We start from the raw sequence: 50,426 nt of genomic DNA on the forward strand, positions 1-50,426 counted from the left end.
TATATGCATGAAGGGAATTGACTAAACTTAATCCCCCAAGAATTACAACTGAGCCAAAGCATAGCTTTTGATAGGCTAAAGCCATGCTTTTCTATGTCTAAAGCGCCGCTTTACAGAACAAAAACAACCTATATCATCTACGCAAGCTTAGAAAATAACGCAAAATATAATCCACCACAACAAACAACAGCTTTTAAGAAGCTCCTTCATCTCTAGATTCCTTATTCATAGGCTATTCAGAAGAAAGATGAAGGAGAGAATAAAAATAAAAAAATCATAGGCTGATTTAAAATAAATATCCCAATGATTGATTTTAATCATTGGGATATTTATTTTAAACACTTCGATGTTTATTATGAACTAGTCAAAAGCCCATCTTTTTTTCAGCATTTAATATTCAATTCATTCAAAACCTTACGTATTGCCTCAAATGTAGTAATACGAGTGGGAACCAGCGGCAAACGAAGCTTGTTCTCGATCATACCCATCGCATTTAACATTGATTTTACGCCTGCCGGATTTCCATCGACAAATAGCAAGTTAAATAATTCCGTAAACCGATGATGAATAGTCAACGCATTGGCAAAGTCTCCTTGAAGCGCCAAACGTGTCATGCGACTAAATTCACGAGGAAAAGCATTACCAATCACCGAAATCACACCAACAGCACCTAATGTTATGAGAGGAAAGGTAATACCATCATCTCCAGAGATTACATTAAAGTTTTCCGGTTTATTTTTAATAATATCATCCATTTGCGTGATATTGCCGGATGCTTCTTTAATAGCAACTACGTTATTGAAATCACGGGCAATCCGTAACGTAGTTTCAGCAGTCATATTTACTCCCGTACGTCCCGGAACATTATACAATACGATGGGGAGCTCCGTAGCTTCCGCAATCGCTTTATAATGCTGATAAATACCTTCTTGAGAAGGTTTATTATAATATGGCACCACAGACAATATCGCATCAACCCCTGTAAAATCATCGTTTTTCAATGTTTCTACAATAGCGCGAGTATTATTACCACCTACACCCAACAGAATAGGAATTCTTCCGTTAACGCGGTCAATTACCATCTTTTTTATGGTTTTCTTTTCTTCCTCGGTCAGAGTCGGTGTTTCAGCTGTAGTTCCCAGCACACACAAGAAATCCGCATTATTCTGCAATAGATAGTCCACCATACGCATCAACGCGTCATAGTCAACGCTCTCATCCTCTTTGAAAGGAGTAATCAGTGCTACCCCCATTCCTTTCAATTTAGTCTGTATCATGAGTTTTAATTATAATCTCTAATTTATTTAGCCGCAAAAGTACGAATATTTTTCTTATCTTACGATATAAGTTTCAGAAATTCGTCTTCGCTTAATATGGTTATTCCAAGTTTTTTTGCTTTTTCGAGCTTTGCAGGTCCCATATTATCTCCAGCCAGGATAAAACTCGTTTTCGCGGAAATGCTTCCAACATTTTTTCCTCCGTTTTTCTCGATAAGTTCCTTATATTCGTCACGCGAGTGATGGATAAACACGCCGCTGATAACAATAGACTGTCCTGCCAACTTATCAGTGTATCCACTCAAATCTTCCTCTGTACGATAAAGTTGCAGTCCAGCCTCCTTTAGCCTGTTAACCAACTCACGATTAGACTCATTAGCAAAATAAGCAAGTATACTTTGAGCTATTTTTTCTCCGATTTCATCGATACTTACCAATTTTTCAAGATCTGCCTGCTGTAAATCATCGATATTCTCAAACGACTTCGCAATCTTTTTAGCCACAGTCTCACCAACAAAGCGGATTCCTAAAGCAAAGATTACACGCTCGAAAGGAACTGTTTTACTTTGCGCAATTCCCGTTACGATATTCTCTGCCGATTTTTCACCCATACGATCCAAACCTTTGATATCATTAGCTGTAAGTTTATACAAGTCGGCCGTATTTTCAATTAATCCCAAGCGATAGAACATATCCACCGTTTCCGGCCCTAATCCATCAATATTCATAGCCTTTCGACTAATAAAATGCTCTATTTTGCCTTTGATTTGAGGAGGACACGCTGTTTCATTCGGGCAATAATGAGCAGCTTCTCCTTCATACCTGACTAATTTACTGCCACATTCGGGACAATTAACGATGAACCGAACCTTCTCACCAAGCATAAAACTACGTGCATCTTTATCAACCCCTGTAATCTTAGGAATAATTTCACCACCTTTTTCTACATAAACCATGTCTCCAATATGCAAATCAAGCCCCTCGATAATATCCGCATTGTGCAAGGACGCACGTTTTACAACCGTTCCTGAAAGCTGCACAGGATCCAGATTAGCTACCGGTGTGACAGCTCCGGTTCTTCCTACCTGATAAGTCACCTTATTCAAACGGGTCAACGCACGTTCTGCCTGGAATTTATAAGCAATAGCCCATCGAGGAGATTTAGCCGTAAATCCCAAATTCTTCTGCTGCCTCAAACTGTTCACCTTTAAAACAATCCCATCTGTGGCAACCGGCAGATTTTTACGCTCTACATCCCAATAATTGATAAATTCAAAAACCTCCTCTAATGTCTGGCACTTACGTGTCAAATCAGAGATTTTAAAGCCCCATTTTGCCGCTTCCTGAAGATTTTCATAATGTCCGTCACAAGGCAGGTTATCCCCCAGCAAATAATACAAATAAGCATCCAGTTTGCGGGAAGCCACAATAGAAGAATTCTGCAACTTCAATGTGCCGGAAGCCGCATTTCTCGGATTGGCAAAAAGCGGCTCTTCACGCGCTTCTTTCTCTCGATTCAACTCTTCAAACACTTCCCATGGCATAAGAATTTCTCCACGTATCTCAAAAGAGGCAGGATAATTATCACCATGCAATACAAGCGGAATAGAACGGATCGTTTTCACATTATCCGTCACATCATCCCCCTTTTCTCCATCACCACGGGTGACGGCACGAACCAACTTCCCATCTTCATAAGTCAGCGAAATAGAAGTACCGTCATATTTCATTTCACAACAAATCTCGAAATCCTCATTTAATGCCTTACGGACACGGTCGTAGAAGTCCGTCACTTCCGCTTCCGAATATGTATTTGCCAGTGACAACATAGGATATTTATGAGCCACTTGCGTGAAATTCTTGTTTAAATCGCTACCTACACGCATCGTAGGCGAATTTTCATCTTTATATTCCGGATGTGCCTGTTCCAAATCCTGAAGTTCACGCATCTTGTCGTCAAACTCTTTATCCGAGATTTCAGGAGCATTCAACACATAATAATTATAATTATGCCGGTGAAGTTCGGCACGCAATTCCTCTATTTTTTCCTTTATATCCATATTTCTTCGATTGTTTAAGGCAAAAATACATGTTTATCTTTGAATATTTGTACTTTTGCGAAAAATTAAAAGATTATGCGCATTGATATTATAACAGTTTTACCCGAAATGATTGAAGGATTCTTCAATTGTTCTATCATGAAACGAGCTCAAGATAAAGGACTTGCAGAGATACATATTCACAATCTGCGTGATTATACCGAAGATAAATATCGCCGTGTCGATGATTATCCTTTTGGAGGGTTTGCCGGAATGGTTATGAAAATAGAACCCATTGAGCGTTGCATCAATGCTCTGAAGGCAGAACGCGACTACGATGAAGTTATTTTCACGACCCCTGACGGAGAACAGTTCAACCAGCCGATGGCCAACAGCCTCTCGTTGGCACAGAATCTCATTATTCTTTGCGGACATTTCAAAGGTATCGATTACCGCATCCGCGAACACCTGATTACTAAAGAAATCAGCATTGGAGATTACGTATTAACAGGAGGAGAACTAGCAGCAGCGGTGATGGCGGACGCCATCGTACGTATCATCCCCGGAGTCATTTCTGATGAACAGTCCGCACTTTCCGATTCTTTCCAGGATAATTTGCTGGCAGCACCTGTATATACACGACCTGCGGATTATAAAGGATGGAAAGTTCCCGATATTCTCTTATCCGGCCATGAAGCAAAAATCAAAGAATGGGAACTGCAACAATCCTTGGAACGTACCAGAAAACTTCGTCCCGACTTATTGGGAGAATAAAATAAAGTGTAAATAAAAACGACGGTGAAGAATATGTAAATCCTCACCGTCGTTTTTATTTTGCCTTCAGTTTATAAAGATCTTACTGATAGCTAATCGTTAAACACAGACTTATTTTTCATCCGCTGTTTCCAGCCTGCTTATTCTTCCTTTATTCAAAAGAAAAATAGCATTTTTCTCGCAGACTTAGCGCGAATGGTTATTGTATGTTCCCAATTACACCTCAAGCGCACCAATAATTTCCTTTACAGACTTACATCCGTGTCTTTCCAGGTAATTATTTATACCATCTTCCACTTTAATAGTAACAGCAGGATCTATGAAATTTGCCGTACCAATCTGGATAGCTGTCGCACCTGCAAGCATGAATTCGACAGCATCTCTCCAGTCCATAATACCTCCTAAACCAATGACAGGAATATTTACCGCCTTAGCAACTTGCCATACCATACGCAATGCAATAGGTTTTACGGCCGCTCCCGACATTCCTCCTGTTATCGTTGATAAAATAGGGCGTTTACGTTCCGCATCAATCGCCATACCCAGCAATGTATTGATTAATGACACGCTATCTGCACCACTTTCTTCTGCTGCGCGAGCTATTTCGGTGATATCCGTAACGTTTGGGGAGAGTTTTACGATAAGTGTCTTTTTGTAAGCAGAACGCACTGCTTTCACTACTTCTGATGCCCCTTTTGCTGACACACCAAAAGCCATACCTCCTTGCTTCACATTGGGACAAGAGATGTTTAGTTCTATAGCAGGAATTTTGTCAAGTTCGTTAATGATTTCAGCCGTTTTCACATAATCTTCGATAGCAGACCCCGAAACGTTTACAATCATATTCGTTTGAATGTCTTTTATACGGGGATATATATGCTCTACGAAGTAGTCAACACCTTTATTTTGCAGTCCTACAGCGTTTAACATCCCAGAAGGAGTCTCTGCCATACGCGGATAAGGATTCCCTTCACGTTTGTGAAGAGTCGTCCCTTTTACAATAATACCACCTATTCGCGTTATATCAATAAAATCAGAGAACTCTTCACCATATCCAAATGTACCGGATGCCGTCATTACCGGGTTCTTCATTTGTAATTCACCAATGTTTACACTCAAATCTGCCATAGTAGTTTATTTATATTAAAAACAGGACCTTCTTTACATACACACAAGTGACCTTCTGTCGTATTTTCCACACAGCACAAGCATGCTCCGATACCACAAGCCATTGTATTTTCCAAAGAAACTTCACATTCTATCTGATTACTTTTGGCATATTTTGCCACAGCCACCATCATTGGTTTAGGACCACAAGTGTAAATCTGCTCAAATCGTACCTTATTTAATATAGAATGTTGAGTTACGTATCCTTTTTCGCCATGGCTACCATCCTCCGTAGTAGTATACACCTCTCCATATTTGGCAAACTCTTCCAGCTGCAACAAATCTTTGTCGCTACGGGCACCTAACAAGAACGTAGGTTTGTGGCCTTTTTTAGCCAATTGTTCACCTAAATACAACATGGGAGCTGTTCCGACACCTCCACCAACTAATAAGAGCTTATCAGAAGCCTCTTGAGGCATTGTGTATGCATTTCCCAGCGGAAGCACCACATTAATTGTATCACCAGAATTAGCCTCTGCCAGACGTCTTGTTCCATCACCAACCAGCTGGATCAGAAACCAGACCTCATTTCGCTGTTTATCTACAAAATTAATAGAAATAGGACGACGCAAGAATGTAGTAGGCGAACCGTCCACCCGGATTTCTGCAAACTGCCCAGGTAACATTTCGGGCAGTAATGACTGAGACGTCAATTTTAGCAATACATAGTTTGCATTCAATCTGATATTCTCGGTCACTGTCAGATCTAAAATAAATTTCTTCATGTATGGATATAAAAGTATAAATTCGTATTCCGGGTGCAAAGATACAGGAAATTGCTCAAACCACCGATTTTACTCTTTATTTTTCAGGCCTAAACGTCTCATAGGTATTATCATCGAAAAATATTCTTATTTCTGTGATTTTCCTGGCAGGCTTTTCTATATACCTAATCTCTTGTTTTACAATCTCTTTAGGGGCATTTTCAGCGTTTCTTAATGGCATTTCCTTGCGATTTTCCGGAATAGCCGACTCTTTGGACGAATTTATGAGATTCTCGTCGAATAAAGAAGGCAGATAATCGCTATTAGAAGAAGAAAAAGATGTCTCTTCTTCAGATACCATCATTTCGCCCTTTCCATAAAGCAACCATTCAAGATTTACATAGTCATACTTTTGATGAACCTTCATTACGACCTCTAAACTGGGTTTATTCCGATCATTTAAAATATGAGAGAGAGTAGATTGTTGTACTCCGATTGTTTCAGCAAAAACTCTAGGAGGAACTTTTTCTCTCTCCATTATCATTCTGATTCTGTCTTTTATTTCCATACTACCTTCTTTTTATTACAATTGTATGTGTTATGCACCTAATTCACAAAAATACATATTACATCATTGATTATACAAAGGTAAATATTTAGATTCACAAAAGCAAATTACAAATATAAAAATATTAATATCACAAAAATACACTGCTCTATACAAATCGAATATTACGTTTGTATATCAAACAAAAACAGTAAATACAAAGATATATCTTTAGTTGAATAATTATATATAAAATGCAGATATATAGATATATAACTGGTGTACATACAAGCCAAATAGAGTTATTCACAAATATACATACCACCTAAAAGAAACCTTTATAGTATAAATTGACATAACAACGCATATCACACTGAACTACAACTAAATAAGTAGATATTTCTTATTTGTTAATTGTCATACAACTACATTTGTATATGTAATATTAATATTGTAAACGCGTAAATACACTATTGTGAAGAACTCTTTTGGATCACATTTGTATTGAATTCACATTCCTATATTACACATTGGTAACATGCTAAATATACAAAAGTAAATATCGATAGTTGCAAAAGCAATAAAAGGAAGGAATCAACCCATACTTTACCAATGTATATTACTATTTTTGTCTAATCATCCTTTACAATTTTCTCTAAAAAGCAAATCCTTGCGATATTTCTGTACCAATCTCCAGATATTTATTTTTTTTCGATTCTAGAAGGCTTATTTTTTGTATAAACAAATGATATACAATAGTTTAATCCCAATAAAGTGAATCTATATTTCTATTAAACTAGAAAAAAATCATGCTGTAACAATCCAATATAGTCTGAACTATCAAAATGACATTAATGGGCAACTTTAGAAAAAGAGAAAATCTCCATTCTCACTATAAAATGGTAGCATCAAAATCTAAAATGCTTTTTTGATAAAACTCAAGGATCAGTAAACTTTTCTCGTTAAAAAATTCAAGCTTTAGATTTAATGAAAATGTATTTTCTGAAAAGATAGGGCAATATAAAATTAAAAAACTGTTTGTGTGATTAGCCAAACAGTAACTCTATAAAACGATGAAATAACTAAATTTATTTGTAAAAATAATCACAGAAAATAGTGAGAGGACTTTTTGAGATAAGTATAATTGCGGGAATATAAAAAAGACATATACTCCCCATTTCTATCTATGGTAAAAGTATATGTCTGATGATATATGTAATTCTTAATTCGACTTAATGCAAAATTTTAAACACCAGCTCGCGAAGAATATCCCCATCTGTCATAGAACTGTTTTGGACTCCTTTAGATTTTGCATCAGCATATCGTATTTCTCCAACAATTTGCATCGTCTTTACTCCACTATATTTTCGCATTGCCGCCATATAATCCCGAGCCTGCCATGGAGTTCTTAATCCTAGCATGTTTGCAATTCCTTGCTCTGATTTATCCGGCGCATAATAAGTCAACATCAAGTTGGAGTAAAAGCTAAATAATAGAGACAGCGTCATTTGGATTGGATTTGTTTTCGGATTTTCCTCAAAATATTTTATTATTTTGTTCGCTTTCAATATATCCTTTTCCACTAAAGCACTGCGCAATTCAAAGTTATTATAGTCTTTGCTTATGCCGATATTCTTTTCTATCTGTTCAGGAGTAACACGTTTTTGTCCAGCAGGTAAAGTGATAATCAGCTTTTCAAGTTCTCCGGTCAGACGACTTAAATCCGAGCCTACAAAATCAGCAAGCATAGAAGTTGCCTTCGGTTCCACATCAACCCCTTTTCGTTTCATATATGAAGCGATAAAACCGGGAAGTTGCGCATCTTTGATTTTTTTAGACTCAAACAATACACCTGTTTTTTCCACCTCGGCAGCTAACTTCTTTCTACGATCCAAAGTTCCATGCTTATGGCATATCACTAAGATAGTGGAAAGTAAAGGCTTTTGAAGATAATATGACAACTCCTCCATATTACGCACGGCCTGTGCTTCCTTAACGACTACTACTTGATGTTCTGACATCATGGGATAACGCTTTGCGGCATTTATAATCGTTGCCACATCCACGTCAGCACCATACACAACAGTCAGGTTGAATTCTTTTTCCGTTTCACTCAACACATTATCTGTTATGTAATCTGCAATCAAGTCGATATAATACGACTCTTCTCCCATCAGGTAATAGACAGGGCGATACTGCTTTGCTCTCAATTCCTTGAGGATGTCATCACAGGTCAATTCTTGTTTTGCCATATATATTTTTTCAGAAAGACCGGATTACCAGTCGAATTTCAAGTGTTTAACAGTTTTCTTTTCATCAATAATCATACGCAGAGAAGCAATGCCAATTTCAACATGCTCTTCTACATAATTTCTGGTCACCAAATTATCGCTTTTATCCGTTTTCACTCCATCGGGAGTCATTGGCTGATCAGATACCAATAATAATGCACCGGTAGGAATATGATTGGCAAAGCCACAACTAAACAGAGTTGCAGTTTCCATATCGACTGCCATAGCCCGTGTCTTTGTCAGATATTCTTTGAACGCATCATCATGTTCCCAAATACGACGGTTAGTGGTATATACAGTACCGGTCCAATAGTCGCGGCCTTTGTCACGAATGGATGAAGAAACGGCACGCTGCAACATAAATGCAGGCAACGCAGGAACCTCGGGAGGAAAATAATCATTGGAAGTTCCCTCCCCACGGATAGCCGCAATAGGAAGAATCAAGTCACCAAGCTGGTTTTTCTTGTCGATACCACCACATTTTCCGAGGAATAAACATGCTTTGGGGCGAATAGCACCCAGCAAGTCCATGATGATAGCAGCGTTGGGACTTCCCATACCGAAGTTAATCATTGTGATACCTTCGGCAGAAGCAGAAATCATATTTGCGTCCCTTCCTAAAATAGGAACATTAAACTGATTTGCGAAAATCTCGACGTACTTGTTGAAGTTAGTCAACAGAATATACTCTCCAAAATCCTCCAGGTTACGTTTTGTGTAACGCGGCAGCCAATTAGCTACGATTTCTTCTTTTGTTTTCATAATTATCTATTAAATTTGTGCTCCCAATAATGGGAACCATTATTTAACTTACAAAAATAATAAATGTTATCGTTAAACCTACCAGTATTCGACACTAAAATAAACGTACGAAACGGAAAAAATGTAATTTTCGACGTTATTCGTAAACGATATGTCGCCCTTACCCCTGAAGAATGGGTACGGCAACACTTTGTTCACTTTCTTATTGCACACAAAGGATATCCGACTACCCTTCTTGCCAATGAAGTAATGGTGAAGTTGAACGGTACTACCAAACGATGCGATACAGTACTTTACCGGAGGGATTTATCAGCCCGGATGATTGTAGAATATAAAGCACCACACATTGAAATAACGCAAGCTGTTTTCGATCAGATCACCCGATATAATATGGTACTGAAAGTAGATTACCTGATTGTCAGCAACGGAATGCAACATTATTGCTGCCGTATGGATTATGAACATCAGAGCTATACGTTCCTCCAGGATATTCCTGATTACCATTCTTTATAAAATAATCCGCTGTTTTCGCCTTAAAAAAACAGCCTTACCGACAAGAATAAAATAGCGTCACTATCCCCTCAAGATAGTGACGCTATTTGCCTACTATGGTGACGCTATCCCGAACAGATAGCGTCACTATACCAACGACCCTTCCAGACAGTCTTCAAACAGCTTTTTACTTCTGCGTTGCAGCATCTTTCCCGCCACCATCATCTGCTTTCTTTTTACTGAATCGCTCTTGCAATTTCTGCATCAATTCGTAAAAATTAGGAATATAAATAGTAGCCAATAAAGTATTCATAGCCATACCGAACACAACAGCGGCTCCCAATGCTATACGACTTTGCGCACCTGCGCCGGTAGCGAACAACAACGGCATTACTCCTAGTACAAAAGCAAAAGATGTCATCAGGATCGGACGCAAGCGGACATGTCCCGCTTCAAAAGCAGCTTCCCGAATCGAATTACCTTCGGCACGGAAATCACGGGCAAATTCCACAATCAAAATACCGTTCTTTGCCGAAAGCGCAACAAGCAGAATGATACCGATTTGCGTATAAATACTGACCGGAGTTCCCATAATCAGACAGCCAATCATAGCACCCAATAATGCGACCGGCAATCCGATAACGGCTGCCACCGGGCTGGTCCAACTCTCATACTGTGCAGCAAGTACCAGGAAAGCAACAATTAGAGCCATCACGAGTACAATAGTAGTTGTATTTCCTGCCTGTGTTTCCTGATAAGCCACAGAAGTCCATTCATATCCAAACTCATCTCCCAGCTGTTCCTTAAATAATGCTTCCACTTCCTGTATGGCCTGCCCGGTGCTACTTCCCGGAGCAACATTACAAGTCAGAGAAGCAGTCGAATACATATTATAACGGTTTATTTGATCCTGTCCTAACTGTTCCTCCACTTTGGTGAAAGAAGAAAAAGGTACCATCTCTCCTGCCGTATTCGGCACACTTAGTTTCAAGACATCATCAATCACGCGCTGTGCCTGATCCCGTGCCTCAATCTTCACTTGATAGATACGTCCGAATTCAACAAAATCATTCACATAAGCCGCTCCCATATAATAGCCCAATGTAGAGAACACATCATTCAAGGCAATCCCCATAAACTGCACTTTATCACGATCAATATTCAAGAAATACTGCGGAACATTTGCCTGATACTGACTGGACACAGATCCTAAAGCCGGTTTAGAATGATAAGAAGCAAGCAACGCATTGATAGCTTGTTGCATTTCCGTCGGCCCCAGGTTACGCCGGTCTTCCAACTGAAGTTGCAAACCGCCGGAAGCACCCAGTCCCGGAATAGCCGGAGGAACCATCGCAAATACTTCCGCAGCCTGAATAGTCATATACGCTTCACCATTAAAACGGTTGACTACGGCAGCAGCCGTATGCTCCTTCCCTTTCCTTTCATCCCAGTTTTTCAGTACCACAAAATAAGTTGCCGAGTTGCTCTGCTCGCCGCCACCCATTATCGAGAAGCCGGAAATGCCAATATAATTCTTCACTTCCGGATAAGAATCCAGAATTGCATTAACCTTATCTCCCACTGCCTGCGTACGTTCAAGGCTGGCTGCAGGCGGAAGTTGAACAACAGCAATAAAATATCCGTCATCCTCGTCCGGAATGAAAGTAGACGGCCAATGCATAAAGAGCAATACAGCAATAACAGTCAAGACACCGTAGGAAACAAGAGCCATTCCGGGACGTTGAAGCAACCATTTGACAATCTTGTCATACACTCCTTGCGTCTTGTCGTATGCCTTATTGAAACCTTTGTATATAAAGAAGTTAGAAGGTTTGCTCTTTTCAAGAAACAACGCACAGAGTGCAGGGGTCAATGTCAACGAATTGAAACCGCTCAACACGGTAGAAGCAGCAATGGTCAATGCAAACTGCTTATACAACTGCCCTGAAATTCCGCTAATCATCATCGTAGGAATAAACACAGCCAGCAATACAAGCACTACCCCGACAATCGGGCCTGTAATCTCTCCCATCGCTTTCGTCACCGCTTCGCGGGGGGAGTACTGCCCGGTTTCCAGTAACCTCGAAGCATTCTCCACCACCACTATCGCGTCATCCACCACAATGGCAACTGCCAGAATCAGCCCGAACAACGTCAATGTATTGATAGAAAAACCAAATGCCGCCATCACGGCAAATGTACCAATCAACGATACCGGGATGGTAATACAAGGAATAATCACAGCCCTCCAATTCTGCAGGAACAGGAAAATAACGAGAATCACCAGCAAAGTCGTTTCAAAGAATGTGACCATCACTTCATCAATAGAAGCATGGATCACATCGGTTGTATCCAAAGTGACATTATACGAAACTCCTTTCGGGAAACTTGCCGCCAATTCCTCCATTTTGGCCTTCACTCCTTTGGATACATCCAGCGAATTGGAACCCGGTTGCTGGTAAATAGCAATGGCAGCCGTAGGTTTTCCATTCAATCGTGACACTACGCTATATGACGCAGAACCCAAGTCGATGCGTGCAATATCCTTCAGGCGAAGCATCGCTCCGTTCTGTTCGCGGCGGATAATAATATCGCCGAACTGTTCTGGAGATTTCAATCGTCCCTGGACATTCAATGTATACTGAAAAGCATTATTATTATCCTGCCCGATGGGTTGACCGATATATCCGGCAGATACTTCCACATTCTGCGACTGGATAGACTGATAAACCTGTTGCGGTGAAATATCCCGTATACGCATAGCCTCCGGATCGAGCCAGATGCGCATTGAATAGTCCCCAGCTCCCATAACATTCACAGCACCCACTCCGGGCACACGTGTCAGCTGGTCTACTAAATTCAGTTTGGCATAATTAGTCAGATACAGGCTATTGTATACAGAATCCTGCGAAGTCATTGTCAGGAACATCACAATGTTTGAAGACTGTTTCTGCACAGTGACTCCTTGCACAACTACCGGTTCCGGCAGTGATGATTGCGCGATACTTACCCTGTTTTGTACCTGCACAGTTGCCATATCGATGTCCGTACCGACAGCGAATGTAATGGTCAGAGAATACGCTCCCGAAGAGGAAGAATTGGAAGACATATAAAGCATACCATCTACACCATTCACCTGCTGTTCGATAGGAATACCCACTGTTTGGGCAACAGTTTCAGCATTTGCCCCGGGATAAACGGCAGAGACCTGCACCGTTGGCGGCGTGATCTCCGGAAATTGCGCCACAGGCAATATATTGAGTGTGACCAGACCGGCTACTACAATAAGCAGGGCAAGGACAGTAGCAAATATCGGTCGGTTGATAAAAAACTTAGAAAACATAATATATAGGTTTAAAAGCAGCCTCTCCACAGCCTTCTCCCAAAGAGAGGGAGCAAGAAGTTACCTTTGTTAATTAATCGGTTTTAAGTACATCGCCTTTATTGATTTCATCTGTTAGTCAATCAGTTAGCAAAGGACTTTACTTTTCTCTCTTGGGAAGAGAATCAGGAAGAGGCTTTATCTTCATTCCGTCTCTGACTTTCATCAAAGCCTCTGTGACATACTGTTCTTGCGGAGAAAGTCCTCCCACTACCTGCCGTAAAGTGCCGTCGACCAACTGCCCTATTTCAATATGCCGGTAATGAACTATATTCGAATCATTTACAACATATAAATATTTGCCCAACTGATCGGTCCCGATAGAACCTTCTTTCACCAGCACCGCATTTTTAGCTTCTCCATAAGGTAAAGTAATGCTTACATACAACCCACTCTTCAATATCCCTTTCGGATTATCAAAATTGGCACGAACCGTCAGCGTTCCTGTATTCAAATCTACATTGGGTGAAAGATAGTCGAGGGCAGCCGGATAAGTTTCAGTTCCCTCCTTTCCCAGTTGAACCATTATTTTCTGCGGAAGATTGGCAGGTAATTGTTGGTTATCCATAGCCATCGTCAACCATTGATTATCAGCTACATTGAAGTAAGCATACATCTGATTATCCTTATAAATAGTAGCCAATGTAACCGGCTGCAACGAGCCGCCGACATAACTTCCTACATCCACCGTCGCCTTACTGATAGTGCCATCAAACGGCGCACGAACATAACAATATCCCAAGTTTGTACGGGCGGTACTCAAAGCAGCTTCCGCATTGCTGACAGCTGCAACCCCTTCTGCCACAGACGATTCAGCCTGAAGCACCTGTATCTGACTGACAGCATCACTCTTTACAGCCTCTTTCATACGGCTATAATTATTACGGGCATATTCCAGTTGAGCCTGGGCGGTTTTCAGTTCTGCTTCTGCCTGCTCCACCTTGTCTTTATACAAAGTAGGTTCAATGACAAACAGCAGTTGTCCCTGTTTCACTCGTCCGCCAGGAACATACGAGGTAGACTGCAAGGTTCCGTTCACTCGGGCCACAAGATTCACCGTTTTTTCAGTTGTCAGATAGCCCGGGTAATCTTTCGTCAAAGTAATATCCTCCACTATGGGTTTGGTCACGCTAATTTCCGGAGTTGGCATACCTCCCATCGCTCCTGTACTTTTCTTCTCCTTACAACCTGTCAATATAGGCAGTGCAAGAAAGATATACATCAGTTTTTTCATATCTGTTAGGTTATATATTTTTTGATTGATTTTTTTATTCTCTCCAACCGCCTCCCAAAGCCTTGTAGAGGGCTATTAGTTGCAAAAGTGAACTCCCTTGTGCCTGTACCAGCTGATTCTCGTAAGATAACAGAGAACGTTGCGCATCGAGTACGTTTTGGAAAGGCGAGAGCCCCTGCTTGTACAATTCCAGTGAAAGTTTCAATGTCTCAATCCCTTGATTACGCACTTCCCGCAGGGCTACAATCTGTTTGATTGAATTCCGATAGCCATTCATAGCGTTGTCAGTCTCCTGTACGGCAGTCAAAACCGTCTGGTTAAACTGATTGATCGCTTCATCCAGTTGCGCTTTTGCCAGTCGGGTTGCGTTCACCAACTGTCCTCCGTTGAAAATAGTCCAGCTCAATGACGGAGCGATTTCATAAGTCATACTTTTACTTTTGGTGAGATCCTTCAAATCACGGGCGGCATATCCAAATGATCCTTTCAAGAAAACTTTCGGCAACCAATCCGCTTTTGAGGCTCCCAGCAATGCCGCTTGTGCATTCACGCTCAATTCCGCACCTCGTACATCAGGCCGTCTCAATAACAAATCGACAGGTAGCCCCACTCCGATCGGTTCCATGTAATCGGGCAGTGTTCCGCCGGATTCGAGAACCGGACGAATATCCTGCGGATACATTCCCAATAAAACGGCCAATGTCGTTATATACTGATTGATACCCGCTTCCAGTTGAGGAATGGAGGCTTTCGTATTATACAACACAGACTTAGCCTGTGCCACATCGAGCTTGGCAACAAGTCCGGTATTATAGCGTACTTCCGTGATTTTCAAAACTTCCTCCTGCGAAGCACTGTTTTTCTTCACCACCTCAAGTTCTTGTTGCAATTCCCTTAGATTGATATAGGCCGAGGCTACCTCCGCAGCCAACGAAACCATAACACCTGTGTACTCTTCCTTACTGGCGGCAAAATTCTCTTTCTGTGCTTTTACCCGCTTGCGGATACTGCCAAAGATATCCAGCTCCCAACTCATACTTAACGAAGCATCATAATAATGATCCGTTGTTTGAGGCAGCGAACTGGTATTTCCACTTGTTTCCTGACGGGTCCACCCTGCATTCAGTCCGATGGAAGGAAAGAAATTACTACGTTCTATCCAAAGATTGGCACGGGCAGCGGCTATACGGTTGATTGCCATTGCAACGGAATAATTACGATCTACTGCCAGAGCTATCAAAGAGTCCAGTTTGGCGTCTTGGAATGACTTCCACCAATGGTCATCCACCGGAAGTATCTGTTGAAACACTTCCCCGCTCTCTTCCCAATCGTTAGGGAGCGGAGCTTTCAAATAACGGTTTGCAGTCTGTCCAACCGCAGTTACAGTTGAAAGAAACATAAGGAGCGATGTGCCCCACACTCGTATACTCATATCAGTTCAGGTTTTTATGAAATGAAAAGATAACAACTAAAGGGTAAGTTTGTTTACCGGAGTAAAATTGGAGTAAAACTCCCACGCGACGCAATATTATTTTGAAGTATTCGATTTCCCTTTATACGGGCACTTACTAAAACAAAAAAAGCCCCGCATTGCTGCAGGGCTTACTTTATATATCAAAATAGTAACTTTACTTACTACTTCACTGCTTTCTTTATTCAGCAGTTTTTCTTCTGATAGCTCTTTTGGTAGTAGTTGCCGGAGCTTCTTCCACCTTGTGTTCGATTTGCACACCAGCCAATTCCGGGTCAATCATAATACGTCCGCAGTATTCGCAAACGATTACTTTCTTACGAGAGCGGATATCCAGCTGTCTCTGGGGCGGAATCTTGTTAAAGCAACCACCACATGCGTCACGTTGTACATACACAATACCCAATCCGTTACGAGAGTTCTTGCGGATACGTTTGAAAGACTGCAACAGACGTGGTTCAATCTTAGTTTCCAAGTCTTTAGCTTTGTCTCTCAATTTCTCTTCTTCCTGTTTGGTTTCAGAGATAATTTCATCCAGTTCGCTCTTTTTCTGCTCCAGGTCTTTCATCCTTTCGTTAAGAATCTGATCGTTCTTTGTCACTTCAGCCTCTTTTTCTTCTTTATCAGCAGAATATTCTTTGATTCTCTTTTCGCAAAGTTCGATCTCCAATGTCTGGAATTCGATTTCCTTTGTCAAGAAGTCATATTCACGGTTGTTGCGAACATTGTCTTGTTGTGACTTATATTTTTCTACTGAAGCCTTTGCTGTTTCGATTTCTACTCTCTTGCCGGCAATAGCAGATTTCAGTTCATCCACTTCAGCTTTGATCTTGTCGATACGGGTACTCAAACCGGCAATTTCATCTTCAAGGTCTTGCACTTCCAACGGAAGTTCACCTCTCAATGTCTTGATTTCATCAATCTTAGACAACATCGTTTGCAGTTGGAACAGTGTCTTCAGTTTCTGTTCTACCGTCAACTCATTCGGATCTTTTTTTGCTTCTCTAGCCATTTTACTTATAAATATTTTATGGGATTCGTATTTATTTTACTCAATTGGAGTGCAAAATTAGGAAATAAATCCCGGATTATGGAATAAAAAATTTCTTTTGTATATTGTTCGCTTTCGTAATGACCAATCTCCGCCATCAGAATATCTTCTTCGTGACCGAAATAATCATGATATTTAATTTCGCCGGTAATAAAAACATCCGCTCCCGACCGGATTGCCTGTGGAAGCAAAAATGCACCTGCACCGCCGCACAATGCCACTTTCTGTATCTCTCTTCCTTTCAGCTTGTTGTGACGCAAACATCCCACTTCGAATGTCTTCTTGATGCGTTTCAAAAATTCGAGTTCTGTCTCCGATTCATCCAGTTCACCGACAATTCCCGATCCCGCCTGCGACCAGTCGTTCAATAACGGATAAATGTCGAATGCCGGTTCCTCATAAGGATGGGCAGCCAATAAAGCCTTGATGGTTTCCGCCTTTTTAAAGGAAGGAAGAATCGTTTCAATCCTCACCTCCTCTTCGTGGTGCAGTTCTCCGATTGTTCCACAAAAAGGATGCGTTCCCTCTTTTGCCCGGAAAGTTCCCTCTCCTTTCAGATTGTAACTGCATGAATCATAGTCGCCTATATTTCCGCATCCGGCAGCAAACAGTGCTTCGCGTACCGCGTCAGCTTGTGCGTAAGGGACAAACGTCACCAACTTAACCAAGTTATTCTCTTTCGGCTCAAGCACTTTCAAATTCTTCAATCCGATTTTTTCGGCTATCTTATAATTGACTCCACCTTGTGCATTATCCAGATTGGTATGCGCCGAATAGATCACAATATCATTCTTTATTGCTTTCAATATACAGCGTTCCACATAATCCTTGCCCGTAATGGATTTATATCCTTTAAAAATCAGCGGATGATGAGATATGACGAGATTGTAACCCAACGCGATCGCTTCATCCAACACAGCTTCAGTAACGTCAAGACACAACAAAGCCCCTGTTGCTTCCGCTTCTGTCAATCCGATTTGCAGGCCGGCATTATCAAAGCCGTCTTGCAATGGCAGAGGCGCGAATCGTTCAAGGGCGCTTACTATTTGCTTAATTTTCATTATTTGTAGAAAATTTGGTTGCAAATATAATAAATAAAAAAGGAATAATCATACTAAACGATCGTTTTTTAGAGAATTTATCGTTATCCGTTTTCTTGAGACCACCGTAAAAAGATATCAAACACCACCCGAAAACTATCAAATAAGACCTAAAAACTATCCGATGATAGAAATTCCCCTAAATTCCGTCGGATTCTCCCCCAGCGGGATCGACAAAATACCTTAAACTTGCAACATCAAAATTTTAACAACGAATACTCACATTTTAAAAACAACACATATGAAAAGTTTAAGCTTCAGAAAAGACTTGGTAGGCGTTCAGGAAGAACTACTACGTTTCGCATACAAACTGACAACAGACCGCGAAGAAGCGAACGATTTGCTGCAGGAAACCTCATTAAAAGCATTAGATAACGAAGAAAAATATACACCTGATACAAATTTCAAAGGATGGATGTATACCATCATGCGCAATATCTTTATCAATAACTATCGCAAGGTAGTTCGTGACCAGACATTTATTGACCATACGGACAATCTCTACCATCTTAATTTACCGCAAGATGCAGGGTTTGAAAGTACGGAAAAGACATACGACCTGAAAGAGATGCACCGCGTAGTCAATGCTCTTCCGAAAGAATACAGAGTTCCGTTCGCCATGCACGTTTCCGGATTCAAATACCGCGAAATTGCAGAAAAACTGAATCTTCCGTTGGGCACTGTAAAGAGCCGTATCTTCTTCACACGCCAGAAATTACAGGAAGAACTGAAAGATTTCCGCTAAACCCTAACTATATCTACATCAGTTTCAGATTAAACAATTGATTTCATTTTTCAGTTTTATCAATAGGCAAAAGGCAAAGAGAGTGTATATTCTTTTTGCCTTTTGCCTATTTTCATCGGACAAATATGGATAAAAATCAATGTCGGAATAAAAACTAATTATAAAATTCTGCGTAAAACTTCCGTTATTTATTGAAAATCTGTATTTTTACTTCCACTAAATAATAAATACGATGAAAACAATTCTGACTCTACTGTTGCTGATAGTTGTGACGACCTCCTGTCAACTCAAAAAGAGTGATAATACGGAAACGGCTGTAACCGAGTCTACAGAAATTGACAATGCCGAAGATTGCACGGCAGATACGGTCAAAGCTACTGCTATCTTCTGGATTGATAAAGCAGAAACCAAACACTGCAAAGAGTACGGCTTTCGTACCATCAAAGCCCATGTTCTTATTCGTGAAGATGGAAAGGTCGATTTGATGTCATTCGTCAAAAAACAATCTCCGGCTGTAGAGACGTACATACGCCATCATCTTTCCAAATTTAAAGTGTCGGAAAAGATGTTTGAAGGCGGGTATGTGCAACCCGGAGAACAATTCGTGCAGCTTCGCTGCTTATGGGGAATGTTGAAAGGCAAGTAATCAATGTGCTCACAACCGGAGCTAAAAGCAAAGATAACCCGTTGTCTTAGCGTCTATCTTTCGCTTTTCATCTGTACTTTGTTTTTCAGCGCATACCGCTCGTCTACCACCCTGTCGGTAGGAAAGAAAGTGAAAATAAGCCGCCACTCTCCTTCTTTATAGATAAATTTACGCCCGCTGGCTCCACGAAGAATTGCTTTGTGCTTTTCCCTCAGGAACGATTCGATATGTTCCGGCATTTCAGTGCCGGATGCCGAAAACTCCACTGTTATAAAAAAATGCGGAATAGAAATTTCAGCCACTTTACGGAATATCTGATCGGTAACTGTCATTTTCGGGGTTCTTTGGTTACCTCTAATAATTTCCCGTATGCGTCAAAAGATCGGCGTGAAGCCAATGAAATAGTTATCATCAGCGACAGCATAGATGCCGTAAAAGTAATCACCATAATCATCATCTGATACTTGATGGCAACATTCGGACTGCTTCCTCCCAGGATTTGTCCGATCATTGTGCCGGGAAGAGCAACCAATCCCATCACGGAAATGTTCGCAATCAGCGGACTGAAGGATTTAATAATGGCCTGTCGGATAAATGGAGCCTGCGCTTCCTGCCTTGTTGCTCCGTTCCCCAGTAAATAACGGTACAACTGTTGCTCACGTTTTAATCCGCTATAATACGTATTCAAAGCTATCACATTGCTCGAAAGCATATTACCCATCAGGATACCGAATATCGGAATAAAGTATTGGGCGCTAAATATATTGTCCAATTGAAGAACAATACCGATAAAGTACAAGCCTACCAGTACAACACTACAAAGAAATCCTACCGTAATAGGGATTAATAAGATACGACGTTTCAACTGGGTACGCACCAGTGCTGTCTGTCCGGCTACGAATATCATAATTATCACCCAAAGGAAGTTAATCCAGGGATTGTTCCACAAAAAGAGATATTTCAGATACATGCCGATAAAGAACAGTTGGATAATCATCCGTATTGTACCAATCAGGGCAGGTTTCAGTAGTCCCGTTTTAAACTTCCAAAGATAAAAGAACGGGATGGCAAGCAGAAGCAAGCCTATAAAAAGATTATAATATGATATATCAATCGTTCCCACAGTGTATTCTTAACAATTCTATCCGATTCGTGTTAGCGTTCTCTCCAATCGTTACAATTCTATTAAATAATGACAACCCGAAGCAAAGTCCTTATCATGCGATACAGCCAGCACTGCTGTTCCCTTTTCCGCCTGTCGCCGGAAAAAAGACAAGACCCTACCGGTCGAATCGGCATCCAAAGCAGAAGTCGGTTCGTCTATAATAATCAGAGGTTTATTGAGCATAGCGGCTACGGCGAGCATGATGCGTTGACGCTGACCGCCCGACACTTCATTCACTCTCTTGGTATATAATTCATGTTCCAGTCCCAATTCATCAAAACAGGCAAAAAGCCTTTCTTCCGAAAAAGGGACAGAACGGTTCACTTTCAGTCCGAACGGGAGAGCTACCATCTCTTTCACCCATTCAAAAGGCAATGCCAATTCCTGGGGAATCCATGCAATCTGCCGCCTGACTGTATCAATAGTCGATCTATCCAGTACCATTCCTCCTATCCTGATTATCCCTTCTTTCAACGGAACAAAACCCATTATCGCATTCAGCAACGAAGTCTTTCCACAACCAGATTGTCCTACAATACAGGCAGTTTCTCCCCTTTCCAATTTCATATTAAAACCGGAAACAAGAACCTCCGTCCCAAAAGCAATACAAATGTTCTCAATATGTAGCATTTAATCGTACCTTTTGAAAATTTCACCAAAAGTATAAAAAAACAAGGGCATACGTATCAAAATCCCTTTGTTTTCTTAGAAATTTTCTTAGAACGACATGTTTTGTCGTCACGTGACATTATCTTTGCTCTTGATAATTAAAATTAATACCAAATATGGGCAAGAAACGGGAAGGAATGCAACGAATGCTGGTCATTATCAATAAATTAAAAGGACCGCAACAGTATGTGCCACGTAAAGAATTGGAGAACTACGTGACACATCGCATGGAAGAACGAGATGGAACACCTGTAGACATAAGAACTTTGCAGCGAGACTTCAAAGATATAGAAGATCTATTTGGTATCCGCATCTGTTTTGATAAGAAACAAAACGGTTATTATATCAATGAGGAAGACGATTTGAAAAAGGAGCAGTACGAACGGCTTCTGCTAAACTTCGACCTATTGAATGCTTTGGACAAAACTTCCAACCTACACACCTATGTTCTTGCCGAACATCATCGACCAAACGACAGTGAATGTCTTCCGGCATTGATAAAAGCCATTAAATTCTTTCACCCGGTAGAATTCAGTTATATTTATGTACGTGAAGGAGACAAAGTACGCAAAAAGAAAGTCTTACCTTATTATCTGAAAGAAGACCAGCAAAGATGGTATCTCCTCGCCTATGACAACAACATATTAAAAACTTTCAATATAGACTGTATCCGCAATCTCCAAATCCTTTATGAGGAAACCTTCAAAAGGAATATGAATATTGATGCAAACAACTTATTTAAAGACAGCTACGGCATCTGGAATCAGACAGATATTCCAGTAGAAAATATTGAACTAAGCTATAGTGCATTAGATGGTAGTTTCTTGAAATCGATTCCTTTGCATCATTCACAAGAAATCATTACGGACAATGAGATGGAATTTCGAATCAGATTACGCCTTCGTATTACTAATGATTTTGTAATGGCATTGCTCTCACGTAGTAGTTCACTTACAGTAATTGAACCGTTACATCTTCGGGAACGAATACGGAAAATTTATGAGGAAGCAATAAAAAGACATTTATAATATAACGTTTAACATTAAAACTATGAATCTATTTAAAGCATTATTTGGTAGCAGTTTTTTTCAGCAAGAAATGAAACGTAATCAACAATATCGCGACAACTATGCCTGCTGTGATGATATTGACGTAAACATTGATTTTGCAGAAGAGATTGAAGATGAAATACAGAATGAAAAACTGTTTTTATTTGACTATATACCCGAATCTTATTCACATGATGATGAGAATGAAGAAATGGATGATGAGATAGATTTGATAGGATAAGAGATTGATTGTTAACGAAGACTATACTTAAACCTAAAAAAAACAATGCCCCAGAGTGTTATATTGCAAAATATATCTATATTTGCACTGTCATCATAAGCAATTATATGACATTACATTTTATTAGATGAAAGTGTTTTGCTTTTATCCTTATTCGGGAAATCTGGTAAATTTCAAAAGGAACAGGGATAACAATAACACTCATCACTTGTATTTTCGTATGTGTTACCTATGCGCATATCTATACAAGTGTGGGGTATTGTTTATTTGTTCCTTAGGTTTACCAGAACCTCCCGATAGATAAACAGACGACTCCACACTTTCTTTTTTATGTATAACCTCATTTTAGGGAGTCGAAATGATATTATAAATAGGATGTTTATGGAAAAAATTTCGGCAATTCCCAAACCTGAAATTGGAGTTAGGATTCTCCTTTCCCAAGAAGTTGGTGTAAAAAAACACAATGAAGATTTTTTAATTCTAACAGTGCTATTCTGTTTATTCATGTTATGTTGGATATTTGCGTTTTTAAATTTTATAGGAATAGATGTCTAATAATATAAACTTTGATTATATGGAAAACAATAATGAAATAAAAAAGATTGATTCTTCAATGGTTGAATGCCCCTTTTGTAGGAATGCAATAGAAGCTCCTTCTAAACCGGACGTTATATTCAAATGTCCCAAATGTTATAAGGAGCTTATTACTTATGATAAAAGTAATGGGCCTACACTAATTTATTCACAAAATTACACAACTCCCAATTGTAAAAATATGTCCTTAATTTATTGTAAAGATTGCGGGAAGCAAATATCAGATAGTGCTTCAAACTGTCCATTCTGTGGTTGTTCACAAAATAACATCTCATCTAATAATAACGAAATTAGTCTAAGTTATCTGTTCGTCAGTTTCTTAATACCACTGATTGGTCTGATTTTGTGCTTTACTTCATGGAATCGCCATGAAGGAAAAACAAAATCTGCTTTGATAGGTACATTAGTCGGAATCATATTTACAGCAATACTTTATTCTATTATCTAAACATATTCATTCTCATGAATAATTCTAAAAAGTTCATTTTATTTAGTATCATAGTTATAATAGGATTACTAATCATCTGGGGTATTTCTTTTCAGAAAGATTATCTCCCTGAATTCAATCCCAATGCAAGTGAAGAACAAAAGACAAACTGGATTAAGGCAAAAACAAAAGAATATATTAAAAACAATTTGTACGATAATGAAGAATATATAGCATTAAAATGGGAAAGAAGTGGTTATACTGATGATTTAGGTCATACAACTACGTATAGCACTTTTCATATACCTTCCGTTGAATGGAATACATTGCGCCTTTCACATACATTCAAAATAATCAATAAAAAAGGTTGTGAATCTCATTATTGTAAACATATTGAATTTAACAAAAAAGGGAATATTACAAATTTTGTCAATCGTATTGATGGAGAAGATTATACAGGGATAGAACAAATTACAGGTATGATACAAGGTCCATTAAGAAATAGTAATAACGAGGAGCTTATAATATGGGGAGAGGATATAGTAAGAAAACATATTTCAGAAAATCTGAATAACTCACAAAAATATATTCCTATAGAATGGACACTATATACAAAATTAACTTTAGAACGAAAAGTCTTTGATGCGTTGGATTTTACATTTTCTTCTATTAAACAAGTTGCTGATTTTCATCCTAACTGGATACACGCAGCATTATGTATTGAGCATAAATATATAATAGAAGGAAGAGATGGATATAAGCAAACAAAGCACAGCGTATTCATAATATCTCCCAAAGGAAAAGTTAAAGAAGTTTCCTACGGATATTTCTCTATTAGTAAAAGTGCAGAGGAACAGTACAAGCTATTATTCACCAATTTTTATTGATATAGAATTTGTCATACTTTAATATTATTGTTTATGAGAAAGTATATTTTTTTATTCCTGCTTTTATGTTTTACAACAAATGTTTTAGGACAAAATACGGAAAGTTCTCAAACGGAACAACATCAATTAGTTGAATGGTCAAAAAACTGTATCAAGGAGTTTTTCAATGCAGTATCATTATCGGATACTCTCATTCATGAACCTATTGAATGGATCTTAATTGTGCAAGACGCACGTTATCCCATAAAATTGAAAATGGAGGAGCAAAAAACAGACACACTTCGCGGTTGTATAAAACTTCTTGATAGCAGAGGAGTGTTTGACCAATATTTTGAAATATCAGAAGCCCCTGATGCATTTATAGCTGTATCATTGGTTCATAATATAAAATCCAAACGTACAGGTTTAAAAGTAGAATCAGGTGAAATTACATTCGTTCTTGATAATAAAGGAAAGGTATTGGAAATCAAGGACTATGTTAGACCTATGGCAATACGCCAAATGACGACAATGCTAGTGCTTGATAAGACAAAGCAACTATTAGCTGAAAACTTAGGTAAGGATATATTAAAGTTGGAATGGAAATTTCAATCTGATACTCAAAACTGGGTATTAGAAAATGATAATAAAATTATTTACCGATTGACACCTCTTGAAATTATCTATTTTGCTCAAAAATTTATGAGAAAAAGAAATTAGATTTATTTCTATTCAATCAATAGTTCGTTAAACATTTCCTTAACACTTATGCTACGTAAAGAATTGGAGAACTACATGACACATCACATAGAAGAACGAAAACATAACTTTCATCATTAAACTAATTTTATTTATATGAAACCAAGAGAATATGAAGAGTATATCCGAGAATTATTCAATAAACAAGGATATACCACTGAATTAACTCCACAAAGCGGAGATTATGGAATTGATATTTTTGCCACAAAAGGAAGGGAAAAGATAGCGATTCAAGTAAAAATGTACGGAAACTCTAGAAAAGTAAATAGAAGCATGATAATGGAGTTACATGGTGCAAAAGATTATTTTGGATGCAATAAAGCTATTTTAGTTACCAATGGAGAAATCATGCCTGATGCTATAGAAGTAGCCAACCGTCTACAAATAGATTTGCAAATAATTGATTATCCTGACAAAACAACCAAAACAGCAGAAGGTACCCTTTATTCATCAGCCTCCCCCAAAAAAGTACAAGATATAGAATCTAAGAGCTCAAACATTTTTTTTACCAATGAGGAATACACGTTCGATTCCATTTGGGAAACATACATTATGCCACTCAAAGGGAAAACTTTGTATAATAACCGAGGAAAAGAAAATATAATCACAAACGTAGATTGGGCAGGAATAACAAGAATAACCTCACAAGGAAACCCAGGTAAAATTGAAATAGAACATTTCAAAAATGCCATTAAAATACTATTAAAAAAGGAGAAATCACTCGGGATTATATCAACCAGAATTGCGTAAAACGAGCTTCTTCCGGTATTGTATTAATCTTGTCACAAGTACCATTCTTTAAGTTGGATGAAAACCCCTTAAGACTTACTTTTAAGTTGAAAGAATAAGTTTTACTTTCAAAAATGACAGTATCATACCTTGAAAAATGAACTTTAAGCGTAAGCACTCAGCCTGTTTCCTCTTTGATAAAATGAGATATTCGATGCGAAGGTTACGGACAGTGAAAGTGTAAACTACGAAAGTGTAAAGAAGCGATTTTCCCTTTTTTCTTTCATCGTTTAATGTAAAGTTTTCCAATTTTGATTTATCTTTGCCTCACTAATTAATTCAAGAAAAGTTATGATACTGAACGAAAGAGATGCCCGTCATGAGCATGTATTACAAGTAGCCCGCCAGATGATGACGGCTGCGCGTACTGCTCCGAAAGGAAAAGGAATCGATATTATCGAAGTGGCCCTAATCACGGATGAAGAGATTAAACAACTGTCGGACACTATGATAGCTATGGTAGAAGAACACGGAATGAAATTTTTCCTTCGTGATGCCGACAACATCTTAAGTGCCGAATGTGTTGTATTGATAGGAACACGCGAGCAGACACAAGGCTTAAACTGCGGTCATTGCGGCTTCACCACCTGCGACGGACGTACAGAAGGAGTTCCCTGCGCATTGAACAGCATAGATGTAGGTATCGCCATAGGTTCCGCCTGCGCTACGGCAGCCGATTTGCGTGTAGACACACGTGTGATGTTCTCTGCCGGACTAGCAGCACAACGTCTGAACTGGCTGAAAGACTGCAAGATGGTAATGGCCATCCCTGTAAGTGCATCCTCCAAGAATCCGTTCTTTGACCGGAAGCCAAAGCAGGAAGCGAATTCATAATAATGCGTAATGATGCGTAACAGGCACACTGACGACTGACGCAGACAATAAACTGATTTTATAAATAACTAAATAGATAATAGTCTAATGGGAATCATGGTTGGACTTCCCAGCCCAAGTGGCTCGGAGAAAGATTTGCAGCTGAATTTCGGCAAAAACATGACCGTGCAGGTAGAAATGAGAGTCCCTCATTTGCCCGCCGAATGGCATATGCAGAGTGGTATACAGTTGACATGGCCACACGCCGGTACAGACTGGGCATACATGCTGGCAGAAGTGCAAGAGTGTTTTATAAACATAGCCCGGGAAATAGCGAAGCGAGAGTTACTATTGATTGTCACCCCCGAACCGGAAGAAGTGAAAAAACAGATAGCCGCTACCGTCAACATGAACAACGTCCGCTTTCTGGAATGTGCCACCAATGACACATGGGCACGCGACCACGGAGCCATCACCATGATAGACACCGGCACCCCTTCCCTGCTCGACTTTACATTCAACGGCTGGGGACTGAAATTTGCTTCCGAACTGGATAATCAAATCACCAAACAAGCGGTAGAAGCCGGAGCCTTGAAAGGCCAGTATATAGACCGCCTCGACTTCGTTCTCGAAGGAGGCTCCATCGAAAGCGACGGAATGGGCACACTGCTCACTACCTCCGAATGCCTGCTTTCTCCCCAACGGAACGGGCGACTGAACCAGGTAGAGATAGAAGAATACCTGAAATCAACCTTCCACCTTCAAAAGGTTCTTTGGTTAGACCACGGCTATCTTGCCGGTGATGACACTGACAGCCACATCGACACTTTGGCACGTTTCTGTTCTACCGACACCATTGCTTACGTAAAATGCGACGACAAAGAAGACGAACACTACCAAGCATTACTCGCAATGGAGGAACAACTGAAAACATTCCGCACCTTAGCAGGAGAACCCTATCGCCTGTTAGCCTTACCGATGGCGGACAAGATCGAAGAAGACGGCGAACGCCTGCCCGCAACTTACGCCAACTTCCTGATTATGAACGAAGTTATTCTCTACCCGACATACCATCAGCCAGCGAATGACCAAAAAGCAAGAGATGTGTTACAACAAGCATTTCCAGGGCATCAGATAATCGGAATAGACTGCCGTGCCCTGATTAAGCAACACGGTTCCCTGCATTGTGTCACCATGCAATACCCATTGGGAGTTATAAAATAACGAATGAATCAACCAAGTAATTATTCATCATGAAAAAGATAAAAGTCGGAATCATCCAACAATCCAATACCGCAGATATTCGGGTCAACCTGATGAACCTCGCAAAGAGTATCGAGGCTTGCGCTGCTCACGGTGCGCAACTGATTGTGCTTCAAGAGCTACACAATTCACTTTATTTCTGCCAGACAGAAAACACCAACCTGTTTGATCTGGCTGAACCCATTCCCGGACCATCCACAGGCTTTTATTCCGAGTTGGCAGCCGCCAATAAAGCAGTCCTTGTCACCTCTCTTTTTGAGAAACGTGCCCCCGGACTATATCATAACACCGCTGTTGTGTTCGACCGCGACGGAAGCATTGCGGGTAAATACCGGAAAATGCATATTCCCGATGATCCGGCTTACTACGAAAAATTCTATTTCACTCCCGGAGACATCGGTTTTGAACCTATTCAAACCTCTTTAGGAAAGCTGGGCGTACTGGTATGCTGGGATCAATGGTATCCGGAAGCTGCCCGCCTGATGGCACTGAAAGGTGCGGAACTTTTAATTTATCCTACTGCCATCGGCTGGGAAAGCAGTGACACGGACGACGAAAAAGCCCGCCAACTCAACGCCTGGATTATTTCGCAGCGTGCCCATGCCGTTGCCAATGGTCTTCCTGTTATCTCCGTCAACCGTGTAGGACACGAGCCCGATCCTTCCGGACAGACAAACGGCATCCTATTTTGGGGAAACAGTTTCGTAGCAGGACCGCAAGGAGAATTTCTAGCACAAGCCGGAAACGATCATCCGGAAAACATGGTAGTGGAAATAGATATGGAACGCTCGGAAAACGTCCGCTGCTGGTGGCCTTTCCTCCGTGATCGCCGGATTGACGAATACGAAGGACTTACCAAACGCTTCCTCGATTAAAGTTCAATGCAGAAGTTCTCCAATAAAGTTCACTCCCAAAGACATAAGAGAGGATATTTATAAATATCACAACACCAAAAAGGAACTGTCTAACGAATTCTAAATATTGAAAATCACCCACGCTACAGATAGTTATAGCGTGGGTGAATTTATTAATGAGGGACTTGTCAGACAGTCCCTATTATATTTATTATGTGAGAAATGTCCCTGATACAGTAAGGAAATAAAAAGGGCACAGAGTCAAAATCTAAATTTAAAACTCTGTGCCCTTTCTATATATTATATTTAATAACTATTTCATTGAAAAGTTATTTTCTTGTTGGCTAGGAAATTAGCTCCTCCATAAATAAACAATCCCAAGAATTGAGCCAGATATTCATTCACGTCCAGTCCTTCTACCAATAAGATAAGAAATAAAAACTGTGCGGTGTAAGCCACGGCAAAAGCAGAACAAAAGAGCAGTATCTGTTTCCAGATACTATTCTTTTTATTTTCTACAGGGAATATCCAGTATTTGCACCAGAGAAAGTTATGGATTTGAGCTATCAGATACGCTGTTATATTAGCCACCATATAGTCGCCGTCAAATGACATTTCTTTCATCATTAACCATACAACCAACGCCATAATCAAAGCGTTCATTGTACCGATGACTATAAAACGGAATATGCGTACAGATTCTTTCACTCGCCCTCTTTCAAATCTACGATCAAATTCAGTTCATCAAGCTGGCTCTGGTCGATTGCAGAGGGTGCGTCCAGCATTACATCACGTCCGGAATTATTTTTCGGGAACGCAATACAGTCGCGTATAGAATCCAATCCTGCAAACAAAGACACCCAACGGTCGAGTCCGTATGCCAAACCACCGTGAGGAGGCGCACCATACTTAAAGGCATTCATCAGGAAGCCAAACTGTGCCTCTGCCTTCTCCGGAGTGAATCCAAGAATCTCGAACATCTTCGCCTGCAATTTCGCATCGTGGATACGGATAGATCCGCCGCCAACTTCCACACCGTTGATTACCATATCGTATGCATCTGCACGTACAGCAGCCGGATCAGTGTCCAACATCGGAATGTCTTCCTCTTTCGGATGAGTAAACGGATGATGCATAGCCATCAGGCGTCCTTCCTCCTCGCTCCATTCGAACATCGGGAAGTCAATCACCCAAAGGCAAATAAACTTATTCTTATCACGCAATCCCAGTTGAGCACCCATTTCCAGACGAAGCTCACAAAGTTGTTTACGTGTTTTCATTACATCGTCGCCAGACAGAATCAGAATCAAATCACCCGGTTTAGCTCCGAATGCTTCTTTCATTTGCTGGAGCACCTCCTGCGCATAGAATTTATCTACACTCGATTTCACCGTTCCGTCGGCTTCCACACGGGCATAAACCATTCCTTTCGCACCAATCTGCGGTTTCTTTACAAATTCGGTCAATGCATCCAGCTGCTTGCGGGTATAAGTCGCAGCACCTTCGGCACAGATACCACCCACATAAGCCGCATTATCGAATACAGAGAATCCGTGACCTTTCATGATATCCATCAGTTCCACGAATTTCATGCCGAAACGCAAATCCGGTTTATCGCTACCATAATATTTCATGGCGTCCGCCCAAGACATACGTTGGAATGGTTCATTCAGTTCCACACCACGAAGAGTCTTAAACAAATGTTTAGCCATTCCTTCGAAAGTAGTGATAATATCTTCTTGCTCAACGAAGCTCATTTCACAGTCGATCTGTGTAAATTCCGGCTGACGATCGGCACGTAAGTCCTCGTCGCGGAAACATTTCGCAATCTGGAAATAACGGTCGAAACCGGAAACCATCAACAACTGTTTTAAGGTCTGCGGAGACTGCGGAAGTGCGTAGAACTGTCCCGGATTCATACGTGACGGCACCACGAAGTCGCGTGCGCCTTCAGGAGTAGAACCGATCAAAACGGGCGTTTCCACTTCGATGAAACCCAGACTATCCAGATATTTGCGAACTTCAATTGTCATTTTATGACGCAGTTCCAAATTGGAACGTACAGCGTTACGGCGTAAATCCAGATAACGGTATTTCATGCGGATATCATCCCCCCCATCCGTGTTATCTTCGATAGTGAACGGAGGAGTCATGGCAGTATTTAGTACGTTCAGTTCGGAAACAATGATTTCAATGTCTCCGGTAGGAATGTTTGCATTCTTGCTGAAACGTTCATTAACCGTTCCTGTCACTTGAATGACGAACTCACGTCCCAATTTATTAGCACGTTCACAGAGTTCAGCATTAATTTCTTCATTAAAAACCAATTGGGTAATTCCGTAACGGTCGCGAAGGTCAATGAAAGTCATCCCTCCCATCTTACGGCTGCGCTGTACCCATCCGGACAGCGTGACTTGCTTGTTTACATCAGAGATTCTAAGTTCTCCACATGTGTGCGTTCTAAACATATATTTTTTATTTAAACGATTATCACTCGCGTTTTTATTTTGATCGAACCAAAACTGCGCAAAAGTACGCAATAATTTGTAATTCGGTGTCAGTAATCCGTTATTTTATCAGACTTTCTTTGTCAGCTTTTTCAATATTTTCTTGTTTCTATCTGTTATATTGTCGACGATGGCTTCATTCATCAATTTGATGCCATTCATATATTCCTGCGCTCTTTGGAGCACATTGGCTGCGTCCTTTTCCGATGCTCGTGGCACTACCACGCGCAATCCTCTTTGAATCAGTTGAATATTTACATTGGCATCCGTTTCCATGGGGTCACCATCAAAATGCACGACGCCCGGAGTAGTCCGGCGGATGCACAACTGTTTGCAGCGGAAAGTCTTGATACGGCTATTCTGATCGATTGTTTTATTGAATAATTGAAAGGCCAATGAAGGAACGTCCAATACGGTGAACGGTTCGAGAATGGTCACATCCAGCAAACCATCTGTCAGAGTGGCTTGTGGTGCGATATAAGCATTGTTTCCATATTGCGACGCGTTTCCGCAGGCAATCAGGAAGGCTTTATACTTGGAGACTCCGTTTTCCGTTTCCAGTTCATACGTTTCCGGCTCATATTTAAGACTTTCCTGCAGGGTTTTCTCCAGATAAGTCAATAGCCCCCGTTTACCGGCATGCGCAAACTTCAGACTGACAAACGCGTCGAATCCCACTCCGCAAGTGCAGAAAAAATCTGTACCGTTGATCTTACCATAATCTATCACATCCATGCAACCTTCGTTCAGCACTTCCAATGCTCTCTTCGGTTCCATCGGTATATGCAGATGCCTCGCCAGTCCATTGCCCGATCCGCAGGGAATAATTCCCAGTGCGGTATCAGTATGCACCAACGAACGAGCTATTTCATTGATCGTTCCGTCCCCACCGATAGCCACTACTATATCTGTTTTCTCTTCGGCAGCTTTGGCAGCTATTTCTACTGCATGACCGGCTCTTTCCGTATACACTACTTCCCAAGAGTATCTCGCCTTGTCTATTTTTTCGTCCAGCAAGTTAAGAATCAATTCTTTACTTTGTGTTCCCGAAATAGGATTGACGACGAATTTTATTTTTTTCATTCTTTCGTTCATGCTATTCTTGTCGATTGTAGACGACAAAAGTAATATAAATATCTTAAATTTTAATCTATTAGAGGTTTCTAATCATACGAGAGCAACTTTTTTCTCTTAAAAAGAACAGATAAAAGCAAATTTTGTTATCTTTGCCCCCTGTTTTTAAACACTTGTTAAGATAAAAGGATGTAAGATCGTCAGCGAACGATCTGAGTATGAGTATAAAAATTATAATTCATGGGATTATTACAAGAGAAGTTAGCTAAGTACGACCTGCCACAAAAGTTTATGGCACAGGGCGTTTACCCATATTTCCGTGAGATAGAAGGAAAGCAGGGTACAGAGGTAGAAATGGGCGGACACGAAGTGTTGATGTTCGGTTCCAATGCATACACTGGCCTTACGGGAGATGAAAGAGTGATTGAAGCAGGTATCAACGCCATGCATAAATATGGTTCCGGTTGCGCAGGCTCGCGCTTCTTGAATGGTACGCTTGACCTGCACGTTCAGTTGGAAAAAGAACTGGCTGCCTTTGTAGGCAAAGACGAAGCACTCTGCTTCTCAACCGGTTTTACGGTGAATTCCGGAGTTATTCCTGCTTTGACAGACCGCAATGATTATATCATTTGCGATGACCGCGACCACGCATCTATCGTAGATGGCCGTCGTCTCTCCTTCTCTCAACAATTAAAATATAAGCATAACGATATGGCGGATCTGGAAAAGCAACTTCAAAAGTGCAATCCGGATTCAGTGAAACTAATCATAGTGGACGGTGTGTTCTCTATGGAAGGTGACTTGGCAAACTTGCCCGAAATCGTACGCTTGAAACATAAATACAACGCTACCATCATGGTAGACGAAGCTCACGGCTTGGGCGTATTCGGAAAACAAGGACGTGGCGTCTGCGACCATTTCGGTCTGACTCACGAGGTTGATTTGATTATGGGTACTTTCAGCAAGTCACTGGCTTCTATCGGCGGATTTATCGCCGCTGATTCTTCTATCATTAACTGGTTACGTCACAACGCACGTACTTATATTTTCAGTGCATCCAACACTCCGGCTGCTACTGCATCTGCTCTCGAAGCTCTCCACATCATCCAAAATGAACCGGAAAGACTTGAAGCATTGTGGGAAGCTACCAACTATGCATTGAAACGTTTCCGTGAAGCTGGCTTTGAAATCGGTGCAACAGAATCACCTATCATCCCTCTTTACGTACGTGACACGGAAAAAACGTTTATGGTTACCAAATTAGCTTTTGATGAAGGTGTATTCATCAATCCGGTTATTCCGCCGGCATGTGCACCGCAAGATACTTTGGTGCGCGTAGCATTAATGGCTACTCATACAAAAGATCAAATAGACCGTGCTGTAGAAAAGCTAGTTAAGGCATTTAAAGCATTGGATCTTTTATAATCTACGAGAAATATATCACTCATTATTGGGTGAATAAAATGAAGTCTGACACAAATCAATGTGCCAGACTTTTATTTTATCTTATTCACTCTTGAGTACTTCTGCTGGATTTTGCTGGGCGGCTTTCCACACGCGCCAGATGATGCTTAAGAAAATGACAAGGCCCATTCCTATAAATATAACTGCATATAACCACCATTCCATCGGTGTTTGCTTTATATAATTTTCAAGCCAATGCTTCATCATAGCATATCCTAGCGGAAAAGCAAAGAACGATGAAAGTACAAGTAAAAATAAATATTCTTTAAAGAATAGATTCAAGATTATTCCTATATTTGCTCCATTTACCTTGCGTATAGCTATTTCTTTACGACGTTGCTGACAGGATAAAGTCACTAACGAGAATATACCAAATACCGCAATTAATATACAAATAGCAGAAACCACACTCAACAGTTTGCACAATGTTCTCTCTGATTTCATGTAAGCGTCGTAAACTTTTTCAATATTAGACAACATCAATTCTGCATTTGGATTAACTTTATTCACTTCCGCTTTTATCTTTTCAGAAACAATATTCCAAGTTCCCTCTTTCACTTTGAATATAATACCTCCTCTGTCTCTACTATCTGGTAAATGAAACATAGCAGGAGCTACCGGATGTATTGGAGCATTATATGAAATATTTTTAATAACACCTTTCACTATACATTGCTTTCCTAATTTTCCCATTTTCTTTCCAATCGGTTGTGTCCATCCGAAAGCTTTCATAGCAGCTTCATTTATAACAACCATATCTTTTCCATCCTTTTCATCCAGCATACTTCCATTCAACACCTCTACTCCAAAGAAATCGGCATAGTCCTGATTAATCGTTTCATCTTCCAATTCAATATATTGTTCACTATCAGCGACCTTTCCATCCCATTCCTTTACCCTATATATTGAATAAAACATCTTAGGAATAGGTGTATGAAAACCATTCAAACATTCTGATACCTCTGGTATCTGACTTACAATTTCTTTGAAAGGGATATTTTCAGAGCAATAAACAACTGCTCCTACATTATGCCGTTCTATTCCAAGTTCTCTAGTATTTAGTAAAAAATGAAGTTGCATCATCATTACCAGAGTACAAAAAACAAAGCCTATACCGATAAACAGCTGAAATAAAATGCTACTCTTATAAAACCAGCCGGAGAGATGAAGATTGGATTTCTTGTTTATATTACTAAGTAGAGTTCGCCTGCTGATGTATCGTATAAGCAGAGATGCAAAACCAACTGTCACGGCAATCAATGATAGTATATAAACAAATACTTCAATATAAAAAAATGAAGTACCCTCATCAATTTGTGACAAACGTTTAAAAGTGGGTAGGATAAGCTCTATCAATACCAACCCTATTCCTGAAGATAAAATTAGTAATAAAACAAGTTCTGTAAGAAGTAAAGTGAGTAACCCACCATTTGATGAACCATTGACTTTCCTCAACGCTAACTCACGTTTACGCATCCGGATACGAGTTATCAACATTGTTAAATAATTACATATTCCACAAATTATAACCAAACCGCTAATACATACAAAAAGACAAATATGATTCAACTTCACATTCACATCTTCCCTCGGATGACTACTCCGCAATGTGGATAATGGAGCAATAAGCGTAGAATTTGGATATTTATGGCCATCTTGTTGTACTTCATATTCTGACAACCTCTGTTTCAATGCTTCTATATCACAGTTGGGATAAATACGAAAAAGCGTTTGGCATCGTTGGTTCCCCCAATTGGGGTTTGTATCATGAAATGGCAATAATATATCAAATGAAAACAAAGAGTGTCCTTCCCATGACTTTACAACTGCAACGATTATTTTTTCTTCGTTACTTTCCTCTAAAATCAAGTGTTTACCTATCGGAGATTCTTTCCCAAATATTCGCTTTGCCATATTTTCTGTTATAGCAATTTCATCCTTTTTTAGCTGTAGATGGTTATCTCCATCCAATACTTTAATATTGAACATTGAAATAAAGTTTGAATCTACCTCTATACGTCGTACCACAAACTCGGCATCCTCATTCTTAATTTTTTTTTCATCCCAATCATAATAAATGCGACATACTTTCTCTATCTCCGGACAATTCTTTGCCAAATAATCAGCTAAAAAACTAGATGAATTATAGGTAAATCCGTCTCCATAAAGATGAAAGCTACTGCCTGCCAAATAAATGCGATCAGCTCCTTCATGAAAATTATCATAAGTCATTTCATAATGAATCCATAATACCGATAGCGCAAAACAAGTAAAGCCAACTGCTAATCCGATAATACTAACAAAACTTTGTGGCTTATACTTCATCAGATTGCGAAAGGCTACTTTTAGATAGTGTTTTATCATGATATTGTTATTTTATTATTCGTTTTTGATTACTTCTGCCGGATTCTGTCGCGCCGCTTTCCACACTCGTCCAATGATACAAAGTAAAATGATGACTGCTACGACAACAAAAATACTTATATATATCCAACCATCCATTGTTGTCCGTCTTACATAACTCTCGATCCAATGACTCATCACCACATATCCTATCGGAAATGCAACAACGGCAGATATGGTCATCAACAACAAATACTCTTGGAAAAACATACGCAGGATATGACAGACCTGTGCTCCGTTCACTTTACGTATAGCAATTTCCTTTTGACGTTGTTCACACGATAAAGTAACCAATGAAAAGACTCCGAATATGGAGATGATAACACATGTCAATGATACGATACTCAATAATTTCATCAATGCATCTTCGGAGCGGAGATACTTATCATATTCCTTTTCTTCATTAAACAATCGCATATAAGCATTTGGAAATTCGTCTTTATACAGTTTCTCTATTGCTTCACGGCATTCATTCCAGGCACCTTCTCTAAATTTAAAAAGGATACTGGCTCGATTCAGCAGATACTCCTGTGCCTTGGGATGTTGAAATGCAATAAGCCCCGGTTTACTTGTAGGAGAGCGATAACTAAAGTTCTTTACCACTCCGACAACTTTATAGGCACTACGCTGACCGTTCCACTCATAATAGAAACTTTTTCCCAAGGCCTGTTTCCAACCAAATCTCCGGCATGTATTTTCATCTATCACGACATCATTCCCTTGATTCTTATCTGATATAAACTCACCTTCCAATAACTTCAAGCCGTAAAATTCAAAAAAATCTTCTTTGGCAGGCATCATACCGATAGTGAGAGATTCCTCCGATATTTTGAGAAGATCATCCCAATTATTTATTTCGATATACATCATCGGACCTGTAGGAATAATCGGGAAATATGAGGGAGGCAACGTTTCTGTTACCATGGGTAAAGCTTTTATTTTCTCTTCCCATTGTTTGATGTCTCCATTCCATAAGGCAACGTTACCTATATTATGACGCTCCATACCTAAATCAGTATTCTTCAGGAAGTAAAGTTGCTTCATAATCATTACTGTGCAAAAGATAAAAACAAGGCTGACTATTAACTGTATCACAATGCCTGTCTTACGAAACAAGTAAGGTCTCGCAGATCCCCCCTTTCCTTTTATTGCTTCCTGCAATGTCCGGCGACGAAAGTAAGACAATGGTATTTGTGCAAACAGGAAAGACAGAATGATTACAATCAGAAGATATAGAATGATTTCCCCATAATACGAATCAGCTTCTATTTGAGTGAAATTCAAGAAATAAGGCATGCTTATCTCTATCATCAATAATCCACCCGCCAAAGCTATGCACAAAATCATCAACAGTTCAATGGCAAATTGAACGGACAAAGCGTTATTACTGGCACCATTCACTTTACGAAGTGCCATTTCATGACTGCGCATATAAAGCCGGCTGATATAAAGAGTCAGGTAATTGAATAGTGAACAGATGATAACTAATCCACCAGCTAAGGAAAAATAGAAAATATAGCTGAAGGAAATGACAACATCGATTTTGGAAACATAATCAGAATAACGCAAAGCTGAAATCCGGGTTATCAGAAGATCCGAAAGTTCACTCTCTTTTTGAATATCTGAAAGATCCATGGTACTTATTTTTTTCCAGAATGTATCCATATCCATCCCTGCACGAACACGAATAAATAATTGTTCAGGACCACTTTTCCATCGAGGACTGTGCCTGGCTGCGACTAATACACTATACGGAATATTGGAATGGCGGGACCATCCACTCACAATTGCCCCTATTTGACGGGAACGTCCGTTTACCTCCATTTCTTTTCCCAAAGCATCATCCTCACTACCAAAAAGCTTTTTAGCAAACTCTTCCGTTACTGCAATTTCAGGATTATTTTCTTTCAAGAAGTTGACAGTTCCTTTCAGTAACTGTATATGAAAGAAGTTCATAAAAGCAGAATCTGCCGCAGCCATTACTACTTCATACTCATCATTTTCCATGCGGATTTTCACATTCTGATGTATAGAAGTAGTAGCCTTTGCTTCTATTTCCGGCATTTTTTCCTGAAGATAGGCTGCCAAAGGGTAAGGAGTTGAATTGGATATATGTTCCGGAATATCAGTATAATGTGCACGTACCATATAAATACGTTCAGCCCCTTTATGGAAAGTATCATAAGTCATCTCATAACGAATCCATAATACCGATAGCGCAAAACAGGTGAAGCCGACTGCCAGTCCAATGATACTGACAAGGCTTTGTGTCTTGTATTTCATCAGATTGCGAAAGGCTACTTTCAGATAGTGTTTTATCATGATATATTCTTTATTGATAGCTTGTGTTTACATACTAACTTCAGTCACCACCTGTCCGTCAAACAGGTTTATGATACGGTCGGCATAACCGGCATCATGTTGTGAATGGGTCACCATGACGATGGTGGTTCCCTCATTATTCAGTTCGCTCAACAGTCCCATCACTTCTTTACCGTTTTTGGAGTCCAGATTACCGGTCGGTTCATCAGCCAGAATCAGTTTAGGGTTTGCCACGACGGCACGGGCAATAGCGACGCGTTGCTGCTGACCACCGGAGAGTTGTTGCGGAAAATGCTTGCTACGATGGGTGATAGCCATTCTCTCCATAGCTGCCTCTACCCTCCTTTTCCGTTCGGAAGCGGAAATACCCATATAGAGTAAAGGTAGTTCGATGTTTTCGTATACATTCAACTCGTCTATCAGATTAAAGCTCTGAAACACAAACCCTATCACACCTTTGCGAAGACTGGTACGTTGCGATTCGGTATACCGAGAGACTTCCGTTCCATTCAGGTAATACTCCCCTCCTGTCGGGTTATCGAGCAGCCCCAAAATGTTGAGCAATGTTGACTTACCACAGCCGGAGGGCCCCATGATGGCTACAAATTCGCCTTGTTTCACTTCGATACTGACGTTATTCAACGCCCAAGTTTCTACTTCTTCCGTTTTGAAAATCTTCTGTAAGTTAATGGTCTTAATCATAACTGTATTGTTTTAGAATTATATTTTTATTCGTTTTTGATTACTTCTGCGGGATTGATACGTGCAATCTTCAGTATTTTAAAAATAATGGTGATTACTGTTAATAAGGTTACTCCCCCAAATATGCTTCCCCAGTATAATATTCCATCATTAAAGAATACGGTGTACATTTGTTTCCACAGTTGCAATACCACGTAAATGAGCGGAAAAGCGATGGCGGCAGTCGCTACCAGCAAAATCAGGTACAAACGTGCAAATAACCAGATGATAGAACATATTCCAGCTCCGTTCACTTTGCGAATGGCAACTTCTTTCTGGCGCCATTCTGTATCAAGCGTAATACTGGAATACACTCCCAACAGGGTAATGATAATACTTACAATTGCAAAAAATGAGATGATGTCTTTCAGGATATATTCCAGTGCCTGCACTTCGTACAAATCATCCTGAAATGTACGTACTTGGGAGGGAATATTCTCTGGCAGCACTTCACGACGGATAGTCTCAATCCATTTAATTACTGCTTTTTGCTGTTCGGGATAACATTTCACATAGCAGTGTCCTACGTATTCGGAAGAATCATAAAGTGTGAAAGCAAATCCGCCATTATGATTATGTACATCTGTCTGAAAGGGGGCGCATACTCCACAAACGGTAAAATCACTGGTCCAGTCGTAGAAGTTCATTCCGATGATATCTCTCTTTTGTCTTTTCTGCCAAACTTCATCCATTACGAGATCCTTTTTTGTCCGGATCGTCCTACCCTCCGTCATCGGAATGTTCATGAAGGTGAAGAAATTCAATGGTACACACATTACATTGATATCAATCCAAGAGTTATCATTTCCCTTCTCCGTCATTAATAAGTTTCCGGATACTCCGTGAGTATAGGATATGTCAGATAACAAAATATCTTTCACACCGGCATGCTGCCTGAAACGTTCCACCATTTCGAGTTTCTCTTTATTCTCTAGGAATGAATAGTCCAGCGGTATACTAAGAATCGCTTCTTTATCTTCCTGACTTAACGTATGGAATAAGGTTTCAGTCATCTTTCCCGATTGTAGGAACAGGCTGACGGTCAGCGCTACGAATACCCAACAAATTAAAAATTGGATGCCAAGCATAAAGTTACGTCCCCATTGTTTCCCACGACGCTTTTGGCCTCCATATATACCTGTTTGTATGGAAAATCTGCGAATACGGACAGAGACGAGCAAGCAGACTGCCACACAAAGTAACACAAGCAAAACAATGTATTGCAGAATATGCTTTAGAAGTGTTTCAGAAGGGAAATTCATTGTGAGACCTGGTAAAGAAAAATCCATTCTATCACCAATCAGCTCCACACCCCATACAACCAGAAACGAGGATGCAAATACGACAATCAGAGATTGTATTAATAACAGGCAGAACAGCCGTTTCCAGTCAGCACCAAGCATTTTCATTATAGCGTATTCCTTAGTGCGATTCAAGAAAGAGCCGATGAGAAAATGAAAGAAATTAATCAATCCGACCAGCAATATCAATGTACCGACGATTCCGGTGACCCATCCCAAAATATAAGCACCTTTCTCCTGCGATAGGTTTCCTATATAGCGGGCAATAACGGTATAAGTCTGGTTATATAAGATATAAGTATAGTCGCGCTTGGAGAATTGTTTTTCGAAATCGGTAATGCCAGCCTGCGGAGATAACAAAACGTATGTCCGAGCCCCCGTTATATCATTACGTTTCGGACTCTGAAAAAGTCCTTCACTGTCGTTGATAACCAATGCATCGATATGACACATAAAACTAAAACCATTGTTCAGCGGAATATCTTCCATCACTGCTTGCACTGTGTACACAATACCTCCTGCCTTCGGGGTACTGTCCGGAGAAGTATAAAGCCGTTCTGTTAGAGTCAGGTGTTTGCCAATGGCAGTTTCCACCTGACCAAATATCTTTATGGCAGTGGACCGGCTTATAATAACAGCATTCGGCATCCGACTTGCTGTCTGCCAGCTACCAACTACTATTTGTGGAGTAAAGACTTTATCGTATAGGGTATCTACTTCCATGATTTCAAGATCGTATGGCAATGATTTATCCGAAGATAGTTCAACCAGAAAAGAACGCTCACGGGAATATGCCATACAGGAAATCGCTTCCACTTCGCCCATAGCCCAAGTACGAAGTTCTTCGGATAACGCTACTTGTGTACCGGAAAAATAATCCCCAGTCTGTTCATTATAAAAATTTAGTTCTGCTATGCGGGAATAATTATCAAAACAATGATTGGTGGATTCTACAAAACGGCTGCAATACATACATACGCTGAAACACAGTAGTCCTACTGCCAATCCGATGACAGAGATTATATTCTGCACCTTGTACTTCCACAAGTTTCTAAATGCTACTTTTATATAATGTAAAGTCATAAATTATATGTGTTTATTTCAAAATCAACTCTTCTGCATCCCCAAAGGTATCATATCCGGTTGTAATTACCCAATCTCCCGGCTGTAAACCTTCTACTATTTCATATTGCTGCGGATTTTGGCGACCAATACTCAATGGCACACGGACTGCTTTTGTCTTTGATGCATTTACTTTGTAAATCCATTGTCCGCCTGTAGACTGGTAGAAGTTGCCTCGCGGAATAATGAGTGCTTGCTCCGGCTGTCCCAATTCAATCTGCACACGGAAGCTCTTGCCAACCCGTACATTATCGGGCATATCTCCTGTAAAGACAAGATCGACATCAAACATACGGTCTTTCACTTCGGGAACCACTTTTGTTATTTTCAGCGGATATTTGTTTCCCTGATAATTCACTGTAGCCGGTAATCCGGTGGTGATCCTGTCAATGTAATATTCACTAAGTGAAGTGTGGATTTTGTATTGGTCTAATACTTTTATTTCAGCAATACTTTCACCAGAGGAAACCTGTTGCCCCGGAGTGACCTTTACAAAACTAAGCTGGCCTTTCAAGGGAGCTGTAATCACCAAACTATTCAACCGTTCGCAAGTACGTTCATACTTCTTCCGTTCCCGCTCCCGGTCGTTACGGATCAGTTCCTTGCGTATCATCGTAACGGCAGAATCATGCCGCAGACTCTCTTGCTGCAGGGCTGCATTTTTCAGTTTGTAGCCGTATTCATCTTCTGCTACCTGCAATTGAGCTTTACTCTTCACGCCCATCTGGAATTCTTCGCGGTCGAGAGCGATGCTTTTTTTCAGGCGTTCCAATTCGTAGTTGTTGGTAAGGGCTTGCTGTTTCAGGTTCAGACTTTTTTGTTCCATTTCAATCTCCTGCTCCTGATAGGTAATCATTTGCTTTTCCCACTCGTCGCGCTGGTCTTCAATACTACGAAGCAAATCGGGATTGGAAAGAACAAGAATAGTGTCTCCCTGTTGAAGCAAACTTCCCTCTTCACCGACAATTCTTTCCACACTTCCTGCTTCACGGGTATTGATCTTGATGGTTAGTATAGGCTGAATGAGCCCTTCCACGTCCACATATTCCATGAAATTAGACACTTTTACTTCTGCAATCTGTATATCTTCGGCATCTATCCGCAGTTTTCTGGGACCTAAAGACAAAGTAATCACATAAATCAGGAAGGCGACAAACAATATCCCTCCTATCAGATAGTATCTGTAACGAATGTACCACGGTTTCTTTTCTAATTTTATATCCATGAAATTATCTGGTGTTTTACAAGTTTCTACTAGCTATGATTCAATTTCTATTCTTTACTGACTTTTCGTTGTTCTCTATTCAATCAGAAGATGATAGTCTTCTGTCAGCATCGTATTTCGCTCAAAATCATATAGTGTCATGCTACGGAGTGTGTAATATAAACTCCAATAATTATATAAAGCCGAAATATAGTTACGGCGAGCACTGTCTTTCTCTGAAATAGAGGCATTCAAATCAAGAATAGTAGATTTACCTAATAAGTAGAGTTTGCGTGCCACTTCGCTTCTTCGTTGGGCTGTTTCATCTGTACGGGCAGCGATGCGGACACGTTGCGTTTGCAGATTGAATTGTTTGACGAGTTTACGGACGTTCAGTTCAAAGTCTGTCCGGCTCTGTTCTACTTGTGTGTACACCAAATCACGATTGGAACGGGCTACTCGTACCTGTCCTTTTCCACGCCCCCAGTCTAGGATAGGAAGAGAAATGCCGATGCTCACGTATTGCTGGTCCAACAAATTTCGATAAGCTTCGGGCAGTTTGTCAGCAGTCTGCGTCAATCCGAAACGGAGATAGATATCTGCTTTCAGGCCAGCATTGGCACGGGCTTTCGCAACTGCACTCTCACTTTCCAGTTTGCGTCTTTCCATCGTCTGTATGTCCGGACTGTTTTCGTAAGCTAAAACCAGTGCTTCATTCAGGTTCACACTGAAATCCGGAACTTGGGGACTGACAAGAACACGCAGCTCCCGGTCTTCGTGAATACCGAGATAGGAACGGAGTTCCTGCATACAATTATCCATTTCAATACGGGCATTCATGCGATTCGTCTCTTCCGTCAAACGGTTGAGTTCCAGTTGTAGCATTTCATTTTCTGTGATGGTACCTATATTATAACGGCCTTGTGCATAACGGTACAGGGTATCGGCATTGGCATAATTAAAGGAAGCAATATCGTAATCGCTTTGGGCAGTGGCCAAGGCAAAAAATTTATGAATCGCATTGGCTGATACGAGTTCGAGTGTCTCTACGTAGCTTTTCTTTGCCTCCTGATAGCGTACAGGTTCTATCCGTCTATCCCATTTCAGGCTATTGTAGCCAAAAAGAGACTGGCGATAACCTATCATAATAGGGGAAGTCTGCCATGAGTATTTATGTTCGCTGAATAAATCCATACGTTGAGCAGAGGTTTCAAGAAAGAAAGAACCACCAGTCCAGAATAAATTCTGTGAAAGATTCAAGGTTAAATCCGTATTCAATAAATTTTGTTCGACAAACTTTACCGAACCGTCCCCCATCGTTATCTTATTAATGGCACGGTTCAGATTCGGATCGGATGTCAAACTTAAAGACGGTAGATAATTGGCACGATAATATTTATAGTTCCAATATGCAGAACGGAAACTGTGACGTGCCGTTTGTGCATCGGGAGATTCCATACGGGCCATTTCTATGACTTGCTTCAATGATAACTCTGTAATTTGATTTTGAGCAATCAATAATTCTGTCGACAATAGTCCGAGATATATGAAGATTAATTTCAGATTCATTCGTTGTCTTTATTTGTTATTCATCATTCAAAAGATGTGCCATTTACATAAATCACTATCATTCAACAATTTATCAATATCCATTCTGTTGATTGTGTGTGCATATACGCACAAAATTAGTGCGCAATCGCACACACAACACATGAGATTTATCCATATCTTTGCTCCCGGAATCTAATAGATTATAAGATATGGAAGAAGTGAACAAATTAGGAAAGATACTTATAGTAGATGATAACGAGGACGTGCTCTTTGCTCTCAACCTGTTACTGGAACCTTATACGGAAAAAATAAAAGTAGCTACTACCCCTGACCGTATCGAGTATTTCATGACCACCTTTCATCCTGATCTTATCTTATTAGACATGAATTTCAGCCGGGATGCCATCAGCGGACAAGAGGGATTTGAAAGTCTAAAGCAGATATTGCAGATTGACCCACAGGCTATTGTTATTTTCATGACTGCCTATGCAGATACAGACAAAGCTGTTCGGGCCATCAAAGCTGGTGCTACTGATTTTATTCCCAAGCCTTGGGAAAAGGATAAATTGCTGGCTACGCTGACTTCAGGAATGCGATTGCGTCAGTCACAACAGGAAGTCAGCATTTTGAAAGAACAAGTGGAAGTTCTTAGTGGTCAGAATACTTCGGAAAATGATATTATTGGAGAATCATCGGTTATGCAGGAAGTGTTTACCACGATAAATAAACTAAGTAATACAGATGCCAATATACTAATTCTCGGAGAAAACGGTACAGGCAAGGACGTGATTGCCCGACTAATATATCGTTGTTCTCCACGATACGGCAAACCTTTTGTCACGATCGACCTGGGAAGTATCCCCGAACAATTGTTTGAAAGTGAGCTGTTCGGCTTCGAAAAAGGCGCTTTCACCGATGCCAAGAAATCGAAAGCGGGACGAATGGAAGTAGCAACCAACGGGACTTTATTTCTGGATGAAATTGGCAATCTATCACTTCCTATGCAATCCAAATTACTGACTGCCATCGAAAAAAGGCAAATCAGTCGTTTGGGAAGTACGCAAACCGTTCCCATTGACGTCCGTTTAATCTGCGCCACTAATGCTGATATCCGTCAGATGGTGGAAGACGGGAATTTCCGTCAGGACTTATTATATCGTATCAACACGATTGAAATACATATACCTCCACTCCGTGAACGTGGCAATGACATCATCTTGCTTGCAGATCACTTTCTGGACCGTTATACCCGTAAATATAAAAAGAAAATACACGGACTGACCCGGGAAGCCAAAAACAAACTGCTGAAATATGCATGGCCCGGAAATGTAAGGGAACTTCAACATACGATAGAACGTGCCGTAATTTTAGGAGACGGCTCCATGCTGAAACCTGAAAACTTTCTTTTTCACACCACGTCCAAACAGAAAAAAGAGGAAGAAGTGGTACTGAATCTCGAACAACTAGAACGACAGGCCATTGAGAAAGCACTCCGAATCAGCAACGGAAACATCTCCCGTGCTGCCGAATATTTAGGAATTACCCGTTTTGCATTATATCGCAAACTTGAAAAATTAGGCTTATGAAACGATTTGAGTTTAAAGTAATTCTGCACATCATAGTTATCTTTCTACTTTCCATTAGCAGTTGTCTGCTGTATCAAAGGCAGTTATGGTTCAGTACTACCGTCTGTATTCTCCTTCTAATAGGCGTCGGCATACATCTCTACCGAATACAGTTCAAACAAATCGCCTTATTACGGCAATTAACGGATGGACTCCGATACAACGATATAACGCAGAATCTTCATCCTCCTTTTAAAAATAAAATGATGGATGAGTGGGCACAGGAACTATCTAATGCATTAAAGGACTTTCGGGGAAAGCTATTGGCAGAAGAAATCAAGCATCAATATTACGAGAATTTATTGAATAAAGTAGATACCGCCGTACTCGTAACCGATGTAACCGGGCATATCGAATGGATGAATCAGGCAGCAGTCACTCATCTGGGGCAACTATCACAACTTCCGGAAGTTCTTCAGGAGGCTTCTACCAGTAATGACATATCCATTATTCGCATCGAGCAAAATGGCATCGTTCTGGAAATGGCAATTTCCTGCACCACATTTGTCACACAAGGTGCGTTCGCCACACAAAGCAAAAAGCAACGGCTAATTAGTTTAAAGAATATCCATTCCGTACTGGAACGAAATGAAATGGAAGCCTGGCAAAAGCTGATTCGTGTATTGACACATGAGATCATGAATTCCATCACTCCTATTATCTCTCTTTCGGAAACATTAAGTGAAAGAGGAATCCCCGAATCACTCGGAGAAAAGGAGTATTCTATCATGTTGCAAGCCATGCAGACTATTCACAGAAGAAGTAAAGGATTATTGGGATTTGTGGAGAATTACCGGCGACTGACACGTATTCCGACACCTGTCCGCACCAAAGTATCTGTTGCCGAATTGTTTACGGACTTAAAGAAATTATTTCCGGAAGAGTATATTCATTTCGAAATGCCCGCATCCGATTTATATTTATATGCAGACCGTGCACAGATAGAGCAAGTGCTTATCAACTTATTAAAAAATGCCCGCGAAACGTGCGAGCGGAAAGCAGATAAAGAAATACAAATAAAGTTTTTCTCTAAAGACAACCCGACATTAGCAATATCTGATAATGGTGAGGGAATTCTACCAACTGTTTTGGATAAGATTTTCGTTCCTTTCTTCACTACCAAAACATCCGGTTCGGGTATCGGATTGAGCCTGTGCAAACAGATCATGGCTTTGCATGACGGAAGTATCAACGTAAAATCAGAATTAGGGAAAGGAAGCTGTTTTGTTCTTACTTTCCCTAAATGAGAACCACCGAAAGTCTTCCGGATCCTTTAATACGATGGATTAATCTGGGCAGTAGAGGATAAATCATCCTCTGCTGCCCAGACTATTTGTATCCGGATTTAGCTCCTTTACAGCTTCTTTGACTGCTTTATGAGTCGGCTTGCGATATACTTCCGCCTGTTGAACGGGGACAATCTCATTCACCATTTTTTCATATCCTTTTTGCTCTAACAAGTGGACTTCTTTTTCACCTGTTTCTTTTTGTTTTCTTGTTTTCATAAGGCTTTTCATTTTAAAATTCTTATTTATAAAACAGAAAACATCGATAGATAGTTCATACTCACAAATTATTCGTGTACAAAGAAACCACACCCCAATATACCACACTATGGACTTGTTCATGCCGATACAAGATTTAAATTGAATAGCTACATAGTGAAAAAATATCTATCATGCTATCATTCATTTTAATAGAATTCTAATTATCAAAAGAATAAGTATGATAGATAGCTTTAAAAAAATGTATCTATCATACTTTTATTGCAAAAAACAGCTATCTATCATGCCTATACTTTGTCTATTTTAGTGTAGTATTAGGTGAGATTACCCATTTAAAGGCATAGGGATGCACGTTTTATAGGATGATAACCTGTATTTGACAGCTTAATAATCTATTGGGAACGGTGGTATTTATATAGCCCACGTATGCAGGCTGTACAGCCCACACCTGCAAACCGTACAGCCTACAGATGCGGGCTGCACGGTTTACAGGTGTGGGCTATAAACTTATCGCCATTAAAGTTGGATTATTAAGCCGTGATCATCGGATTTATACGGATTCATTGCAACAAAAACAAGCTATCTTATGCATATAGGGCCTTTATTCGACTATTCTATTGATGATAGATAACCTGTTTTTGCTGGTAAAAGTATGATAGATACATTTTTTTAAAGCTATCTATCATACTTATTCTTTTGATAATGAGAATACTATTAAAATGAATGATACTTATGATAGATGTTTTTCACTACGTAGCATTTAATTCAAATCTGTGCTCTAATGAAACAAACTTTTGAGACGGTTACCCTGATTTATGTATACCTTTTCTATAAATATATAAATTAAATCATATATTTGTGCTTTCATTCAACTCATCCTCTTATTAAATTATGAAAGAAAACAAATACGACAATAGCGATTTCTTCAGTCAATATTCTCAAATGTCCCGCTCGGTGGAAGGCTTGAAAGGAGCCGGAGAATGGCATGTATTGCAGAAAATGCTCCCCGATTTTGCAGGGAAAAGAGTTTTAGACTTAGGCTGCGGATTCGGTTGGCATTGTGTCTATGCGATAGAACACGGAGCAACACACGTTACCGGAATTGATATTTCGGAGAAAATGCTCGAAGAAGCCCAGAAAAGGAATCCTTCTCCACTCATTGAATACCAATGCATGGCTATCGAAGACTTTGATTTCCAGCCGGATACTTATGATATTGTCATCAGTTCGCTAACCTTCCATTATCTCGAATCTTTTACGGATATATGCAGGAAAATCAATAACTGCCTAACTCCGGGAGGCGCCTTCGTCTTCTCCATAGAACATCCGGTATTTACAGCCTATGGCAATCAGGAATGGTATTACGACCAAGACGGGAAGCCTATCCATTGGCCGGTAGATCGCTATTTTACGGAAGGCAGGCGCACAGCAATCTTTCTGGGCGAAGAAGTTGTCAAATACCACAAAACGCTGACTACGTATATAAACGGACTCCTTCAAACCGGATTTGAGATATGCGAACTTATAGAGCCACAACCGGACGAAAGATTGCTGGATACCATCCCGGGCATGAAAGATGAATTACGGCGTCCGATGATGCTTTTGATCTCTGCCAAGAAAAAAAGTAAAGACGCAAAGCTATGAGATTCAAGGCATTGAAAAATAATAGATAAAAAACATTCGTTTAGCTATTGTTAATTAAAAAATACTCCCTATCTTTGCACCGCTTTTGAAAAGAACAACCCTTCAAAAAAGTAGCGGGGTGTAGCGCAGTCCGGTTAGCGCACCTGCTTTGGGAGCAGGGGGTCGTGGGTTCGAATCCCGCTACCCCGACTACAAAAAAGAGGGAGTTCGGTTAAAAGTTTTTCGGGGTGTAGCGCAGTCCGGTTAGCGCACCTGCTTTGGGAGCAGGGGGTCGTGGGTTCGAATCCCGCTACCCCGACGAAAAAGAAAACGCTGATAATTAAGTTGCAAACTTGGCTATCAGCGTTTTCTTTTTTACTCAAAAACTCCAAAAGCCATCGAAGAAACAACTAAACAAGCTAAAACAAAACAACTTATAAATTATTATTATGAAAAACATTTTATTTACACTTTTTGCTATTCTGATCTTAACTAGCTGTAGTAAAGATGATGATAACTGGATCGAGCTTAACGAAAACAATATCGTGGGTAATTGGTCGACAGGCATTAAAGGCTCGCATAAGTTTTTAAATTTCGGAGACGATGACAAAGGCTCTTTTGGAATTTATAGCAATGCAGATCCCATTTCTTTCCAAACGTTCAAATACAAAGTCGAAGATAGTAAGATTTACATCTATGATGTATTCCCAAAAGGTAAGTCACCATATTATTTGGACTGTAAAATATCAAATAATAAAGGCTCACCCGATAATCATTGGGGGTATGCATAAATCTTAGCCAGTCTAAAGAGGA

43 protein-coding genes and 2 tRNA genes are annotated in these 50,426 nt (G+C 40.2%); 20 read left to right on the top strand and 25 right to left on the bottom strand.

What is annotated here, in order from left to right; translation table 11 throughout:
• Positions 1-383 precede the first annotated feature (383 nt).
• Both dapA and ligA read right to left on the bottom strand, forming a co-directional pair.
• The gene (dapA, locus tag KTR06_RS19355; protein ID WP_004312921.1) at positions 384-1,277 is read right to left on the bottom strand and encodes a 4-hydroxy-tetrahydrodipicolinate synthase; all 894 of its coding nucleotides are present in this window, start codon (positions 1,275-1,277) and stop codon (positions 384-386) included.
• A gap of 59 nt (positions 1,278-1,336) precedes the next feature.
• Complete coding sequence (gene ligA / locus KTR06_RS19360; protein ID WP_120069759.1) at positions 1,337-3,337, bottom strand: NAD-dependent DNA ligase LigA; 2,001 nt, start codon at positions 3,335-3,337, stop codon at positions 1,337-1,339.
• Positions 3,338-3,412: 75 nt separating this feature from the next.
• On the opposite strand from ligA, the gene trmD reads away from it, so the two are divergent.
• Positions 3,413-4,090, top strand: coding sequence for a tRNA (guanosine(37)-N1)-methyltransferase TrmD (trmD, locus tag KTR06_RS19365; protein WP_004312919.1), 678 nt, complete (start codon positions 3,413-3,415; stop codon positions 4,088-4,090).
• A 216-nt stretch (positions 4,091-4,306) separates the two neighbouring features.
• On the opposite strand, the gene KTR06_RS19370 is transcribed toward trmD, so the two are convergent.
• The 5 genes from KTR06_RS19370 to KTR06_RS19390 all read right to left on the bottom strand — a co-directional run bounded on the left by KTR06_RS19370 (position 4,307) and on the right by KTR06_RS19390 (position 9,561).
• Positions 4,307-5,218: a dihydroorotate dehydrogenase gene (locus KTR06_RS19370; protein ID WP_004312918.1), complete on the bottom strand. Its 912-nt coding sequence runs from the start codon at positions 5,216-5,218 to the stop codon at positions 4,307-4,309.
• Positions 5,206-5,982: a dihydroorotate dehydrogenase electron transfer subunit gene (locus KTR06_RS19375; RefSeq protein WP_004312917.1), complete on the bottom strand. Its 777-nt coding sequence runs from the start codon at positions 5,980-5,982 to the stop codon at positions 5,206-5,208. The genes KTR06_RS19370 and KTR06_RS19375 overlap by 13 nt, the downstream gene beginning before the upstream one ends.
• A 76-nt stretch (positions 5,983-6,058) precedes the next feature.
• Positions 6,059-6,529 carry a helix-turn-helix domain-containing protein gene (locus KTR06_RS19380; protein WP_120069755.1) on the bottom strand — a complete coding sequence of 157 codons (471 nt, stop codon included), beginning with the start codon at positions 6,527-6,529 and terminating at the stop codon, positions 6,059-6,061.
• Between the two features lie 1,211 nt (positions 6,530-7,740).
• A complete protein-coding gene (gene holA, locus KTR06_RS19385) occupies positions 7,741-8,760 on the bottom strand; it encodes a DNA polymerase III subunit delta (protein WP_008022370.1) in 1,020 nt (339 codons plus the stop codon).
• A 24-nt stretch (positions 8,761-8,784) separates the two neighbouring features.
• The gene (locus tag KTR06_RS19390; protein ID WP_004312914.1) at positions 8,785-9,561 is read right to left on the bottom strand and encodes an AMP nucleosidase; all 777 of its coding nucleotides are present in this window, start codon (positions 9,559-9,561) and stop codon (positions 8,785-8,787) included.
• A gap of 63 nt (positions 9,562-9,624) precedes the next feature.
• Here KTR06_RS19390 and KTR06_RS19395 point away from each other — a divergent pair, with 63 nt between their 5' ends.
• Positions 9,625-10,074, top strand: coding sequence for a type I restriction enzyme HsdR N-terminal domain-containing protein (locus tag KTR06_RS19395; RefSeq protein ID WP_008022371.1), 450 nt, complete (start codon positions 9,625-9,627; stop codon positions 10,072-10,074).
• A 166-nt stretch (positions 10,075-10,240) separates the two neighbouring features.
• Here the strand turns inward: KTR06_RS19395 and KTR06_RS19400 are convergent, their stop codons facing one another.
• From KTR06_RS19400 to KTR06_RS19420, 5 genes are all read right to left on the bottom strand, one after another.
• The gene (locus KTR06_RS19400) at positions 10,241-13,396 is read right to left on the bottom strand and encodes an efflux RND transporter permease subunit (protein WP_217290718.1); all 3,156 of its coding nucleotides are present in this window, start codon (positions 13,394-13,396) and stop codon (positions 10,241-10,243) included.
• A 139-nt stretch (positions 13,397-13,535) separates the two neighbouring features.
• On the bottom strand, positions 13,536-14,669 hold the full coding sequence (locus KTR06_RS19405; protein WP_032811761.1) for an efflux RND transporter periplasmic adaptor subunit: 1,134 nt from the start codon (positions 14,667-14,669) through the stop codon (positions 13,536-13,538).
• A 34-nt stretch (positions 14,670-14,703) separates the two neighbouring features.
• Positions 14,704-16,101, bottom strand: coding sequence for an efflux transporter outer membrane subunit (locus KTR06_RS19410; protein ID WP_049702819.1), 1,398 nt, complete (start codon positions 16,099-16,101; stop codon positions 14,704-14,706).
• Between the two features lie 220 nt (positions 16,102-16,321).
• Positions 16,322-17,152: a zinc ribbon domain-containing protein gene (locus KTR06_RS19415; RefSeq protein ID WP_004312909.1), complete on the bottom strand. Its 831-nt coding sequence runs from the start codon at positions 17,150-17,152 to the stop codon at positions 16,322-16,324.
• Between the two features lie 5 nt (positions 17,153-17,157).
• Positions 17,158-18,252, bottom strand: coding sequence for a Nif3-like dinuclear metal center hexameric protein (locus KTR06_RS19420; protein WP_008022379.1), 1,095 nt, complete (start codon positions 18,250-18,252; stop codon positions 17,158-17,160).
• A 280-nt stretch (positions 18,253-18,532) separates the two neighbouring features.
• Between KTR06_RS19420 and KTR06_RS19425 the strand changes: the two genes are divergently transcribed.
• Together KTR06_RS19425 and KTR06_RS19430 are read left to right on the top strand one after the other, a co-directional pair.
• Positions 18,533-19,036, top strand: a complete 504-nt coding sequence (locus KTR06_RS19425; protein ID WP_004312907.1) for an RNA polymerase sigma factor — start codon at positions 18,533-18,535, stop codon at positions 19,034-19,036.
• 232 nt (positions 19,037-19,268) lie between these two features.
• The gene (locus tag KTR06_RS19430; RefSeq protein WP_117685100.1) at positions 19,269-19,682 is read left to right on the top strand and encodes a DUF4891 domain-containing protein; all 414 of its coding nucleotides are present in this window, start codon (positions 19,269-19,271) and stop codon (positions 19,680-19,682) included.
• 53 nt (positions 19,683-19,735) lie between these two features.
• Here the strand turns inward: KTR06_RS19430 and KTR06_RS19435 are convergent, their stop codons facing one another.
• Genes KTR06_RS19435 through KTR06_RS19445 form a run of 3 tightly spaced genes read right to left on the bottom strand, consistent with a single transcriptional unit; the run spans position 19,736 to position 21,477 of the window.
• A complete protein-coding gene (locus KTR06_RS19435; RefSeq protein ID WP_217290719.1) occupies positions 19,736-20,014 on the bottom strand; it encodes a hypothetical protein in 279 nt (92 codons plus the stop codon).
• Positions 20,011-20,805 carry an ABC transporter permease gene (locus KTR06_RS19440; protein ID WP_118407553.1) on the bottom strand — a complete coding sequence of 265 codons (795 nt, stop codon included), beginning with the start codon at positions 20,803-20,805 and terminating at the stop codon, positions 20,011-20,013. Before KTR06_RS19440 ends, KTR06_RS19435 begins: the two co-directional genes overlap by 4 nt.
• A 51-nt stretch (positions 20,806-20,856) precedes the next feature.
• Complete coding sequence (locus tag KTR06_RS19445; RefSeq protein ID WP_151935463.1) at positions 20,857-21,477, bottom strand: ATP-binding cassette domain-containing protein; 621 nt, start codon at positions 21,475-21,477, stop codon at positions 20,857-20,859.
• A 155-nt stretch (positions 21,478-21,632) separates the two neighbouring features.
• Between KTR06_RS19445 and KTR06_RS19450 the strand changes: the two genes are divergently transcribed.
• From KTR06_RS19450 to KTR06_RS19490, 9 genes are all read left to right on the top strand, one after another.
• On the top strand, positions 21,633-22,544 hold the full coding sequence (locus KTR06_RS19450) for a YafY family protein (protein WP_217290720.1): 912 nt from the start codon (positions 21,633-21,635) through the stop codon (positions 22,542-22,544).
• Between the two features lie 22 nt (positions 22,545-22,566).
• Positions 22,567-22,806 carry a hypothetical protein gene (locus KTR06_RS19455; protein ID WP_217290721.1) on the top strand — a complete coding sequence of 80 codons (240 nt, stop codon included), beginning with the start codon at positions 22,567-22,569 and terminating at the stop codon, positions 22,804-22,806.
• Positions 22,807-23,187: 381 nt separating this feature from the next.
• Positions 23,188-23,361 carry a hypothetical protein gene (locus tag KTR06_RS19460; protein ID WP_008640217.1) on the top strand — a complete coding sequence of 58 codons (174 nt, stop codon included), beginning with the start codon at positions 23,188-23,190 and terminating at the stop codon, positions 23,359-23,361.
• A 501-nt stretch (positions 23,362-23,862) separates the two neighbouring features.
• The gene (locus KTR06_RS19465; protein ID WP_217290722.1) at positions 23,863-24,714 is read left to right on the top strand and encodes a hypothetical protein; all 852 of its coding nucleotides are present in this window, start codon (positions 23,863-23,865) and stop codon (positions 24,712-24,714) included.
• A 33-nt stretch (positions 24,715-24,747) separates the two neighbouring features.
• Complete coding sequence (locus tag KTR06_RS19470; protein ID WP_004312881.1) at positions 24,748-25,413, top strand: hypothetical protein; 666 nt, start codon at positions 24,748-24,750, stop codon at positions 25,411-25,413.
• A 135-nt stretch (positions 25,414-25,548) separates the two neighbouring features.
• The gene (locus KTR06_RS19475) at positions 25,549-26,202 is read left to right on the top strand and encodes a restriction endonuclease (protein ID WP_254306444.1); all 654 of its coding nucleotides are present in this window, start codon (positions 25,549-25,551) and stop codon (positions 26,200-26,202) included.
• A 330-nt stretch (positions 26,203-26,532) separates the two neighbouring features.
• Positions 26,533-27,075, top strand: a complete 543-nt coding sequence (locus KTR06_RS19480) for a ferredoxin domain-containing protein (RefSeq protein WP_008022389.1) — start codon at positions 26,533-26,535, stop codon at positions 27,073-27,075.
• An 87-nt stretch (positions 27,076-27,162) separates the two neighbouring features.
• Complete coding sequence (locus KTR06_RS19485; RefSeq protein ID WP_008022390.1) at positions 27,163-28,278, top strand: agmatine deiminase family protein; 1,116 nt, start codon at positions 27,163-27,165, stop codon at positions 28,276-28,278.
• A gap of 29 nt (positions 28,279-28,307) precedes the next feature.
• Positions 28,308-29,192, top strand: coding sequence for a carbon-nitrogen hydrolase (locus KTR06_RS19490; RefSeq protein ID WP_217290723.1), 885 nt, complete (start codon positions 28,308-28,310; stop codon positions 29,190-29,192).
• A gap of 297 nt (positions 29,193-29,489) precedes the next feature.
• Here the strand turns inward: KTR06_RS19490 and KTR06_RS19495 are convergent, their stop codons facing one another.
• The 3 genes from KTR06_RS19495 to KTR06_RS19505 form a co-directional block, all read right to left on the bottom strand.
• Positions 29,490-29,879, bottom strand: coding sequence for a GtrA family protein (locus KTR06_RS19495; protein WP_032811763.1), 390 nt, complete (start codon positions 29,877-29,879; stop codon positions 29,490-29,492).
• Positions 29,876-31,639, bottom strand: a complete 1,764-nt coding sequence (gene aspS / locus KTR06_RS19500; RefSeq protein WP_217290724.1) for an aspartate--tRNA ligase — start codon at positions 31,637-31,639, stop codon at positions 29,876-29,878. Before aspS ends, KTR06_RS19495 begins: the two co-directional genes overlap by 4 nt.
• 108 nt (positions 31,640-31,747) lie before the next feature.
• Positions 31,748-32,773, bottom strand: coding sequence for a diacylglycerol kinase family protein (locus tag KTR06_RS19505; protein WP_004312888.1), 1,026 nt, complete (start codon positions 32,771-32,773; stop codon positions 31,748-31,750).
• A 219-nt stretch (positions 32,774-32,992) separates the two neighbouring features.
• Here KTR06_RS19505 and KTR06_RS19510 point away from each other — a divergent pair, with 219 nt between their 5' ends.
• Complete coding sequence (locus KTR06_RS19510; RefSeq protein ID WP_004312889.1) at positions 32,993-34,177, top strand: aminotransferase class I/II-fold pyridoxal phosphate-dependent enzyme; 1,185 nt, start codon at positions 32,993-32,995, stop codon at positions 34,175-34,177.
• A gap of 81 nt (positions 34,178-34,258) precedes the next feature.
• Here KTR06_RS19510 and KTR06_RS19515 read toward each other — a convergent pair whose 3' ends face one another.
• The 6 genes from KTR06_RS19515 to KTR06_RS19540 all read right to left on the bottom strand — a co-directional run bounded on the left by KTR06_RS19515 (position 34,259) and on the right by KTR06_RS19540 (position 44,878).
• Positions 34,259-36,580: an ABC transporter permease gene (locus KTR06_RS19515; protein WP_049702812.1), complete on the bottom strand. Its 2,322-nt coding sequence runs from the start codon at positions 36,578-36,580 to the stop codon at positions 34,259-34,261.
• A gap of 15 nt (positions 36,581-36,595) precedes the next feature.
• Complete coding sequence (locus KTR06_RS19520; protein ID WP_008022400.1) at positions 36,596-38,941, bottom strand: ABC transporter permease; 2,346 nt, start codon at positions 38,939-38,941, stop codon at positions 36,596-36,598.
• Between the two features lie 27 nt (positions 38,942-38,968).
• On the bottom strand, positions 38,969-39,643 hold the full coding sequence (locus KTR06_RS19525) for an ABC transporter ATP-binding protein (protein ID WP_049702811.1): 675 nt from the start codon (positions 39,641-39,643) through the stop codon (positions 38,969-38,971).
• A gap of 26 nt (positions 39,644-39,669) precedes the next feature.
• Complete coding sequence (locus KTR06_RS19530; protein ID WP_117809831.1) at positions 39,670-42,066, bottom strand: ABC transporter permease; 2,397 nt, start codon at positions 42,064-42,066, stop codon at positions 39,670-39,672.
• A 13-nt stretch (positions 42,067-42,079) separates the two neighbouring features.
• A complete protein-coding gene (locus tag KTR06_RS19535; protein ID WP_087323236.1) occupies positions 42,080-43,330 on the bottom strand; it encodes an efflux RND transporter periplasmic adaptor subunit in 1,251 nt (416 codons plus the stop codon).
• A gap of 75 nt (positions 43,331-43,405) precedes the next feature.
• Entirely contained in the window at positions 43,406-44,878 is a 1,473-nt protein-coding gene (locus KTR06_RS19540; RefSeq protein ID WP_008022404.1) for a TolC family protein, read from the bottom strand.
• 191 nt (positions 44,879-45,069) lie between these two features.
• Here KTR06_RS19540 and KTR06_RS19545 point away from each other — a divergent pair, with 191 nt between their 5' ends.
• Positions 45,070-46,446 carry a sigma-54 dependent transcriptional regulator gene (locus KTR06_RS19545; protein WP_117809829.1) on the top strand — a complete coding sequence of 459 codons (1,377 nt, stop codon included), beginning with the start codon at positions 45,070-45,072 and terminating at the stop codon, positions 46,444-46,446.
• The gene (locus tag KTR06_RS19550) at positions 46,443-47,732 is read left to right on the top strand and encodes a PAS domain-containing sensor histidine kinase (protein WP_049702806.1); all 1,290 of its coding nucleotides are present in this window, start codon (positions 46,443-46,445) and stop codon (positions 47,730-47,732) included. Before KTR06_RS19545 ends, KTR06_RS19550 begins: the two co-directional genes overlap by 4 nt.
• A gap of 63 nt (positions 47,733-47,795) precedes the next feature.
• On the opposite strand, the gene KTR06_RS19555 is transcribed toward KTR06_RS19550, so the two are convergent.
• Positions 47,796-47,990 carry a hypothetical protein gene (locus KTR06_RS19555; RefSeq protein ID WP_008022408.1) on the bottom strand — a complete coding sequence of 65 codons (195 nt, stop codon included), beginning with the start codon at positions 47,988-47,990 and terminating at the stop codon, positions 47,796-47,798.
• 891 nt (positions 47,991-48,881) lie between these two features.
• Between KTR06_RS19555 and KTR06_RS19560 the strand changes: the two genes are divergently transcribed.
• The 4 genes from KTR06_RS19560 (at position 48,882) to KTR06_RS19575 (ending at position 50,404) form a co-directional block, all read left to right on the top strand.
• A complete protein-coding gene (locus KTR06_RS19560; protein ID WP_217290725.1) occupies positions 48,882-49,634 on the top strand; it encodes a bifunctional 2-polyprenyl-6-hydroxyphenol methylase/3-demethylubiquinol 3-O-methyltransferase UbiG in 753 nt (250 codons plus the stop codon).
• Positions 49,635-49,748: 114 nt separating this feature from the next.
• Positions 49,749-49,823: transfer RNA gene (locus KTR06_RS19565), tRNA-Pro, on the top strand.
• Between the two features lie 34 nt (positions 49,824-49,857).
• A tRNA-Pro gene (locus tag KTR06_RS19570) sits at positions 49,858-49,932 on the top strand.
• Positions 49,933-50,062: 130 nt separating this feature from the next.
• Positions 50,063-50,404, top strand: a complete 342-nt coding sequence (locus KTR06_RS19575; RefSeq protein ID WP_217290726.1) for a membrane lipoprotein lipid attachment site-containing protein — start codon at positions 50,063-50,065, stop codon at positions 50,402-50,404.
• Positions 50,405-50,426 lie beyond the last annotated feature (22 nt).

This window comes from Bacteroides sp. MSK.20.12 (assembly GCF_019052435.1).
In the GTDB taxonomy this organism is placed as follows: domain Bacteria; phylum Bacteroidota; class Bacteroidia; order Bacteroidales; family Bacteroidaceae; genus Bacteroides; species Bacteroides xylanisolvens.

What these genes read in the sequence shown, in the direction of transcription:
- dapA (WP_004312921.1), bottom strand. Translation starts at nt 1,277, where the DNA reads ATGATACAGACTAAATTGAAAGGAATGGGGGTAGCACTGATTACTCCT.
- ligA (WP_120069759.1), bottom strand. Translation starts at nt 3,337, where the DNA reads ATGGATATAAAGGAAAAAATAGAGGAATTGCGTGCCGAACTTCACCGG.
- trmD (WP_004312919.1), top strand. Translation starts at nt 3,413, where the DNA reads ATGCGCATTGATATTATAACAGTTTTACCCGAAATGATTGAAGGATTC.
- KTR06_RS19370 (WP_004312918.1), bottom strand. Translation starts at nt 5,218, where the DNA reads ATGGCAGATTTGAGTGTAAACATTGGTGAATTACAAATGAAGAACCCG.
- KTR06_RS19375 (WP_004312917.1), bottom strand. Translation starts at nt 5,982, where the DNA reads ATGAAGAAATTTATTTTAGATCTGACAGTGACCGAGAATATCAGATTG.
- KTR06_RS19380 (WP_120069755.1), bottom strand. Translation starts at nt 6,529, where the DNA reads ATGGAAATAAAAGACAGAATCAGAATGATAATGGAGAGAGAAAAAGTT.
- holA (WP_008022370.1), bottom strand. Translation starts at nt 8,760, where the DNA reads ATGGCAAAACAAGAATTGACCTGTGATGACATCCTCAAGGAATTGAGA.
- KTR06_RS19390 (WP_004312914.1), bottom strand. Translation starts at nt 9,561, where the DNA reads ATGAAAACAAAAGAAGAAATCGTAGCTAATTGGCTGCCGCGTTACACA.
- KTR06_RS19395 (WP_008022371.1), top strand. Translation starts at nt 9,625, where the DNA reads ATGTTATCGTTAAACCTACCAGTATTCGACACTAAAATAAACGTACGA.
- KTR06_RS19400 (WP_217290718.1), bottom strand. Translation starts at nt 13,396, where the DNA reads ATGTTTTCTAAGTTTTTTATCAACCGACCGATATTTGCTACTGTCCTT.
- KTR06_RS19405 (WP_032811761.1), bottom strand. Translation starts at nt 14,669, where the DNA reads ATGAAAAAACTGATGTATATCTTTCTTGCACTGCCTATATTGACAGGT.
- KTR06_RS19410 (WP_049702819.1), bottom strand. Translation starts at nt 16,101, where the DNA reads ATGAGTATACGAGTGTGGGGCACATCGCTCCTTATGTTTCTTTCAACT.
- KTR06_RS19415 (WP_004312909.1), bottom strand. Translation starts at nt 17,152, where the DNA reads ATGGCTAGAGAAGCAAAAAAAGATCCGAATGAGTTGACGGTAGAACAG.
- KTR06_RS19420 (WP_008022379.1), bottom strand. Translation starts at nt 18,252, where the DNA reads ATGAAAATTAAGCAAATAGTAAGCGCCCTTGAACGATTCGCGCCTCTG.
- KTR06_RS19425 (WP_004312907.1), top strand. Translation starts at nt 18,533, where the DNA reads ATGAAAAGTTTAAGCTTCAGAAAAGACTTGGTAGGCGTTCAGGAAGAA.
- KTR06_RS19430 (WP_117685100.1), top strand. Translation starts at nt 19,269, where the DNA reads ATGAAAACAATTCTGACTCTACTGTTGCTGATAGTTGTGACGACCTCC.
- KTR06_RS19435 (WP_217290719.1), bottom strand. Translation starts at nt 20,014, where the DNA reads ATGACAGTTACCGATCAGATATTCCGTAAAGTGGCTGAAATTTCTATT.
- KTR06_RS19445 (WP_151935463.1), bottom strand. Translation starts at nt 21,477, where the DNA reads ATGCTACATATTGAGAACATTTGTATTGCTTTTGGGACGGAGGTTCTT.
- KTR06_RS19450 (WP_217290720.1), top strand. Translation starts at nt 21,633, where the DNA reads ATGGGCAAGAAACGGGAAGGAATGCAACGAATGCTGGTCATTATCAAT.
- KTR06_RS19455 (WP_217290721.1), top strand. Translation starts at nt 22,567, where the DNA reads ATGAATCTATTTAAAGCATTATTTGGTAGCAGTTTTTTTCAGCAAGAA.
- KTR06_RS19460 (WP_008640217.1), top strand. Translation starts at nt 23,188, where the DNA reads ATGGAAAAAATTTCGGCAATTCCCAAACCTGAAATTGGAGTTAGGATT.
- KTR06_RS19465 (WP_217290722.1), top strand. Translation starts at nt 23,863, where the DNA reads ATGAATAATTCTAAAAAGTTCATTTTATTTAGTATCATAGTTATAATA.
- KTR06_RS19470 (WP_004312881.1), top strand. Translation starts at nt 24,748, where the DNA reads ATGAGAAAGTATATTTTTTTATTCCTGCTTTTATGTTTTACAACAAAT.
- KTR06_RS19475 (WP_254306444.1), top strand. Translation starts at nt 25,549, where the DNA reads ATGAAACCAAGAGAATATGAAGAGTATATCCGAGAATTATTCAATAAA.
- KTR06_RS19480 (WP_008022389.1), top strand. Translation starts at nt 26,533, where the DNA reads ATGATACTGAACGAAAGAGATGCCCGTCATGAGCATGTATTACAAGTA.
- KTR06_RS19485 (WP_008022390.1), top strand. Translation starts at nt 27,163, where the DNA reads ATGGGAATCATGGTTGGACTTCCCAGCCCAAGTGGCTCGGAGAAAGAT.
- KTR06_RS19490 (WP_217290723.1), top strand. Translation starts at nt 28,308, where the DNA reads ATGAAAAAGATAAAAGTCGGAATCATCCAACAATCCAATACCGCAGAT.
- aspS (WP_217290724.1), bottom strand. Translation starts at nt 31,639, where the DNA reads ATGTTTAGAACGCACACATGTGGAGAACTTAGAATCTCTGATGTAAAC.
- KTR06_RS19505 (WP_004312888.1), bottom strand. Translation starts at nt 32,773, where the DNA reads ATGAACGAAAGAATGAAAAAAATAAAATTCGTCGTCAATCCTATTTCG.
- KTR06_RS19510 (WP_004312889.1), top strand. Translation starts at nt 32,993, where the DNA reads ATGGGATTATTACAAGAGAAGTTAGCTAAGTACGACCTGCCACAAAAG.
- KTR06_RS19515 (WP_049702812.1), bottom strand. Translation starts at nt 36,580, where the DNA reads ATGATAAAACACTATCTAAAAGTAGCCTTTCGCAATCTGATGAAGTAT.
- KTR06_RS19520 (WP_008022400.1), bottom strand. Translation starts at nt 38,941, where the DNA reads ATGATAAAACACTATCTGAAAGTAGCCTTTCGCAATCTGATGAAATAC.
- KTR06_RS19525 (WP_049702811.1), bottom strand. Translation starts at nt 39,643, where the DNA reads ATGATTAAGACCATTAACTTACAGAAGATTTTCAAAACGGAAGAAGTA.
- KTR06_RS19530 (WP_117809831.1), bottom strand. Translation starts at nt 42,066, where the DNA reads ATGACTTTACATTATATAAAAGTAGCATTTAGAAACTTGTGGAAGTAC.
- KTR06_RS19535 (WP_087323236.1), bottom strand. Translation starts at nt 43,330, where the DNA reads ATGGATATAAAATTAGAAAAGAAACCGTGGTACATTCGTTACAGATAC.
- KTR06_RS19540 (WP_008022404.1), bottom strand. Translation starts at nt 44,878, where the DNA reads ATGAATCTGAAATTAATCTTCATATATCTCGGACTATTGTCGACAGAA.
- KTR06_RS19545 (WP_117809829.1), top strand. Translation starts at nt 45,070, where the DNA reads ATGGAAGAAGTGAACAAATTAGGAAAGATACTTATAGTAGATGATAAC.
- KTR06_RS19550 (WP_049702806.1), top strand. Translation starts at nt 46,443, where the DNA reads ATGAAACGATTTGAGTTTAAAGTAATTCTGCACATCATAGTTATCTTT.
- KTR06_RS19555 (WP_008022408.1), bottom strand. Translation starts at nt 47,990, where the DNA reads ATGAAAACAAGAAAACAAAAAGAAACAGGTGAAAAAGAAGTCCACTTG.
- KTR06_RS19560 (WP_217290725.1), top strand. Translation starts at nt 48,882, where the DNA reads ATGAAAGAAAACAAATACGACAATAGCGATTTCTTCAGTCAATATTCT.
- KTR06_RS19575 (WP_217290726.1), top strand. Translation starts at nt 50,063, where the DNA reads ATGAAAAACATTTTATTTACACTTTTTGCTATTCTGATCTTAACTAGC.